This is a genomic window from Williamsia sp. 1138 (genome assembly GCF_002095435.2).
Classification (GTDB): Bacteria; Actinomycetota; Actinomycetes; order Mycobacteriales; family Mycobacteriaceae; genus Williamsia.
Map to the genome: position 1 here is coordinate 1 of NZ_MJEJ02000025.1, position 57671 is coordinate 57671.

General features: G+C 64.0%; 52 protein-coding genes and 3 pseudogenes (1 of these 55 running past the window's edge). 20 read left to right on the top strand and 35 right to left on the bottom strand.

Features of this window, described 5'->3' with window-relative positions; genetic code table 11:
• The 9 genes and pseudogenes from BH683_RS03230 to BH683_RS29210 all read right to left on the bottom strand — a co-directional run.
• Positions 1-1233 (bottom strand): annotated as a pseudogene (locus BH683_RS03230) (IS256 family transposase); the annotation flags it as partial.
• A 1455-nt stretch (positions 1234-2688) separates the two neighbouring features.
• Complete coding sequence (locus BH683_RS03240; RefSeq protein WP_084834840.1) at positions 2689-3150, bottom strand: flavodoxin family protein; 462 nt, start codon at positions 3148-3150, stop codon at positions 2689-2691.
• A gap of 13 nt (positions 3151-3163) precedes the next feature.
• Positions 3164-4039, bottom strand: coding sequence for an RNA polymerase sigma-70 factor (locus tag BH683_RS03245; RefSeq protein WP_084834841.1), 876 nt, complete (start codon positions 4037-4039; stop codon positions 3164-3166).
• Positions 4036-4242: a hypothetical protein gene (locus BH683_RS03250; protein ID WP_084834842.1), complete on the bottom strand. Its 207-nt coding sequence runs from the start codon at positions 4240-4242 to the stop codon at positions 4036-4038. Before BH683_RS03250 ends, BH683_RS03245 begins: the two co-directional genes overlap by 4 nt.
• Positions 4243-4884: 642 nt before the next feature.
• On the bottom strand, positions 4885-5265 hold the full coding sequence (locus tag BH683_RS03255) for a hypothetical protein (protein ID WP_084834843.1): 381 nt from the start codon (positions 5263-5265) through the stop codon (positions 4885-4887).
• Between the two features lie 41 nt (positions 5266-5306).
• Positions 5307-6700: pseudogene (locus BH683_RS03260) on the bottom strand (recombinase XerD).
• A gap of 145 nt (positions 6701-6845) precedes the next feature.
• On the bottom strand, positions 6846-7181 hold the full coding sequence (locus BH683_RS03265) for a helix-turn-helix transcriptional regulator (RefSeq protein WP_084834844.1): 336 nt from the start codon (positions 7179-7181) through the stop codon (positions 6846-6848).
• Between the two features lie 786 nt (positions 7182-7967).
• Positions 7968-8390, bottom strand: coding sequence for a hypothetical protein (locus BH683_RS28880; RefSeq protein ID WP_246833167.1), 423 nt, complete (start codon positions 8388-8390; stop codon positions 7968-7970).
• A gap of 157 nt (positions 8391-8547) precedes the next feature.
• Positions 8548-8729 (bottom strand): annotated as a pseudogene (locus BH683_RS29210) (chromosome condensation regulator); the annotation flags it as partial.
• 257 nt (positions 8730-8986) lie between these two features.
• Here BH683_RS29210 and BH683_RS03275 point away from each other — a divergent pair.
• On the top strand, positions 8987-10522 hold the full coding sequence (locus tag BH683_RS03275) for a long-chain fatty acid--CoA ligase (protein WP_084834846.1): 1536 nt from the start codon (positions 8987-8989) through the stop codon (positions 10520-10522).
• 34 nt (positions 10523-10556) lie between these two features.
• A complete protein-coding gene (locus tag BH683_RS03280; RefSeq protein ID WP_084834847.1) occupies positions 10557-11549 on the top strand; it encodes an LLM class flavin-dependent oxidoreductase in 993 nt (330 codons plus the stop codon).
• Positions 11550-11583: 34 nt separating this feature from the next.
• On the opposite strand, the gene BH683_RS03285 is transcribed toward BH683_RS03280, so the two are convergent.
• On the bottom strand, positions 11584-12210 hold the full coding sequence (locus BH683_RS03285) for a TetR family transcriptional regulator (protein ID WP_084834848.1): 627 nt from the start codon (positions 12208-12210) through the stop codon (positions 11584-11586).
• 204 nt (positions 12211-12414) lie between these two features.
• Here BH683_RS03285 and BH683_RS03290 point away from each other — a divergent pair, with 204 nt between their 5' ends.
• The 3 genes from BH683_RS03290 to BH683_RS03300 are packed head-to-tail and all read left to right on the top strand — an operon-like array spanning position 12415 to position 14734.
• Positions 12415-13218 carry an SDR family oxidoreductase gene (locus BH683_RS03290; RefSeq protein ID WP_084834849.1) on the top strand — a complete coding sequence of 268 codons (804 nt, stop codon included), beginning with the start codon at positions 12415-12417 and terminating at the stop codon, positions 13216-13218.
• Between the two features lie 17 nt (positions 13219-13235).
• Positions 13236-13922: a haloacid dehalogenase type II gene (locus BH683_RS03295; protein WP_084834850.1), complete on the top strand. Its 687-nt coding sequence runs from the start codon at positions 13236-13238 to the stop codon at positions 13920-13922.
• A 41-nt stretch (positions 13923-13963) separates the two neighbouring features.
• Positions 13964-14734, top strand: a complete 771-nt coding sequence (locus tag BH683_RS03300; protein WP_168186955.1) for a 2-phosphosulfolactate phosphatase — start codon at positions 13964-13966, stop codon at positions 14732-14734.
• Here the strand turns inward: BH683_RS03300 and BH683_RS03305 are convergent.
• Positions 14731-15339 carry a class I SAM-dependent methyltransferase gene (locus tag BH683_RS03305; protein ID WP_084834852.1) on the bottom strand — a complete coding sequence of 203 codons (609 nt, stop codon included), beginning with the start codon at positions 15337-15339 and terminating at the stop codon, positions 14731-14733. The genes BH683_RS03300 and BH683_RS03305 overlap by 4 nt on opposite strands.
• Positions 15340-15361: 22 nt before the next feature.
• Positions 15362-16072 carry a DUF6319 family protein gene (locus BH683_RS03310; RefSeq protein WP_084834853.1) on the bottom strand — a complete coding sequence of 237 codons (711 nt, stop codon included), beginning with the start codon at positions 16070-16072 and terminating at the stop codon, positions 15362-15364.
• 176 nt (positions 16073-16248) lie between these two features.
• Here BH683_RS03310 and BH683_RS03315 point away from each other — a divergent pair, with 176 nt between their 5' ends.
• Positions 16249-16713 (top strand): SRPBCC family protein, encoded by a 465-nt coding sequence (locus tag BH683_RS03315; protein ID WP_084834890.1) that lies wholly within the window; start codon positions 16249-16251, stop codon positions 16711-16713.
• A 107-nt stretch (positions 16714-16820) separates the two neighbouring features.
• Here BH683_RS03315 and BH683_RS03320 read toward each other — a convergent pair whose 3' ends face one another.
• The gene (locus BH683_RS03320) at positions 16821-17243 is read right to left on the bottom strand and encodes a TIGR03618 family F420-dependent PPOX class oxidoreductase (protein WP_084834854.1); all 423 of its coding nucleotides are present in this window, start codon (positions 17241-17243) and stop codon (positions 16821-16823) included.
• 64 nt (positions 17244-17307) lie between these two features.
• Here BH683_RS03320 and BH683_RS03325 point away from each other — a divergent pair, with 64 nt between their 5' ends.
• Positions 17308-18207: a hypothetical protein gene (locus BH683_RS03325; protein WP_246833168.1), complete on the top strand. Its 900-nt coding sequence runs from the start codon at positions 17308-17310 to the stop codon at positions 18205-18207.
• Between the two features lie 28 nt (positions 18208-18235).
• Complete coding sequence (locus BH683_RS03330; protein ID WP_084834856.1) at positions 18236-19102, top strand: hypothetical protein; 867 nt, start codon at positions 18236-18238, stop codon at positions 19100-19102.
• A 32-nt stretch (positions 19103-19134) separates the two neighbouring features.
• On the opposite strand, the gene BH683_RS03335 is transcribed toward BH683_RS03330, so the two are convergent.
• From BH683_RS03335 to BH683_RS03345, 3 genes are read right to left on the bottom strand one after another with little or no spacing between them, the layout of a single operon-like run.
• Complete coding sequence (locus BH683_RS03335) at positions 19135-20496, bottom strand: FAD-dependent oxidoreductase (protein ID WP_084834857.1); 1362 nt, start codon at positions 20494-20496, stop codon at positions 19135-19137.
• Positions 20484-21011 (bottom strand): DUF3995 domain-containing protein, encoded by a 528-nt coding sequence (locus BH683_RS03340; RefSeq protein WP_084834858.1) that lies wholly within the window; start codon positions 21009-21011, stop codon positions 20484-20486. Before BH683_RS03340 ends, BH683_RS03335 begins: the two co-directional genes overlap by 13 nt.
• Positions 21012-21065: 54 nt before the next feature.
• Positions 21066-22550 carry a cryptochrome/photolyase family protein gene (locus tag BH683_RS03345; protein ID WP_084834859.1) on the bottom strand — a complete coding sequence of 495 codons (1485 nt, stop codon included), beginning with the start codon at positions 22548-22550 and terminating at the stop codon, positions 21066-21068.
• An 84-nt stretch (positions 22551-22634) separates the two neighbouring features.
• On the opposite strand from BH683_RS03345, the gene BH683_RS03350 reads away from it, so the two are divergent.
• Together BH683_RS03350 and BH683_RS03355 are read left to right on the top strand one after the other, a co-directional pair.
• A complete protein-coding gene (locus BH683_RS03350; protein ID WP_084834860.1) occupies positions 22635-23087 on the top strand; it encodes a hypothetical protein in 453 nt (150 codons plus the stop codon).
• A gap of 278 nt (positions 23088-23365) precedes the next feature.
• Positions 23366-24598, top strand: a complete 1233-nt coding sequence (locus BH683_RS03355; RefSeq protein ID WP_084834891.1) for an acyl-CoA desaturase — start codon at positions 23366-23368, stop codon at positions 24596-24598.
• Between the two features lie 29 nt (positions 24599-24627).
• On the opposite strand, the gene malQ is transcribed toward BH683_RS03355, so the two are convergent.
• Genes malQ through BH683_RS03380 form a run of 5 tightly spaced genes read right to left on the bottom strand, consistent with a single transcriptional unit; the run spans position 24628 to position 30953 of the window.
• Positions 24628-26778, bottom strand: coding sequence for a 4-alpha-glucanotransferase (malQ, locus tag BH683_RS03360; protein ID WP_084834892.1), 2151 nt, complete (start codon positions 26776-26778; stop codon positions 24628-24630).
• A 56-nt stretch (positions 26779-26834) separates the two neighbouring features.
• Positions 26835-28949 carry a xanthine dehydrogenase family protein molybdopterin-binding subunit gene (locus tag BH683_RS03365; RefSeq protein WP_084834861.1) on the bottom strand — a complete coding sequence of 705 codons (2115 nt, stop codon included), beginning with the start codon at positions 28947-28949 and terminating at the stop codon, positions 26835-26837.
• The gene (locus tag BH683_RS03370) at positions 28946-29944 is read right to left on the bottom strand and encodes a xanthine dehydrogenase family protein subunit M (RefSeq protein WP_084834862.1); all 999 of its coding nucleotides are present in this window, start codon (positions 29942-29944) and stop codon (positions 28946-28948) included. The genes BH683_RS03365 and BH683_RS03370 overlap by 4 nt, the downstream gene beginning before the upstream one ends.
• Positions 29941-30522: a 2Fe-2S iron-sulfur cluster-binding protein gene (locus BH683_RS03375; RefSeq protein WP_084834863.1), complete on the bottom strand. Its 582-nt coding sequence runs from the start codon at positions 30520-30522 to the stop codon at positions 29941-29943. Before BH683_RS03375 ends, BH683_RS03370 begins: the two co-directional genes overlap by 4 nt.
• Positions 30523-30563: 41 nt before the next feature.
• Entirely contained in the window at positions 30564-30953 is a 390-nt protein-coding gene (locus BH683_RS03380; protein ID WP_084834864.1) for a VOC family protein, read from the bottom strand.
• A 256-nt stretch (positions 30954-31209) separates the two neighbouring features.
• On the opposite strand from BH683_RS03380, the gene BH683_RS28325 reads away from it, so the two are divergent.
• Positions 31210-31404: a hypothetical protein gene (locus tag BH683_RS28325; protein ID WP_143695965.1), complete on the top strand. Its 195-nt coding sequence runs from the start codon at positions 31210-31212 to the stop codon at positions 31402-31404.
• A gap of 3 nt (positions 31405-31407) precedes the next feature.
• Here the strand turns inward: BH683_RS28325 and BH683_RS03385 are convergent, their stop codons facing one another.
• On the bottom strand, positions 31408-32736 hold the full coding sequence (locus BH683_RS03385) for a phosphatase PAP2 family protein (protein ID WP_084834865.1): 1329 nt from the start codon (positions 32734-32736) through the stop codon (positions 31408-31410).
• 111 nt (positions 32737-32847) lie between these two features.
• On the bottom strand, positions 32848-33273 hold the full coding sequence (locus tag BH683_RS03390; RefSeq protein ID WP_084834893.1) for a PaaI family thioesterase: 426 nt from the start codon (positions 33271-33273) through the stop codon (positions 32848-32850).
• A 164-nt stretch (positions 33274-33437) separates the two neighbouring features.
• Here BH683_RS03390 and BH683_RS03395 point away from each other — a divergent pair, with 164 nt between their 5' ends.
• Positions 33438-34037 (top strand): TetR/AcrR family transcriptional regulator, encoded by a 600-nt coding sequence (locus BH683_RS03395; protein WP_168186953.1) that lies wholly within the window; start codon positions 33438-33440, stop codon positions 34035-34037.
• A gap of 1 nt (position 34038) precedes the next feature.
• Here BH683_RS03395 and BH683_RS03400 read toward each other — a convergent pair whose 3' ends face one another.
• From BH683_RS03400 to BH683_RS03420, 5 genes are all read right to left on the bottom strand, one after another.
• A complete protein-coding gene (locus tag BH683_RS03400; RefSeq protein WP_246833169.1) occupies positions 34039-34803 on the bottom strand; it encodes an adenylate/guanylate cyclase domain-containing protein in 765 nt (254 codons plus the stop codon).
• Positions 34804-34945: 142 nt separating this feature from the next.
• Positions 34946-36184 carry an acyl-CoA desaturase gene (locus BH683_RS03405; protein WP_084834868.1) on the bottom strand — a complete coding sequence of 413 codons (1239 nt, stop codon included), beginning with the start codon at positions 36182-36184 and terminating at the stop codon, positions 34946-34948.
• 12 nt (positions 36185-36196) lie between these two features.
• Entirely contained in the window at positions 36197-37306 is a 1110-nt protein-coding gene (locus tag BH683_RS03410) for a ferredoxin reductase (protein ID WP_084834869.1), read from the bottom strand.
• A gap of 134 nt (positions 37307-37440) precedes the next feature.
• The gene (locus BH683_RS03415) at positions 37441-38556 is read right to left on the bottom strand and encodes a DUF475 domain-containing protein (protein ID WP_084834870.1); all 1116 of its coding nucleotides are present in this window, start codon (positions 38554-38556) and stop codon (positions 37441-37443) included.
• Between the two features lie 106 nt (positions 38557-38662).
• Positions 38663-39238, bottom strand: coding sequence for a TerD family protein (locus BH683_RS03420; RefSeq protein ID WP_084834871.1), 576 nt, complete (start codon positions 39236-39238; stop codon positions 38663-38665).
• 315 nt (positions 39239-39553) lie between these two features.
• Between BH683_RS03420 and BH683_RS03425 the strand changes: the two genes are divergently transcribed.
• From BH683_RS03425 to BH683_RS03455, 7 genes are read left to right on the top strand one after another with little or no spacing between them, the layout of a single operon-like run.
• Complete coding sequence (locus BH683_RS03425; protein ID WP_084834872.1) at positions 39554-40684, top strand: hypothetical protein; 1131 nt, start codon at positions 39554-39556, stop codon at positions 40682-40684.
• Positions 40681-41886, top strand: coding sequence for an HpcH/HpaI aldolase/citrate lyase family protein (locus tag BH683_RS03430; RefSeq protein ID WP_094647221.1), 1206 nt, complete (start codon positions 40681-40683; stop codon positions 41884-41886). The genes BH683_RS03425 and BH683_RS03430 overlap by 4 nt, the downstream gene beginning before the upstream one ends.
• Entirely contained in the window at positions 41883-43175 is a 1293-nt protein-coding gene (locus BH683_RS03435) for a phosphoribosyltransferase family protein (RefSeq protein WP_084834873.1), read from the top strand. The genes BH683_RS03430 and BH683_RS03435 overlap by 4 nt, the downstream gene beginning before the upstream one ends.
• Positions 43172-44308, top strand: coding sequence for a cysteine protease StiP family protein (locus BH683_RS03440; RefSeq protein WP_084834874.1), 1137 nt, complete (start codon positions 43172-43174; stop codon positions 44306-44308). The genes BH683_RS03435 and BH683_RS03440 overlap by 4 nt, the downstream gene beginning before the upstream one ends.
• On the top strand, positions 44305-45294 hold the full coding sequence (locus BH683_RS03445; protein WP_210405153.1) for an HAD family hydrolase: 990 nt from the start codon (positions 44305-44307) through the stop codon (positions 45292-45294). The genes BH683_RS03440 and BH683_RS03445 overlap by 4 nt, the downstream gene beginning before the upstream one ends.
• The gene (locus BH683_RS03450) at positions 45294-46679 is read left to right on the top strand and encodes a TerD family protein (protein ID WP_084834895.1); all 1386 of its coding nucleotides are present in this window, start codon (positions 45294-45296) and stop codon (positions 46677-46679) included. Before BH683_RS03445 ends, BH683_RS03450 begins: the two co-directional genes overlap by 1 nt.
• Before the next feature lie 22 nt (positions 46680-46701).
• Positions 46702-48339 (top strand): TerD family protein, encoded by a 1638-nt coding sequence (locus tag BH683_RS03455; RefSeq protein WP_084834875.1) that lies wholly within the window; start codon positions 46702-46704, stop codon positions 48337-48339.
• A 4-nt stretch (positions 48340-48343) separates the two neighbouring features.
• Here BH683_RS03455 and BH683_RS03460 read toward each other — a convergent pair whose 3' ends face one another.
• Entirely contained in the window at positions 48344-48691 is a 348-nt protein-coding gene (locus BH683_RS03460) for a hypothetical protein (protein WP_084834876.1), read from the bottom strand.
• A 177-nt stretch (positions 48692-48868) separates the two neighbouring features.
• On the opposite strand from BH683_RS03460, the gene BH683_RS03465 reads away from it, so the two are divergent.
• Positions 48869-49213: an RNA polymerase-binding protein RbpA gene (locus tag BH683_RS03465; protein ID WP_084834877.1), complete on the top strand. Its 345-nt coding sequence runs from the start codon at positions 48869-48871 to the stop codon at positions 49211-49213.
• Positions 49214-49273: 60 nt separating this feature from the next.
• On the opposite strand, the gene BH683_RS03470 is transcribed toward BH683_RS03465, so the two are convergent.
• The 6 genes from BH683_RS03470 to cobN form a co-directional block, all read right to left on the bottom strand.
• Positions 49274-50029, bottom strand: coding sequence for a pirin family protein (locus BH683_RS03470; protein WP_084834878.1), 756 nt, complete (start codon positions 50027-50029; stop codon positions 49274-49276).
• A 13-nt stretch (positions 50030-50042) separates the two neighbouring features.
• Positions 50043-50771, bottom strand: a complete 729-nt coding sequence (locus BH683_RS03475; protein ID WP_084834896.1) for a polyprenol monophosphomannose synthase — start codon at positions 50769-50771, stop codon at positions 50043-50045.
• A gap of 55 nt (positions 50772-50826) precedes the next feature.
• Entirely contained in the window at positions 50827-52455 is a 1629-nt protein-coding gene (gene lnt / locus BH683_RS03480) for an apolipoprotein N-acyltransferase (RefSeq protein ID WP_246833171.1), read from the bottom strand.
• A 5-nt stretch (positions 52456-52460) separates the two neighbouring features.
• Positions 52461-54071: an amidohydrolase family protein gene (locus BH683_RS03485; RefSeq protein WP_084834879.1), complete on the bottom strand. Its 1611-nt coding sequence runs from the start codon at positions 54069-54071 to the stop codon at positions 52461-52463.
• A gap of 61 nt (positions 54072-54132) precedes the next feature.
• Positions 54133-54657: an FxsA family protein gene (locus BH683_RS03490; protein WP_084834880.1), complete on the bottom strand. Its 525-nt coding sequence runs from the start codon at positions 54655-54657 to the stop codon at positions 54133-54135.
• 138 nt (positions 54658-54795) lie between these two features.
• Positions 54796-57671 carry the 3' portion of a cobaltochelatase subunit CobN gene (cobN, locus tag BH683_RS03495; RefSeq protein ID WP_084834898.1) on the bottom strand. It continues 736 nt past the right edge of the window, so 2876 of the gene's 3612 nt are visible here — the last part of the coding sequence; its start codon lies beyond the right edge, outside the window; it ends in the stop codon at positions 54796-54798.

The following is a 57671-nucleotide window of genomic DNA, read 5'->3' on the forward strand; positions in this document are numbered from 1 at the left end:
TTGAGAGCGGGTTTCCACCGTGTGATCCATCGTGCCTGACCTTTGCCGGTCGGGTCCAGCGAACGGGTCACCAGGTACAAACATTTGAGCGCGGCCTGCTCGCTGGGGAAATGGCCGCGGGCTTTCACGGCCCGCCGGTAGCGCGCGTTGAGCGACTCAATTGCATTGGTAGAGCATATGACTCGACGTATCTCCGTGTCGTAGTCAAGGAAGGGGATGAACTCCTCCCAAGCGTTGTCCCACAGCCGGATGATCGCCGGGTACCGTTTGCCCCAGTGTTCGGCCAGTTCGTCGAAAGCAGCTCTGGCCGCAGGCTCGCTCGGCGCGGTGTAGATCGGTTTGACATCGCGCTTGAGTGCGTCCCAGTGCTGTCGAGCCGAGAGCCGAAAAGTGTTGCGGATCAGATGCACGACACAGGTTTGGACGGTGGTGGCCGGCCACACATGCTCGACAACCTCCGGCAGGCCCTTGAGACCGTCGCAGACGAGGAAGAACACGTCTCTGGTGCCACGATTGCGGATGTCAGTGAGCACGCTCATCCAGAACTTGGCACCCTCACCGCCCGTGCCGGCCCACAAACCAAGCACGTCGCGGCGCCCGTCCAGGCTCACCCCGATGGCCGCGTAGATCGGCCTGTTCGCGACCTGCCCGTCGCGGATCTTGACCACGATGGCATCGATGAAGATCGCCGCGTAACACCTCATCGAGCGGACGTGCAGACCAATCCTGCATCTCCTCGATCACCTTGTCGGTGATCCGAGAAATCGTCTCCTTCGAGACCGATGCACCGTAGATTTCAGCGAAGTGCGCGCTGATCTCCCCAGTCGTTAACCCTCTGGCGTACAACGATAAAACGATCTCATCAACGCCGTTGAGCCGACGCTGCCGCTTCTTGACGATCTGCGGTTCGAACGTACCTTCGCGGTCTCGGGGGACTTCGATCGGGACCTGCCCGGTCGACTCGGTCAGCACCGTCTTCGACCGAGTGCCGTTGCGGATATTTGTTGATGCCCGATCCGGGTTGGCCTGGTTCTTGTCGTGCCCGAGATGCTCGGTCATCTCCTCGTTCAATGCCGTTTCCAGGACCGTCTTGGTGAACTGCTTGAGCAGCCCATCCGGGCCCGTCAGCGACAGGCCCTGCTCTTTCGCCAAGCGCACGAGCTCCGCTGCCGCCGCCTCCTCGGCCGACGGTGGTGTCGATTTCTTCTTCGTCACATCATCCAGTGTCGTCATCACGGCACCTTTCTCGCCGGGCATTCACCCAGCGTGTCGGGCCGAAACACCGTTTAAGAAACACTCCCGGACCACCCGACTGATTCGGCTGCTGGCACTGGTGCTGGTGGTGTTGTCGATCAATGTAAAGCGCAAACCAACTGAGTAGCCTGGGCGCCGATCCAGGACATTGCATCGACGCGCGGGGTTGCCTCCGCACGGTGATCGCCAACGTCGGCGCGTTAGTCCGATCGCGGGGTTGATACGTAGTGTGCGTAGGTCTGTCCTGCGAGTGACATGTGTGGTCTCTGGACATGGGTGACGGTTCGTATCCGGGAGATGGCTACCTGCGGTGGGGCCTATGGGCATTGAAGTTTCTTACCGGCTTGGTAGATGTGCGGGCATGAAGGGATAGTTCGCTGGTTCCGTCGAGGACGCGGAGATGGTGATCTTCTACGACGACGGTCACGATCGTCCCGGCGTGTGCGGGGCTGACCCGGAGTCGTTGACCGGCGACCATGATCTGGCCGCTTTTGGGTACTCGGCGTTGCACGGTTTGGGGTCATCAGTTCACCGTCGACGCGCAGGGTGATCCGTGCGCCCGCTGCAGGGACGCCGATGGCCAGTTCGTGTCCGCAGACGATGACGATTCCGTCGCGGTTGGCGGTGCGATCGATCTCGATCGCGCGGGGGCGGGTGCTGGTGGCCGACGGGTCGACCGCGTCGGTTGCGGGGCTTGTGCGGCCGGGTCTGGTGCCGCGGCGAGTAAGGCGTTCGAGATCGGTGGTGGTTAGCTTTGAGAGCACGGTCTTCACCACGGCGTCGTCGAGGATGACGTGGACGCTTGTTAGGTCGACCCACATCACGACCGTGCGTCCGCCGTAGTTCTTGCCGACCCATACTTGTTGCGCGCCAGCAATATTGACAACACCTGATGGGGGGCGAGGGTGTCGAACTCCACTGCGGCAGTGGCGCGGTGCAGTAGCGAAAGTGATCGCCGGCGATCAGCGTCAGGCGCCGACTCTACCGGCAACCAGCATTGTTCGGATGTGAACTAATCCGCCTGCCAAGTCCCCGCCCCGTCGCTGGATGGATTGAAGGCAAGCCCATCGGTGCGGCGATACCGGCTGCAGGTCAACTCGCTGCAGCACTGCCTATCTCAGGCTCATCTCTGCTGTGTTCAAATTGCTGCCTCGGAGTGACCGAAGGCCTCTGTGTCGCGTGCCCCGTCAAGTTTACTTAACATTGTGTGATTGTCATTGTACTTGTGGCACACTAGGTTCGCGATGGGTCGTCGTAGGGTGGTGGGTACCCGAGGGCCACACTCTTGGCGTTGTTGCGGCGCACCGCCTACCCAGTCGGCGCTGAGCGATCCCTGACTGGAGGGGGTCACGCCAGCGGGCGCAGGCCGCTCACGATTCGTTGCTTCCGGACCATGAACTCGTCCTCCGAAATCTCCGCCACTACCTGGCTTGGTCAATCGGTCAGGCGAAGGTTCTTCGCGAAGTCGCGGGCCGCCTGCAGGTCGTCAGCGTTCGGTCGACCTTTTCGGATACCGCCGAACGCCTTGAACGGCCACCAGGTGTCGAAGGCGCGGCAGGAGAAGCTGCCGACGGTGTCGTAGCCCTTCTGCTGTAGCGATAACTCGAACCTGCGGGTGTACCGGCGGAAACCTGGTTCAGGCAGCCCGCTGGTGCTGAACACGAACGCTCGGCCACTCTGCCCACCGGGTACCGACTGGACGAGTTCGCGCAGGTGCGGATGGAAAGCCATATTGTAGATGCCCGATCCGAAGCCGACGAGGTCGTGGCCGGCGAGGTCTGTCGGTCTGATCTCCCCGGGTCGAACAATAGCCGCGTTGAGGACGCCGGCCATCTCTTCGGCCACTCTTCTGGTATTCCCATGGGATACAGAGGCGCACACGAGCAACGACGTCATCTAGTTCCTGCTTTCATCGGCGGACACGCATCGGATGCGTGAGGGCGTGGAGTTTGTCGGGGTTGCGGATCGCGTAGATGCCGCGGACGCGATCGTCGGCGATGTCGAAGAGCGTCGCGTACTCAAACACCTCGTCGATCCAGAACAAGACCGCGGGCATCGCGTTGCACCGAACGAACTCGACCCGAAGGCCAAGGCCCGCTGTTCGTGCCACACCGATAGTAAAGCGCGCGACGGCTTCGCTGCCGTAGATGGGGCGCCGAGCCGCGGTCACCTTGCCGCCGCCATCAGACATCTGCACCACATCTGGTGCGAGGGTGTCCATCAGCTTCTGCAGGTCCCCGTCCCGGGAGGCACGCAGGAAGCGAGCCACCAGATCGTCGGCCTCGCTGACGTCGGGGTCGAACCGAGGACGCCGATCACGCACACGATCGCGCGCCCTACGCGCCATCTGACGCACCGCGGCATCACTTCTTCCGGTCATAGTGGCGATCTCGGCAGACCGGAACCCGAACACCTCACCCAACACGAACACCGCACGCTGGTCCGGAGTCAGAGATTCGAGAACGACGAGCATGGCCATCGACAACGCCTCGGCCAGTACGGAATCGGCACCAACGTCCGTATGAGTCAGGATCGGTTCCGGCAGCCAGTTCCCTACGTACGTCTCGCGTCGCCTCTTGGCCGTGCGCAGTCGATTGAGGGCCTGCCTTGTCACGATCTGGGCCAAGTAGCGCCGTGGATGCTCGACCGAGGAAAGCTCCACACGAGACCAGCGAATGTAGCTCTCCTGCAGAACATCCTCAGCATCGGTTGCGGAACCGAGGATCTCGTACGCGATCGTGAAGAGCAGCGAGCGGTACTCCACGAACGCGTCGTCGTGGCTCACGGGCTGGCCTCTCGGAGCAACGCTTCGGCACGGTCCGGTGAATCGTCGACCGCAGCCACGTGCTGTTGCAGGCGGAACAGTTCCACGACGACCGGCGTCGGAACGAAAACCACGGCTCGCGAGCCAGGAAGCGCTGCAGCGCGGGTCCGATAGGCGGCCATCGCGCGAAGGTGCCCGACGCCCATGACGACGGCGCGACTCATATGCGGTCCTTTCATTTCTCGTTTCGACCACAAGACACCGGGCATAGGACGCCGCGTGACTACTCAACGTTGTGAATCACGTCACAACTTGCGAGGCTGCCTCACAACGGGCCCTGATGGGAAGCCTCACCGTTGTACCGGTCTCCGTCTCCGTCTCCGTCTCCGAGAAGCAATACTCCGAGCCGTAGGAATCGTGCATCCGACGGAACAATACCTACTCTCTTTTGGCCGATGTCAAAGTTGCTTCTAGGGGTTCTTACTCTGTTACGTATGGCCGGTGGCGTGCGAGTCTGGAGCCATGCAAACCACCCGCACGTATATCAACTCAGCTCACGTAGCGGCGGTAGTGATCGGCGTCGGTGGCGTCGCGTTCGGTCTGTACTGGGGCATAACTCACGCAGGTGAGCCCGAGATTTTCTCACCAACACTTATCGGGTACGTAGGGGCCGCGCTGGCGCTCAGCAGCGGTTGGCGATTAGTGGCAAACCGTCGCCGATCCCGCCGCCGGGCACGGCGGTGAACCGCGCGCGTGTGTCCTAACAATTCTGGCGACATCGCGAGAAGGATATTGAGCGCGTTGATATTCGGTGCGTTCGCACTGTTTGATCGGGATCCGATTGGATCAGACCTCGAGCCAGTGGTTTAAGGGGTCGTACGAGCCGTGTCGACGAGGGCGGCGGCGTCCTTGAGGTTGAGGCCGGGGTGCTGTTGGCGGAGCGCTTTGACTGCGCCGACGCGGCTGGGTTCGCCGGCGACGATGCGCTGGGCATCGGCCGCGGCAACCTCAGGTGGGGGTGGTGGAACGACCTGGCCGGTGTGCCGAGGCCGCCATGCCCTGACTGTTGTGTGGGCGAAGCTGATGACAGCGAGTACCCAGATGAGGAGTTTGACCCAGTTCCAGGTTGACCCATCAGCGACCACTGAATTAATGATCGCTGGACCGATGACCCCGATGAGCCCCACCAGGACAATGAAACTCAACCAGCGTTCAATCTTGTTGTTTTCGTACCAGCGCTGACCCATCTGGTGATGGTCGCACACCGGGCGACCAACACATTCCGGCTTTAGGTTGGAATGCTGGGCTTTGCGCTGCGTGCTTGGCCCCGATCCGGCGTTGCGCGCCGAGCAGTCGATACGTACCGCGCGTAAGTGTTTCCCGCGAGTTCGGAGTGCAGCTGGGTGACTTGAGCGCTGTAGCCGAGCATGTCGGCAAGGATTGGTGGTGGAACTTCGCGAACGAGTTCGCGTAGTGTCCCGTTCCTTGATCCGCGCAGGTCGATGCCGAGTCTGCGCAGTCGCTGCATACAGGTTTGGGCGTCGATGTGCTGCCCAGCGCGGTATCCGGGGAAGAGCCACGCCGAGGTGGTCGTGGTGGTCCGCAGGTTTGAGCGACTCTCGAGGAGTTCGTAGATCAGTACTGCGAACGGTGTGGGCACTGGTACCGGTTCGGCTCCGAGCCGAAGGCGCATGTCGGTCGGCGCGAGGACGAGGTCATCGATGGTGAGTGTGACAATTTGCTGACTGGTTGTGCGTAGAGAAGCAGCAGTAAGCCGGCAACGCGGTACTGCAAGGTGTCGATGGGCCCGGTGATCAGGGCGCGGATCCAGGCGATCCTGTCGTCTTGATGCAGTACCGGTGTTGTTGTGGCCTGCCGGTGGCCGATGACGATGGACTCGTTCAGTTTGCTCTGGCGTGCCCAGATGAAGAACGTGCGGATGTGGTGGCGAGTGGTGGGCCCGGCGGCGAGGTACTCATCGACGTCATGCTGATTGCACGTGATCGCAGTCCGGTGGTGCTCGGCGTGGAGCCAGTTGAGGAACTTGGCGGTCTCGGTGATCTCTTGTTTCGCTGAACGGACGGGTCCGTTGGTGGCTTTTCCTGCTGCTGCCATGGTGCGGATCCGGCGTAGGTGGTGCCACCGCGTGAACCGCTCGAGGTCGCTGCGTGAGTCTGCGCTGTCGACGGTGGTCAGTTTCGCATCGATCCACCGCTCGAAGCCAGCCAGGTACTGATCACGGCGGGGGAGCAGGCCGTGCTCGATCAAGATGCTGCGCAGGTGTTCGGCAGCACGAGTGTGCTCGACGTTATCGAGCGCCTGATGGGTGAAAGCGATAGTGCCGCCCAGTAGGCCAGCTAGGAGTGCATGCACGGCGGGAGATCGTTTCCACGTGAGGATGCTCTCGGGCCGATCGACCGCGCACAAGGCCCCGATCAGTGACGCGCATTCGGTGGCACTTGCGCGTGGGCCGGCCAGGTATTGCAGATCGTGGCGCAGGGCGCACCTTGCGCACAGACCCCGCCGATACATTTCGCCTTCCTGTGCGCAGCATCTGCAGCGCACGACAGCGTCGTTAACGCCCGCGCAGGGCAGGCACACGGGGCGATCGTCGCCGGCCTTGCGGCGACCGGGAAGGACGCCCTCGTGCCCGCAGCTCGGGCACTGTCCGTGGGTGCGCATCGCGGTGTAATAGCAACTGTTGCATAGCGCTTCGCCCACCCACCGGACTCTGGGTTTGCCCATTGGGCGTTGGCACCGGCCGCAGATGTAGTCGCCGCTGGCGCGTCGTGGACGTCCACGCCGGGTGGTGCGGGGCGGTCGCGGGTCAGTCATCGATTCGGGTGACGCGGGCTCGCCGGGGCCGAGCTGAGCGGTTGAGGTCGAGGACGTTCTCTTCGGCGGAGGCGGTCTTCTTTCGTCGTTGATCGGTGGCAGTCACGGTGACGAGATCTGCAGGCGTACAGGTGAAGATGTCGCAGACTGCCGCGATCAGGGTCAACGACACACGTTCGGGTTTTTGGGCCACGAGGCGGTAGACCTGAGAAGCGGACAGATCAATGCCCCGCTCACGCAGGTGCGGCACTAGATCGGTGCTGTTGTGCATTCCTGCGGCGGCCATGAGTTCACTCAGTCTCCAGGTGTAGTCCACGGTGCGGCGCATGTCAGAACTCCTCAGACTGGTGTTGAGCGCCCTGCTGTTCGGTCGGGTCGCCGGTGTTGAGGGCTTGCTTCAGTGTTGAGTCCAGCGCTCGACGCAGGGTTGTGACGCGATAATCACTCGAGACGCCGCGCTGCTCAGCAGGCTCAAGTGAGGACGACCATCCGCAAGTGATCCGTAGGGAATCGTGCATCAGATGCAATAATGCCAACTCTACTTGACATAATGTTTCTTATCGGCGTTGAAGGAGGAAGACCTCAACCTTGGGGATTTTCGATTTGAGGTGAACATTGCTCCAGAACGCATCTGAACGTGCCGGGACTGCCGTCGTCATGAACTGCGCGGCAGTCGGCAGGTCGAGGTATGGAGCTGTCGGTGTGCCACGCCTTGTGGCATTCCCGCGTGGCCGACGCATCATGGCCGGCTACAGCTGCGCCGGGAACGACCGCTTGGTGAAGCTCGACTCTCGGTGGACTTCAAACACGCAGTGCGGCAAGGTGATTACCCGACGAATCGTCACATGTGACGAAACCACCCAGGGTGACTGACCTGACTTGCCCGGATCGGCGATGGTCGGAATCAATGTGGCCACTCCTACGGAGCGCTGACTGCACGCGCTGATTGCAACTCGCTGCCGTTTGCCGGCGGCTCCCCAATCGCGGCGAGTCAATGAACTCCACGTCGACCCGTCAACTGGCACAAAGGTCTACCCACCCCGACTCCTGGTGGGCGCTTGCGGTCCCGGTGGAAAGCCCTTTCGTCACGTGTGACGATAAGGTGTGGTGGCGGCTAGGTGTCGTCGTTGTTTCCGGCTCCGAGAACGTAGCCATCGGCGCGCAGCCCGAGTGTATGTGTAGAGCCCGCAGCGATTGCCACAACATCTCGCCAGGTGTCAACGTCACACTGACCTCGAGCGTTGTTGCCTGCAGCGCGAACTCGTCCTCCGAACTCGAGGCCCACTGTGTGATAGCTGCGTGCTGAGATGGCAACCATGTTTCGCCACGCACGCATCTCAGCGATTCCTGCGTCACGATTACCGGTAGCCAAAACCTGGCCCTGACCGGTCACCGCAGCGGTATGCAGATAACCGGCCGCGGCGGCCGTCACGTCCCGCCAGCCGCCGACTGCGCACTGTCCTCTACTCGTGTTGCCTACCGCTGTCACAGTGCCGTCCGCATGAACGCCGACGGTGTGCCAGTCCCCTGCAGTCACGGAAATGACCTCTCGCCACCCCTCGACGTCGCAGGCCCCCTCGAGTCGACGCCCGCGTGCGCAAACTGATCCGTCGGCAAAGATAGCGACCGTTCGGCGCCATCCCGCCGCGATCTGCACAACGCTTGTCCAATCGCCGACCTCGCACTGGCCGTCGGCGTTCCAACCGGCGGCGGTGACGGTACCGTCGGCATGCAGCCCGACAGTGTGCGCGCGTCCCGTATTGGATGCCGCGTGCACGTTCCCGACTGCTACCGCTTCGATTGAAATCCACTGCCCAAGATGGGTTTCGGGCACATTCAGGCTACCGGCGGACACGACCGCGCTGTCTGCCCTCACGCCTACCGAATGCCGCCGCCCGGCGGCGATGACCTGTCCTTGACGATCACGGTAGGGCTTTTCGCGGCGCTATGGCGCCGATTTCGATTGCGGGCGATGCGGAAGCGTTCTGTGAATCTCTGAGATCGGGCAGGCACGCCGCGGGTTCGGCTAAAACTCGCATGCACGAATCTTGACAAGTGTCCGGAAAAATCTTGACACTTGCCATAGATTGACGGGAGACTCATTTGCACCACATGACGAAGCGGAGAACAACAGTGTCGTTGACCTTCTATCTCGACAAAGGTGCGTCGCTGGGCGCGGAAGCTCCGTGTCTGACGTTCAACGGAGTATCGCTCACCTACGGGGACGTCGTGACCCTCTCGCATTCGGTTGCCAAGGCGCTCAAGAGTTCCGGGGTGCGGCCGGGTGACAAGGTTGGCATCCTGTCGGCCAACCACCCGACATCATTTGCGTGCGTCTTCGGCATCTCGCGCGCGGGCGCAGTCTGGTGCCCGATCAATCCGCGCAATGCTGGCGGTGAGAACGCCGAGTTGCTCGACCTGTTCGATTGCTCCACTTTGATCTACCAACCTGCGTTCGACGCGCTGGTCTCCGAGATCGCGCCGCAACTACCGAAGCTGTCGAACCTCGTGAGGCTGGGCGACAGCGATGACAGGGCCATCGGCTTCGACTCCTGGCTGGCCGAGGCCGAGGCGGGACCGCCAGTCGACAATGACAGTGCCCCTGATGATCTCGTTGCGCTCGTCGGTACCGGCGGTACCACCGGCCGTCCCAAGGGCGTGATGCTCACCGGCCGCAACCTGGAGACGATGACAGCGATTGTGCTGATGCGCTATCCGTTCGAGGGTCGACCACGGTACCTTGCGCTCGCGCCGCTCACTCATGCTGCTGGCGTGCTTTGTTTTCCCATTCTCGCGCTGGGCGGCGAGGTCGTCGTGATGGATCATCCCGATGTCGGAGACTTTCTCGAACTGATCGAGCGGCACCAGATCACACACACCTTTCTGCCGCCTACGTTGATCTACATGACCTTGGATCACGAATCACTCGACTCCACCGATCTATCGTCGCTGCAGTGCTTTTGGTACGGGGCCGCCCCCATCTCGACCACTCGCCTCACCGAGGCCCTCGAACGTATCGGACCTATGGCCCAGCTGTTCGGACAGTCCGAGGCGCCGATGATGATCTCCACGCTGTCTCCGGCTGAGCACCGTCGGACAGACGGAACGGTCGACATCGACCGATTGTCGTCGGCAGGCCGACCATCGCCGTTGGTTACTGTGGCGATTCTCGACGAAGACGGGATGGCGGTCCCCACCGGGGCTCGCGGCGAGGTTTGTGTCCGTGGGTCCCTGGTGATGGCGGGCTACTACCGCAACCCAGAGGCGACCGCGGAGGCCTCGACCTACGGCTGGCATCACACGGGCGACATCGGCTATCTCGACGATGACGGGTTCCTCTACATCGTCGACCGCGCGAAAGACATGATCATCACCGGTGGCTTCAACGTCTACTCCGCAGAGGTCGAACAGGCCCTGATGGCCCACTCTGCGGTTCGGGACTGCGCCGTCATCGGATTGCCCGACGAGAAGTGGGGCGAGAGGGTTACGGCGATCGTCTCGCTGCGGCCCGGCGTCGAGTTCGACGCCGACGACCTCATCTCGTTTGTGAAAGCCCGCATCGGCAGCGTCAAGGCTCCCAAGCAGATCGAAGTCTGGACTGACCTGCCCCGCTCGACCGTCGGAAAAATCCTCAAGACCGACATCCGCTCCACTTTTACCGCGAAATGATCGACACCACAACAAAGTAACGAGGTCTACGACGATGGAACTAGCTCTCTACCTTCCCAACTTTCGCGAAAAGGTCACGGTCACCGAGCTCGAGGACCTCACCCAGCTGGCCGAGGATCTCGACTTCGAATCAGTGTGGACGCTTGACCGCATCATCGTTCCGGAGTCCTCCGACAGGGCTGAGATGGAGTTCGCGTTCGGCATGATGCATGAGTTGCCCAAGCAGCTGCCCGTGTCCTCGCGGGGTGAGTTCCTTCAGGGCTTTCCGCTCATCCCCTGGCTCGCCGCCAAGACCAGCAAGGTCCGCATCGGTATGAGCATCATCGACACGCCGTACCGGTCCCCGGGCGTGCTCGCCGCGGAACTCGCCACCATTGATCACCTCAGCAATGGCCGGCTCAATGTGGCCGTGGGCTCAGGATGGATGCCAGAGGAGTTCGCGGCCGCGAGCGCCTCACACATCTTCCCGCGCCGCCACCAACACCTGCGCGAGACCATCGAGATCATGCAGGGTATCTGGACCAACGACGTCTTCGAGTACCACGGTGAATTCGCTGACTTCGGGCCCAGCGGTTTCGGAGCAAAACCCCTCCAGCAACCACATCCGCCTATCTACTTCAGTGGGCTCAAGGACGCGAAACGAGCCGCGAAACGAGTCGCCAAGTACGGCCTGGACGGATGGATCGGGATTCAGGACTCGCCGCAAGAGATTGCGGAGTGGCGCAAGGGAATTCAGACTGAGCTCGACGCCCTCGACACCTCTCGCACCATCGATGACCTCGACATCGCGAGCATGATCTGGACTGTCATCACCGACGTGGACATGGACCAGACGCCGGCAGGCAAGGCCAGTAATCTGTTGGTCGGATCCGAGGCCCAGGTCACCGACATGCTCAAGCGCTATCGAGAAGCCGGACTCACCAAGCTGCTTCTGTGGCCGCCGTTCGCCGACGTCCCCACCCCCAAGACGATGGACGACATGAAGCGCCTGAAGAACGACATCCTGCCGAAAATCGAGGCGATGTAGAAGCGGCTACACAAAGCGCAGGTGTCTGCGCAGATCACCGCAAGAACAGCTCGAAGGCCTCGGCCAGCTGATCTCGAGAAGACGTCAGCTGGTCGTGGTCATCGCTCAACAGGCTCATCAACGCACGCTGGAAGATGCCGTCGATGACGACGTAGGCCATGTTCGACGAGACCCGGGGCGTGACACCCGAGAGCTCGTAGAACCGGGTCACCACTCGCCACGTCATCTCCTCACGCCGAGATTCGATCTCGCGCACGTCTTTTCTGAACGACGACTCGAACAGGGTCTGATTGCGGAGGTCGTACCACAGCCGATGCAGCGCAGAGTCCGCCTCGAGCGTCGCGAAGAACATCGCCGCGAACTCGTCTCTCAGTTCTTGCGCCGTCGAGGCCGACGCGACAACCTCGTCGTAACGGGTGACGCACACGTCCTCGTAGATCCGGACTGCTTGCGCGATCAGGTCGAGCTTGTCGGAGAAGTAGTAATGCAGAACCCCATGCGAGAATGCCGAGTTCTGCGCAATCTCCCGCAAACTGGTGCGGGCGTAACCCAATTCGGCAAGTGTGAGTAGCGTGGCAGTCGCCAGCTCGATACGGCGCGCCTCGAACTTGTCGGGGCCGCGCAACCCGGCTCGCGGGTTGCTGTCGGCGACGGTGGTCATTCGTACAGTTTACGGCGCGCCCCCACGTGCGTGTCCAGCCGAAATGGTGCTCCCGGGCCCATTTCTTTGACAGTTGTCACGTTTACTCTTGACACCCGTCAAGACTTGTTCGTAATGTGACCCACGTCGCATCATATAGGTGACGACATTGTTTGCCCGTGTACGGATTCGCAAAATATTCGCAGGGTCAAGGGAGACTATTCAATGACGAGCTACGACCTGACAGGACGCACAGCACTGGTCACCGGCGGCGCACAGGGACTGGGCGCCGGGATGGCCGAGGCCATCGCTGCGGCCGGGGCGGCCGTGGCCGTGGCCGACATCGACGCCGACACGGGTCGGCAGACGGTCGACGCGCTGCGGTCGAAGGGCGCGAAAGCAGAGTTCGTGCTCCTCGATGTGCGTGATGACGCTGCATGGGAGGCGGCAGTGTCATCCACCATCGATGCATTGGGTGGCCTCGACATCGTTGTGAACAACGCCGGAATCGAGGTGACCGATCTGCTCATCGACCTCGACCCCTCCGCCGCGTCCAACATGCTCGAGATCAACGTCCTGGGTACCGCCCTGGGAATCAAGCACGCGTTCAGGGCGATGCGACCCGGTGGCGCGGCAGGATCGGGTGGCGCAGTGATCAACATCGCTTCGGTAGCTGCAACCATCGCCTTTCCCGGGATCGCCCTGTATTCGGCCTCGAAGTCCGGTATCGATCGACTGACGCGTGTCGCGGCTGCGGAGTCGGGCAAGCTCGGCTACGGGGTGCGTGTCAACTGCATCTACCCGGGGCTCACTCCGACTGCAATGGGCAACAAGCTGGCCGTCGAGACCGCCGCCCTGGGTCTGTTCGAATCGCCGGAGGCGGCCGCTGGAGCGGTCGCCGGGCTCACACCCCTAGGACGACTCGGTCAGGTCGATGACATGGCTGATGCCGTGGTATTCCTCGCCTCCGACGCGTCCAAGTTCATCACCGGCGCCGGCCTCCCGGTCGACGGCGGAATGGGGATGTAGAAGCGCGGAGGGTGTGCATGCTGAAGGTTCTGGCGTTCGACACGTTCGGCACCGTCACGGACTGGCATAGCGGAGTTAGTGCGGCGCTGTGCGATCAGTTCCCCGGCATCGACGGGTCTGCACTTGCGCGTGACTGGCGACGGACCTACAGCCCTGCGCTCGCCGAAGTGGAGGCCGGGACACGGCCGTGGACTCTTCTCGACGACCTGCACCGCGAAGCGTTGGAGCGCCTGCTCCGCGACAGAGGTGTCGTCGATGCGACCGCGCAACAGATCGATGCAGCTGTGCACGCGTGGCACACCATCCCGGGGTGGCCCGAGGCTGCGGAAAGCCTGCACCGACTCAGGACCCGATACACCGTCTGCGCGCTCAGCAACGGGAACGTCGCACTGCTCAGCGAGATGGCCAAGCGCAACAATTTCGGCTGGGATGTCATCGGAGGCGCAGATTTATGGCGGCACTACAAACCGGCACCCGAGGTCTATCTCGGGCTCGCAGAGCTCATGCAGGTCGAACCCCGCGAGATGATGATGGTCGCCACTCACGCCTCCGATCTCGAGGCGGCGAGGGCCTGCGGGTTGCGCACCGCGTATGTCGCACGACCTCGCGAGTGGGGACCCGAAGTCAAAGATGAGTCGATCAATCCACTCGATGACCACCACGTGGCAGGGATGGACGAACTGGCAACGCAACTCGGATGCTGAGCGAGCGGGATCGAAATCCGGCTCGTGATGGCGGCAGTAGTATCCATCCCGTGAATCCGGCTCACCAGCAAGACAGATTCGGGGTTCGTTTCGAGTGGGGGCTCGCGGGGGCGCGGGCAGTGGCGCAGAACTGCGAAGTGGCCGTTGTCGTGGACGTGCTGTCGTTCACCACCACCCTGAGCGTCGCCCTCGACGCCGGCATCACGGTCTTGCCCTACCGAACACGAGGGACTGAGGCCGCAGCGTTTGCCGCCGAAGTCGATGCAACTCTCGCGGTCGGGCGATCGAAAGCACGAGGAGACCAGATCAGCCTGTCAGCGCCGACGATTCGCAACCGGTCCGTCCCGCCCGAGCGACTGGTGCTCCCGTCCCCCAACGGCTCTACGATCAGCTACGAACTCGCAACGTCGGCGCCGACGGTGGTGGGAGCAAGCCTGCGCAACGCCCGCTCTGTCGCGTCGTGGATCTGCGATACATTCTCCGCCGACACCGGTGTCGCGGTCATCGCTGCGGGCGAACAGTGGCCGGACGGGTCGCTGAGGCCGGCCTTCGAGGACATGTGGGGCGCCGGCGCGGTCCTCAGCGTGATGGCCACACGCGGTTGGCGAGAACACTTTTCGCCGGAGTCCGTCGCTGCGGCTGCCGCTTGGGCCAGCGTCGAACCGGTCATGACGGGTCAGCTCCGTGCGTGCGCCAGCGGGCGCGAACTCATCGACGCCGGTTACTCCCAGGATGTCGCGATCGCCGCGGAACTGAACACCAGCATTCATGTCCCCGTGCTGCGAGGGGATCGATTCGTGTCGGCCGGCTAGGTGCGACGAGCTAGTAAGTTGACCATCGGAAATCTATAGCTGCTGTCACGGTAGACAATTCGCCAATCTTCAGCGAACCCGTGGACTCCGAGTATTCGGCTGAACTCGTCAGGATGCCATCGCCACGCGGGAGCCACCGCGTGGTCGAACGGAATCGGGGCCCCGGGCTCGAAGCTTGTTTGGAACGCGATCAGGACGGGCGCGCCCTTGGTCAACCGGGCGGACCAGACTTCGAGAACGTCAGCGACCTGAGCCGGTTGGACATGAATCAAACTGAACCGGGCGATGATCGCGGCGATGCCGGCGTCCTCGGGCCACATCGTCAAGGTGGCGTCGTCCTCGATGAAGCGCAGTTCAGGGTATTTCCGCCGCGCATGATCGAGCATTCCGGCGCTGGGGTCGCAGCCGATCGCATCCAGCCCGCGAGCGACTAGATCCGCTGTCACATGACCGAGCCCGCAGCCGACGTCTGCCGTCACGCCGTCGCATTCTTTGGCCAGCTCTACGAACGCGGCCACTGCGTGCGCCTCGATGGGAAATTGATAGGTGGTGGGGATGGTGGTGGCATACAGATCGGCCATGGCGTCGTAACCGTCTTGCGTCATCGGCTCGGAGAAGTTTCGTCAGCTACCCCTCAGCCTGTTCATCGAGATGTGCCAGCACCGCGCGCGCGGCTTCGAGTTCGCTGGTCAGCTCGTCGATTCTTTTCTGCGTCGCCGCCCGTGCTGACTCGATCACCGCGTCGACAGCCGTGATCGCGGTGTCGTCGCCGAGCGTGTGCATTGCTCGCGCCACCCGGTCGGAGGTCACCTCGGCGGGCTTTCCCTGACGCTTGTTACCGTGCGACACCGCCACCGACCACGTGCTCTCGCCCAATGATGTGATGGTGACACTGACTGCAGCAGTAGTAGTCGGAGTCTTGGTGCGTCGCGGCGCTTTCGGAGTCGTGACCTTCGCTTCAACCGGTGCCGGCAGCACGGGTTCCGGTGACGGTTTCGTCGGCGTCAGAACCGTACTCGGGGGCCTCGTCGTGGTTGATGCGGCGGTCGCCTTTACCGGGCGCTGACGCGCGGGTGCTGCGGGAGTTGCGGGCGTCCTGGTCTTCTGGAGTTCGTCGGCCTCGAACGGCAGCTGATCGTCGACACCCTTCGGGCTCACCATCACAGTCGACCCATCGATGGACACCACACGTGCCGACGCTCCGGCGGGGAGGTCGAGTGACGGCATCGGGTCACGGAGGTAGACGGTGACCCGCTTGCCCGCGGCGAGTGCCGTGGACATCGATTCCAATTCATCGGTCGTCAATCCGGTCCTTTTGCGCGAGTTCACGCTGACCATGTTCGCACATGCGTGCGAATGCGTCGGGTTGGCGTGCGCCTCGTGTCGCCTACCAGTCAATCTGGTGACCGCAGTCCGTGCCTGCGTACCCGATCGTTGTGGCGGATTCGGCGCATCGGCATTGGCATCTCGTCGAGGTTGTTGCCGAGTCGTCGATCTTTCGGCAGGGTGGAGCCATGAGCGACAACACGAAAGTCACTGTGGAACGCACCATCGAGGCGCCCGTCGACGCGGTTTTCGACGTCCTCTCCAACCCTGAACGCCACTTGGAACTGGACGGCTCCGGGTTCATCCGGAGCGTGGACCACGCGGACCGAATCCAGAAAGTCGGCGAGGTGTTCACCATGAACATGGAGGGCGACCACGTGGGCGGCGAATACAAGACCGACAACCACGTGACCGGGTACGCCAAGGACAAGCTTCTGGCGTGGCAGACCGCGCCCGCGGGCACCGAGCCTCCCGGGTGGGAATGGTTGTGGGAGTTGGAGTCCCAGGGACCGAACGAAACCCTGGTTCGCCACACCTACGACTGGTCAAAGGTCACGGACAAGAAACTGCTCGAACAGTTGAAGTTCCCGCTCGTCACAGAGGCCCAGCTGACCGACACTCTCGGCAAGCTTGCTGCCGCCTCCACTTCCTGATTCACATGCACCGACCTCGGTCGCCGTCGCAGCAAGTCTGCGCCGGCGACCGAGTCGTTTGTGGAAGATTTCGACCGCAGTAGGAGGGCCGGTTGGGGTCGGCGATCTCAGCTGTTCCAGGGACCGACGCCGCCGACCTTGTCGATTCGGATGCGGGTGATGTATCCGGGTGGCGCGTTCTCGGGTGGAAATCCCGAACCGGAAGGTGCAAGCGTCGCAACGAGGTCGGCGAGCAGTTCCGGCGCACCGCCCTCAAGGACGTCAGCGGTGCCATCGATGGCGAGGTAGGGCGTCATCAACGCATCGGAATCGGATCCCAGAATGGTCACTGCGACACGAGGGTCGCGGCGAACGTTACGGACCTTCTTGTACACCCCGAGATGAGCGGTCAGCAGCTCGTCGCCCTCCGGCGTCGTACGTAGCGCAACCCACACAACCGACACGTGTGGACTGCCATCCGGATTGAGCGTGACCAGGGTTGCGTCCGCGCCGGGACCGATGAGCGCGCGGGCGGAGTCGTCTAGTTTCATGACTGCTCACAACGCGGCCCGGCAATCACGCATTCCCGCGTGAATGGTCTGCAACGATCAGTCGATGCGCGTCTCAAGCAGCCGAACGTTCGCCGCCCTGGCCACGGTCTTCGTCATGACGACCGGATGCTCGGAGAACACCGCGGACAGGGCGGGGCCAGTGCTCGCCGCCTTCGACGATGGAGGGGGTCAGGTGTTCGTGATGAACGTCGACGGCACCGGTCTGCGTCAGGTCACGCCGACCCTGGGCGACGACACGACGGACTCGCGCTACGCGAACTTCGCCGCCCTGTCACCAGACGGTACTCGGTTGGCGTACACGCGGGGCGGAAAATTCATCGAGGTCGCCGACCTCCCATCCGGCGCAACCACCACAGTTCACGACGGCGGGTATCAGCCCGCCTTCTCGCCGGACGGGTCGTCGATCGCCTTCGTCAGTTCAGGCTCGGGCAACATCAAGATCATGAATGCCGACGGTTCCGATGTGCGCGTCGTTGCTCGCGAGGAGTCCGCATCGCAAGTGGCGTTCTCGCCTGACGGTTCCCGAGTGATCTTCAACGTGGCCGGATACCTCGTCGAGGTGTCTGTCACCGGCGGAGAATCGAGAGTCGTTCTGCGGGACCAATTCTGGAACGCGGACCCAGCATTCTCACCTGACGGTTCCAGACTGCTGTTCTCGAGCAACCGCGGAGGTGACAACGGCTCGGAGATCTATTCGATGCCTGTTGCGGGCGGCGAGATCACCCCGCTCACCGAAACTTATGCAGTGGGTCCCGAGTTCACAGCTGACGGTTCACGGATCCTGTACACCAGGGCGACGACGGAGGCCGGCCAGTTGGTGACCGATGTGGCCACCTCGACCCATGCCGAGCTCGCATCGATGAATCCCGATGGTTCGGATCAGAAGCGATTGACGCCTCGGTCAATCGCGGCTCAGGGTGTCAGCGTCGCTGGTGGGAAATAGTCTGGGTCGACATCGATACCATTCAGCCGTGCGCGCCTTCGACACCTTCGTGACGATCTCGCTGTTTGTCCTGCTCATCTCTGCGGTGTTGTTCTCGGTGTACCTGGGTGGGATGTCGACCATGCTGAGCGACTCGGGTGCACCCGGTATCGCGGTCGGTGGAGTGTTCCTTGCCATCTTCGGGATACCGGTCACTGCAGTGACCGTGTACGTAGCCGCCGTTCTGTTGGCATGGCAGGCCGATGGCCTCACGTTCTACTACCCCATCGTCGCGTTCGGGGTGATGGTTGTCGCCGCAGCGCTCGTGATGGTCGTCAGCGTGGGACTCATCGCGATGGGTCAGTGGATACACGAAAGAAACGCGTCGACGGCGCCGGCGGAGGCTTCGACAGCCACCGCGCGCGAGCCGAAAGTCCTGACCTACGACAGGACGCACTACTTCCAGGAGAAGAACCGCGACGCGGAACTCGGCGTCGAAAGACACACCGGGCGGCGCTATCTCGCGGTCACGATGCCGCAACGAGGCCAGGAGTTCCGGGAGTACTTCGGCCTCGACAAACAGACCTATGAAGCATTTGTCGCCGAACCCCAAGACGCGATCTTCCTGGCCGACAGGTGCCGCAACGGTACGTACGTGACCGACAGGATGCCGTGGGCGGGATCACCTGTGCCCAAGCCTGTCCACGCCGGTCAGACCGGGTTGGCCCGAAAGCGGGCGATCCTGCTCACCGATGTTCCCACCGACGTTGCAGGTCTCGCCGCGGACCTTCCGCCCGGAATCCCCTACGTCGTCATCGTCGATGATGGGGTCGATCCGGCGGGCAACGTCGGCGTTCATGCACACTCGGGCGCTCCGCGAATCCTCATCGCAGCTCATCAGCTCGGGCTCGGGTGAGCGAGGCGCCGGAAACACTCGTTTGACAGGCGTCAAACCCGAGAGTCGGGCCGCTTCGCAGACTCCAAGATCACATCGACCGCCCGCGCTGCGCTTTGGCAGGCGCCTTCCATCGTCGTGGTCCAGTCGGTGCGGGTCCAATCGCCTGCCAACGCGAGCCCTCGGACCGAGGTGCGCTGATCCGGACGAATCCCCGCAGTTCCCGGGCGTTGAGCAAAAGTGGATTTCGGCATCCGAACGACGTGACTGTGGACCACTGCGGCATCGGCCGCGCCAGGATAATACCTGCGCAGCATGTCCATCTGGATGTCAGTGATCTCGGAGTTGGATTTCTTGGTCCGTTCGTACGACGCCGACACCGTGGTGGAGTACAGATGGTTCCGAGATGCGTCGCGACCGTGCATTCGCTGACGATCCCAGACCTGCTCGAGTACCCCTTCGCCACCGAGGAGAACCTCTCCCCAGTCGGCCATTCCGATAGAGCGATCCAGGTACAGGTTGACGCTCACGATGGGGACCGGTGTCAGATGGTCGACGGCTTCGTAGATGCTCTCGTGTTCGGGGACCTGGTCGAGCAGTCCTCGCACGCTCCAGACCGGCACTGCGCAGATGACCGCGTCGGCCGACACCTGTTCGCCGTCGGCGAGCGTCACGCCGACCACGACGCCTTCGACCACGTCGACTGCAGCGACGACTGCCCGGTGACGCACCTCTACACCCGCGTCCGCGAAGACCTTCTGTGCGCCGTCGATGAAGAGGGTGTCGAGGTCGACGGTCGGATACCCGATCGAGATCGGCGTCCTGGTCTCGCGCGCCCGCCGCATACCGGTGACCAAAAGGTCCGCAGGTACTTTCGCCGATGAGATGTCGGGTTTGTCACCGGTCAGCCCGATCACGATCCCGTCCCACAGCGCGTCGCGTGCGGACTGCGGCATGCGGATACGCCGGAACCACTCGTCTGCAGTGATGTCATCGAGCCAAGCGGGTTGACGGAGAGCCTGGCGGATCAGCGTGACCTGTGCTCGTGCTGTTCGAAGTCGGTCGAGGCCGGTGACGCCGGGTAGGTCACCGAACGCCGCCCTCAGACCCGCCATTCCGCCAAACGCCGACACGCGGGTATCTCCACCCGGCAGCCGAACCATCATGTGCCCGGGGAACTCGACATGCTCTCGGGTGCCGACGCTGTCCAGGTAGCGCATCAGGTGCTGGTACCCGCTCGCGAACACATGCTGGCCGTTGTCCGGGACATCATCGACTGCGGGGACCGGCATGGCGATGGTCCGGCCGCCCAACGACCCCCGCCGTTCCAGCAGCGTCACCTGATGGCCGGCTTCCGTCAGCCACACCGCCGACGCCAGTCCGGCCAGTCCCCCGCCTACGACTACGCAATGCATGCCGCCACAGTAACGGTCAGCGCTGACCGAAGTGGCGGTTCGCTGCTCGGAGCGGGGTCGGGAATCGGTGAGATCTCCGGGTCATTCTTGAGATCTCGCTTGCGGCTGCCGCTCACCCACAGCCCGGTCAGCAAAGCACCACCCCATACCAGGAACAGGGGGTCCCATACGGCGGCGTGACCGATCATCGTTGCGCTGTCATACCCCCCGCTGGGCTTGATCAGCCCCGCCAGAACAGCCCAGGCCGACAACGTGGACAGCCCGCCCCAGCCGACCAGGAGCACACCACCGACCCAGCCGCATGAGCGAACAGCGCGGTAGGAATGGCCCTGCCACCTCTCGTTGAAGGCCGGGGTCACCGCGGCGAGTGCTTTGAGAACAGCGAGCAGACCAAGCCCGATCCCCGAACCAATCGGATGCTCGTCGGCCAATTCGACGGCCCATCTGCCAACCGACTCGAGTTGCCACCGCCCACCGATCGCCCTGAGTAGAACCCTGATCTGGTGACGCCGCATGAGAATCAGTCGGCGAAGCTGTGGTCATTCTCGCCGTCGAGACGAAGAGCACGATCAGAACTGGTCGCGAGCACGCTCCTGTTCGATCACCGCGTCGAGGTCACTGAGCCTGTTCATGTTGGACACCTGACGGCGAGTCCGAACGTTGTCTCCCAACAGCTTCTGGTGTTGATGGGTGAAGTACCAGTATCCGGCGGTGAACGGGCAGGCATCGTCTCCGAGACGCTTCTTGGGATCGAATTCGCAGTCGCTGCAGTGATCGGACATCTTGTTGATGTAAGCGCCGCCAGATGTGTAGGGTTTGGTCGCCATCAACCCGCCGTCTGCGTGCTGGCTCATCCCGACGACGTTCACCGGCATCACCCATTCGTAACCGTCGACGAAGTTGGCGGTGAACCAGGCCGTGAGCTCGGCTGGATCGTAACCGCGTTGCAGCGCATGGCTTCCCAGGACCATCAGGCGCGGGATGTGGTGAACCCAGCCTCGGTCCCGAACACCGGACAGTGCGTCGGAAAGACAACGAGCGGTGACCGCTTCCGCGTCCAGATGTCGAAACCAGTCCGGGAGAGGTGCGGTCGCGTCGAGTTCGTTGTTGGCGGTGTAATCGGCGCCGAAATGCCAATAGAGGTGCCAGATGAACTCGCGCCAGCCGAGGATCTGCCGGATGAAACCTTCGGCACTGGCCAGAGGTACCTCGCCCTCTCTCGCTACTCGCTCCGCCGCGTGGACAACATCGAGGGGGTCGAGGAGGGAGAGGTTCAACGGGACGGACAAAAGTGAATGCGACATCGTCCAGTCGTCGCCCATGATCGCGTCCTCATACGGACCGAACGTCTCGAGGCGGTGGTCGATGAAAGTCCGCAGCGCCGCCTGCGCCTCATCCGCTGTCACCGCGAACAACCGCGGGCCATCGACACCCGTCCAGGAGACGTTCAGTGCGTCGAGGTCTGCCCGCACCTCGTCATCGATGGCGTCCTCGGTCGGCCACCACGGCTCGTCGACCCCGAGCGTGCGTCGCTTGGGCGGTGGCTTCCGGTTGTCGTGGTCGAAGTTCCAGGTACCACCGGCGGGCTGGTCACCGTCCATGAGCACGTCAAAGCGTGTTCGTTGCTCCCGGTAGAACGTCTCCATGCGAAACGATCTGTGTCCAGAGGCCCACTGCTCGAAGTCCTCGCGTGGCAGAGCAAACGACGGATTCGGCAGGACCTCGCTGACCAACCCTTCGCTCGCGAGGCGGTGAACGAACTCATGTGCCGCCCGCGAGGTCGGCTCGTGAACGGCGACCGGACCCGGCAATTCGGCGAGCACGTCCCGGTAGCCGACGCCCCGGATGTACCGGGCGCGGTCACCGAGCTCATCCGCCAGGTGACGCATGCCGGACAGGAGAAGGTGAGCCTTCTGTCGATGGCCGGCTCGGCGGTGAAGGGCGGCAGAGGACTCGATGAGAACAACATCGCGCTCGGCGTTCTCAGGGGAGGAATGGATGTGCGGACCGAGCTGATCAGCAAAGAGCCACAACGGCGCTGGACTACGAGACACCGTTTCAGGCTACGCACGTCGTCGATGATTCTCAGGGCTCTCGGCAGGGGAATACAACTGCGTCCCTCTGGGTATCCCAGCCATGTGTCCGAGTCTCAGGAGGCCCATGGCCTCGAATCCGCTGCTCTCGATGAACGACGTCCCGACGGTGTCTCCGATGACACCGTTGCCGCGGTCGGGAAGCTGTCCGAAGCGCTGGAATCTCTCGAGCGTGCCCGTGGGCACCTCTACTCCTTCCATCAGATGATGGGCCACACCGATCTACTCCTCGGGGATGCCGTCGACCAGCTGCGGGAGGCCGGTCACGGCGAGGTCGCAGACGAACTGGACAAGGAACTGGTCGGCCGAAACGTGATCGAGGGGCGTTGGACCTTCCAGATCGTGGAGGACTTCGACGACAACTACTGGTCGGCCTTCCGCGAGCACGAGCGACGGACTCGGGACAAGCTCCAGGGTGGCGTTCGGCACGTGTTCGAGGCCGAGATGAAGGAACGAAGGCGGACCGGCGGCCGACGCCACCACGAAAGCAAGCCGTGACGATATAGCCGGCACCCAGTGATCGGCTCGGATGCATGACCCGACCGCCGAGCTGTCTCGACCTGTACGTCTTGACACCTGCTCAGAACGCGGGTTTCGTTGTAGGTGCTGAGAACACAGCCGGCCCGGGACCGGTGGTGCCGCCCCTGGGTCGTGCCGCCGGGGAGTGAATGCCGCCCGGAACAGTGTTTTGGTTCGTCCGCATCTACGGCAAAACGGTCGAACGTCGCTCACGCATCCGGTCCGGTGACTCGGGTCGATGCCAATCGGAGTTGACGGTGGCCATCACCGACATCGCGCAGTTCGCCCATCTGACGGACGTCGACGTCAAAGCGCTTGGCGACGAACTGGACTCGATACGATCAGATGTCGAGGGCGATCGCGGAGTCCTCGACGCCAGATACATCAGACGCACGATCGCGTTACAACGCGGCCTCGAGGTCTGCGCTCGCGCCACCCTCCTGGGTTCTCGCCGCCGCCCGCTGTGGTTGTTGGGAACCGGCTTCCTGTCCGCGTCGAAAGTCATCGAGAACATGGAACTCGCCCACAACATCTCGCACGGGCAATGGGATTGGATGAACGACCCGGAGATCCACAGCAACACGTGGGAATGGGATCAGGTGGGGCCATCGTCGCAATGGAAACGAGCCCACAACTACACCCACCACATCTACACGAACATCGTCGGCATGGATGACGACATCGGTTTCGGAATCCTACGGATGACGCGCGACGTGCCTTGGCGGCCTGCGAATCTGATCCAGCCCTTCGCGAACATCATCCTCGCGGTGACATTCGAATGGGGCATCGCGCGGCATGACCTGGACGCGCAGAAGAAGTTGGACGGGGTCGGACCGCACCAGCGCGGTTCGCAGGCCAGCGCAGTCTTCTACCGAAAGATCGGGAGGCAACTGGGAAAAGACTTCGTGCTCTTCCCTGCCCTCGCCGGGCGGTCGTGGAGGACCACCGTAACCGCCAATGCCACTGCGAACCTGATCCGGAACCTCTGGGCATACCTGGTGATCTTCTGTGGCCACTTTCCCGACGGGGCAGAAAAGTTCACCGTCAAGCAGTACGAGACAGAGACAAAGCCGGAGTGGTACCTGCGACAGATGCTCGGCAGCGCCAACTTTCGGGCCGGACCATTGATGGCCTTCATGAGCGGAAACCTGTGCTATCAGATCGAGCACCACTTGTTCCCCGATCTACCGAGCAATCGCTATGTCGAGATCGCGCAACGGGTGGAGGCGTTGTGCGACAAGTACGACCTCCCGTATACGACGGGATCCCTGGGCCGGCAGTACTGGTTGGCGTTGCGGACGATACACAAGCTCGCACTCCCCGACCGCTTTCTGGACCGCACGTCGGACGACGCGCCGGAAACGAGCTCCGAACGCCGTTTCTCGTTCACCGGTCCACACCTGACGACCGCCGCCGGTGAAGGTCGTCGACACGGGCTGAGGTCTGCCCTCAGAGACACCCGTCAAGCCCGAGTCCCCGAAAAGGGGTAGCCGAGCCCAGATGAACGCGTCCTGCGCCGTCACAACTGACCGGGCTGCGTCTCCGGTCGATCGCCACGCGAACTAGGCCGGAGCGCCTGCACCAACCTCGTGAATCGGGCGTTGTCGATGAGATCTTCGACGCCGACCACGTTTCCTGCTCCGTCGGCCAGTGGGATCGACCAGTTCGAGTACTGGGTTTCGTCTGTCCCCGGTTGATTCTGGATCCGCCGCTCCCCGACCGCATCGGCCAGGGCCACCGACAACAAGATGGACGGACTGCGCGCGATGAGCGCATGCAGTGCGTCCACGGTCTGCTCCTCGTCGGCGTCTGCTGCGAGCAGCCCGCGGTCACGTGCCAGTTGCAGGATCGCCTCACGGTCGCGAGCGTCGTCCTCGCGTTCGATGGCCTCGTCCTGCTCGAGCAAGCCGAGCTCGGCTCGTAGTCGGATGTGTTCCCCGGCCAGGTAACCGGCGGTCGGCGGCAAGTCGTGGGTGTTGACCGAAGTCAAGCACAGTGTCCGGTACTCTTCCGGCGGAATAGGCGCGAACTCGCCATGCTCGAACCACAGGATCGACGTCCCCAGGACCCCACGTGCGCTGAGGTAGTCCTGAACGATCGGTTCGAAGACACCGAGATCCTCGCCGATGACCACGGCGCCGGCACGTTGCGCCTCCAGCACCAGGATGCCGATCAGCGCTTCGTGATCGAAGGTGACGTAGGTACCGGCGGCCGCCGATTCGCCCTCCGGAATCCACCACAGCCGAAAAAAACCCAGGATGTGATCGATGCGCAGTCCCCCTGCGCGACGCAGGACCGTACGGAGCATGTCGCGGAACGGGATATATCCCTGCTCCGCCAAACGCCAAGGATGCCAGGGTGGTTGGTTCCACACCTGTCCCTGTTGATTGAACGCGTCGGGAGGAGCGCCAACCGATACTCCGGTCGTCAGCGCGTCACCGAGCACCCACGCGTCAGCACCGCCCTGCTGCACCCCGACCGCGAGGTCGTGAATGATCCCGATGCTCATACCCGCGTCGGACGCAGCCTGCTGCGCGGATGCCAGCTGCTCATCACAGATCCACTGCAACCAGCTGTAGAAGGCGATCCGATCGGCCAGCTTGATCCTCGATTCGGCGACCCCACTGGGATCGCGCAGAGACTTACGCCATTTCGGGCTTGCTGCGCCGTACTTCTCGATCAGAGCACACCAGGTCGCGAAGTTCAGCAGGCCCTCGCCCTCAGCATTGAGGTATCGATCCAGGCTGCCGCGGCGGTGCGGACTCAGCGGAACGCGGAAAATGGTCTCGAGAACCTGAAGCTTCGCGCGATACACCGAGTTTCGGCGGATCCGGTTGGGGTCGGCGTTGCTCTTCGCGTACTTGGCTGCATAGTCGTGCATCTGCCGATGTGCTGTCTCCGGCAACAACGCCGCCTCGGGGATGTCCTCGACCCGGATGTAGAGCGGATTGACGAACCGTCTGGTCGTCGGTAGATACGGAGACCGCTCCAGCGGTGGTTGCGGCTGTGCAGCATGAAGCGGATTCACCAGGACGAAGTCCGCGCCGTGCACCGACCCCGCGATGTGAGCGATATCAGACAGATCGGCCAGATCCCCGATCCCCCAAGAACGGCGGGAGCGAATCGAGTACAGCTGAGCAGCCAGTCCCCAGCGTTGATCGGCGGCGAACCTGTCGGCGGTGGTCAGTCGTTTCGGTGTCACGACGAGGGAGCACACCGCAGGCGTTCCCTCGTCTGGTTCGGCATGGACCGAGTGCCATCCCGGTTCCAGCGATGCCGGCACGGCGAAGGTCGCCCGCCCGATCAACCCGCCGTCGATCTCGCGTGGCTCCGTCCAAAGGTCCACCTGGTCGACTTCGACGCGGGCACCGTGCTCTGTGGTCACCCACACCCGGACCTGCGTTCCATGGGGAAGGTGGACCGGAATGTGGCTGTCGGACCCCTCGGTGACGACAAGAACCGGCGGTAGCGTCCTGCGCCATGGTTTTTCGTCGATCTCGTGAAGCGACTGCGCTATGGCGTCGGGAGTGTCGCAGCGGACACCCAGCGCTCCGAGGATGTGTTGCAAGCTGCTCTCGGACACCTGCTTGCGCTGCTTGTCCCAGCCCTCGTATGAGGTGGCGACGCCACATCGGTCGGCAAGGATTTTCAATTGCTCGGCGTAGCCCACCTCTGCGATGCTGCCAGGTTTGCCGCTGACCTGCTCGCCCCGCCCACTACTTGCCGTCACTCGCGGAGCGCAGGATCGATCAGGGATTGCAGCTTGTCGGGCCGCACCGGCAGATCTCTGACCCTCACCCCGCAGGCGTGGAACACAGCGTTGACGATCGCGGCCGAGGAACCCACGTTCCCTATTTCGCCGATTCCCTTGCTGCCCATCGGGTTGAGTTCGTCGTCTTCTTCATCGATCCAGATCGCGTCGATGTGTCTGACGTCGGCATGGGCCGGCACGTGATAGTCGGCCATGTTCTCGTTCGTGAAGCCGCCGTAATCGTGGTCGGGTACCCCCTCTTCGAGCAGCGCCATCCCGAGGCCGAAAGTCATGCCTCCGATGAGCTGTGAGCGCGCCAGTCGTGGATTGAGCACCCGTCCCACTGCGAACACCCCCAGCATCTGCTCGACGGCCACCTCACCGGTGTCGACGTCCACGCTCACCCGCGCAAACTGGGCGCCGAAGGCTTCGCGGGGCTTCTGCGTCCGTGCCGCGACGTCGTCGGTGGTGTCGGCAGTCACCTCGATGGCCGTGGTCGGTGCGCCGACCTGCCTGAGTTGGTAGCGCAGATCGCGGCACGCCTTGTCCACGGCGAAGCCCCACGACGACGTGCCGGACGAACCGCCTGCACCGGGTGCCTTCGGCAGAGAACTGTCGCCGAGGTGTAAGCGAACCGCAGAGTACGGCGCGTCCAGGGCGTCGGCAGCAATCTGTGCGAGCACGGTTCGTGCGCCTGTGCCGATGTCCGACGCCGCGACGGAGACATCGAAGGTTCCATCACTGTTGGCTCGGGCCCGGGCAGTGCTGGGCGAGGTGAGTGCCGGGTATGAGGCGAGAGCGACCCCGGTACCCCACAGCTTTCGTCCCACAAGTGTGGCTGCAGGCGCAGGATTGCGCTGTTCCCAGCCGAACTTGTCCGCCCCGGCCCGGAGGGCTCGGACGACGTTCCGTGAACTGAACGGGGTTCCCGTTGCCGGGTCCGCCTCGGGCTCGTTCACGATACGGAGTTCGATCGGGTCCATGCCGAGTTCGTAAGAGAGTTCGTCGATGGCGCACTCGAGCGCGTGTATGCCCGGCGCCTCCCCGGGGGCACGCATCCATCGTGGCGTCGAAACATCAAGGGCAGCAACACGATGTGTGGTTCTGCTGTGATCGGATCGGTAGATGTGTCGAGTACCCTCGGCGGTTTGCTCGACGAACTCGACGATCTTCGACGTCTGCTGCATCGTGTCGTGGCACACGACCGACAACCGCCCCTGTGGATCGGCGCCCAGAGCCAGACGCGAATACGTCGGGGTTCGGTACCCGACGAAGGTGAACGTCGCCGACCGAGGGAGGACGACACGGACCGTACTCTTGAGGTGCCTGGCCGCCATGACGGCCAGAACCACATTCGGGCGAGTACTGCCCTTACCGCCGAAACCGCCGCCGACGTGCTCGGCGATCACCCGGATGCGCTCTGGCTCGAGACCGAACAATGTCGAGAGGTCCGCCTGCACCCCCGATGGCGCCTGGGTGGAGTCCCATACCGTCACCTCGGTACCTTCGTCGCCGTGCATCCAACGGGCGACGGATGCGTGCGGCTCCATGGGGTTGTTGTGCATGGCGGGCGTGGAGTACCACTCGTCGACGACGTGAGCCGCGTCGGACAGCGCCTGCTCGGGATCGCCCCGGCGGGCGTCGGTCGGGAAACCGGCGTTGACCTCCTCCGGTGCGTAGTGATCCGGATGGTCCCTCTGCAGTATGTTGTCGAAATCAGAGGAGCTCTCGTAGGTGATGTCCAGGGAGTCGGCGGCCGCCTGCGCGGTCTCCGCGGACGTCGCGATGACCGCCGCGACGATCTGTCCTCGGTAGTGCACCTCATCGGACTGCATGATCAACAGTTCGGCGTCGTCGATCTGGTCCAGAGCGGGTGCGTTCTGATGCCACAGCACCGCGAGGACACCTGGCTGCGACAGTGCCGACTCGACGTCCACCGCAATGACCCGGCCGCGATTGACCTGCGATCCGACGTGGCGACAGTGGACGACGCCCTCACCGTCGGGCCGCTGATCAGCGGTGTAACGAGCCGTTCCCCTCACCTTGTCGTTGCCCTCGACGCGGCGGTGCGGCACTCCGAGCGCGGTCATCGCTGCGCCACCTGCCCCTCTGCGAGCTGGACCAGCGTCTGGGTCACCAGCGATCGGACCAACGGAATCTTGAACTGGTTGTCTGAGAGTGCCTGCGCTGCTTCGAGTTCGAGGTCGATGGCGGCAGCGAATTCCGGGCGGGTGGCTGCTCGGCCGATCAACTGCTGCTCGGCCGCACGCGCGCGCCAGGGCTTGTGGGCGACACCGCCGAGCGCGATCCGAGCTGCTGAGACCATGCCGTCCCGGACCTCGAGGACGGCAGCCACCGACACGAGAGCGAAAGCGAACGATGCTCGGTCGCGGACCTTCCGGTAAGTCGAGGTTCGGGCGGCCTGGAGAGCGGGAATGGCCAACGAGACGACGACATCGTCACGTTCCAGTGTGGTGTCGAGTTCAGGGTGGTCCCCTGGGAGTCGGTAGAGCGAATCGAAGGGGACGAAGCGCCTGCCTGCCGGTCCGAGGATCTCGAGTTTCGGCTCCAATACGGCCAGCGCCACGGCCATGTCCGACGGATGGGTGGCGACACACTGCGTGGAAGCACCCAGGATCGCCATGTCTCTGTTGACTCCCCCGACCGCAGAACATCCCGAACCGGGCTCGCGTTTGTTGCATGCCTTGGCGGTGTCCATGAAGTACGGGCACCGGGTGCGCTGAAACAGGTTTCCACCGGTCGTCGCCATGTTCCGCAACTGCCCCGAGGCACCGGCGAGTAGCGCCTGAGACAGCACCGGATAGAGCGTCCGTACGACCGGATGGGCAGCGAGATCGCTGTTCCGGACGTTGGCACCGATCTCCAGGTCGCCGGACTCGATCAGTTCGATCTGATCGAGTGGCAGAGCACCGATGTCGATGAGCGTCTCGGGGTTGCACACGCCGAGCTTCATCAGGTCGACGAGGTTGGTGCCGCCGGCCAGGAGTTTCGCGTCCGGGTCTGCGCCGAGGCGCTCGACGGCAGTGTCCACACTGTCGGGCGCGAGGTAGTCAAATGTTCTCATGACGATTCCCCATCCGCCGCGGTCTCATCTGCGGCGCTTCGGACCGCGGCCAAAATGTTCACGTATGCACCGCAGCGACAAATGTTGCCGCTCAGACGTTCTCGTATCTCGTCGTCGTCGAGAACGATGTCGTGCGGGTCGACCACATCCTCGGTTGCTGCGCTCGGCCACCCATGTTTGGCCTCATCGAGCATGCCGACGGCCGAGCAGATCTGGCCCGGGGTGCAGAATCCGCACTGGAATCCATCGTGTTCGATGAACGCCTGCTGCAGCGTCGCGCCGGTAGGGACCTGGTCGATTCCCTCGATCGTCGTGATCCGGTGGTTCTGAGCGGACACCGCGAGCATGAGGCAGCTCACCACTCGGCGGTCGTCGACCAGAACGGTGCAGGCGCCGCATTGCCCGCGGTCACACCCCTTCTTGGATCCGGTCAACCCGATGTGATCTCTGAGGGCGTCCAAAAGCGTTGTCCGGGGATCACATTCGATGTCGTGTTGCTCACCGTTGACCTGTAGTCCGATCGTTTGGACCGGACCGGAGCGCACGGCGACAGAACGTGATGAGGGCTGGTCATCCATTGCCCGGGGTTACCCCGTCGGCAGGCGCGGCAAACCAGAGATCAGTCAGGTGCCCGTCCATCGCGGCGAAGCGGGTGGTCCCCCGGAACCTCTACGAGAATGATCTCGGTGCCATCGGGGTCCGCCACGTGCATCTCGATGAGCCCCCAAGGTTCGGTTTTCGCATCTCGGGTGATCGAGACGCCTGCTGCGCGGAGCTCACGTCCGGTGGCCGCGATGTCGCGTACCTGCAACCACAGGACGCTCGTACTCGGTGGTGCGCCTGTCGCGTCGATATGAGCGGCCACCTCGATCAGCGTGGACCCGGCGAAGAAGACGATTCCACCCGGGTACTCACGGGCGACGGCCAATCCGAGTTGATCGCGATAGAACCGGGTCGTCGCCCGCGGGTCTGATGGGCGGAGAATGATTCGGCCGCTGAGAACCTCCATGGGTCTTGTCTACCCGACGTATCGGCCCGAAACGGACATACCGCGCCGGTGTCGCCGTGCGTATCTCCACCGCAGAGAGAATCTTGGCATCCGCGCCGAGGCTTTCGGTGGGGTGATCACCAGAACGCAGCGGGGGCATCCGTACCTGATCGTGCATCAACCTGCCCCCGGTCCTGGTAAGCATGAAGGTGGAGTGCTGATGCAAACCGCCGTCCGCGCTCCGCGATGTCACCCCCTGTAGGTGAGGAGATCGACCATGGGACAACCTATTCCGGCGCCAGATCGTCCGGAGCCACCGGGAACCGAGCCCACCATCCCGCCCGTGCCCGAGCCGGAACCCGTTCCGACGCCCAATCCGGAGCCCACCACCCCGCCAAGTCCCGAACATCCCGCGCCCGATCCGGCTTTTCCCGGGCCTCCCGAGCCCGATCCCGGACCGACGATCATCTGAGTCCTAGCGGTAGACCGTCAGCCGCTGCTCATCGAGCTCGAGAATCACACTCTCGACAGGCCCGGTGACCTCGCCGTCGTGCGCAGTGAGCAGGGGGCCGGACGCGCTGGTGATCTCCAGCCGAGCATCTTGCACCGACCCGAGGACCCTGGATCGCTCGACCGTTCCGAACAGGGACGCAACGATCGCCGTGGTGCGACCGAGTTTGCGGTCTGCACGTAGGTACTGGAGGTCGAGCAGACCGTCGGCCAGGTCAGAACGTCGCGCCGGGCTCAGTCCGCGAGGTCGATAGACGCCGTTGCCGACGAACACGGCCCAGACCGAATGATGTTGGCCGTTGATGACGAGTTCGATGGGCTTGCGTCCCTTCACAGCCCGATAGAGCGCGAAGGCTGCCGCGGGCCACTTTCCGATGCGATGCTCGAGGCGGTCGCGCAGCCGGACCATCTCTGGATAACCGCCGAGGCCTGCGGTGTTGAGGAATACGCGGCCATCGATCCGCCCGACGTCGACAGTTCCGGCGGTTCCCATCGTCACTGCGCGCGCGGTATCGGCGTAGGTCTCCAGGTCGAGCGATCGGGCGAAGTGGTTGAGGGTACCGGCCGGGAACACGGCCAACGGGAGTCCCCGTTCGAGCGCCAGCTGCGCGACCGTCGCGGCGGTGCCATCACCACCCGCTACGCCCAACGCACGAATTCCGTCGGGAACCTGGTCTTCGAGCGGAGTGTCTACGTCCCACTGAACGATCGTCGCTGCAGGAAGGGCGGCCGCGACCTCAGCCGGGGCGTCGGCTGCCGACCCCGATCGAGCGTTGACGACAACGGCCAGACCCTCGCCGGCCGGCAACGCCGGCGCCGACCCGGGGGCGGTGTCGGCCGCGCGGAGCGGAGTGGCCGGCCACAGGAAGTGGCCCGCAAGCGCCACTCCGGCACCGATCGCCGCCCCGGCGATCACATCTGTTCGGTAATGCACACCGACATGAACCCGGGAGTAGCCGACTGCTGCGGCGAGTGGCGCGAGGACGATCGCGGTGCGCGGCCGCTCCAGCGCCGCCCCGACGGCAAATGCCGCAGCCGAGGCGCTGTGTCCACTGGGAAATGACGATGTCCAGGGCATCCTCGGCAGCTGTCGATGCGGATGCAGCAGATCTGCAGGAGGACGACTGCGGCCGACCAGCGGTTTGATCACCGTGTTGGACAGCAGGCTTGCGCCGGCCAGCGATCCCAGGCCGCGCACGGCCGCCCGGCGATGCCGTTTACCCACCAAAGCCAAGACGCCCGCGACCGCAAACCACAATTTGCCGTGGTTGGCCGACAGCGTCAGATTTCGCATCAACGGATCGGACCAACCTCGGCCACCTGGAACAGGACGCGGTATCTCGGGAGACTGCACCCTACGAAGTCTAGGGTCTCCCTGTCGGGGCGCACCGCCGCCGGGCTCGCGTCAGGCCGGCTGATGAATGATGCAGGTGGTGGTCCCGTGGGCGATCAACTTGTCTCGTTCGTCCCGGATCTCGCCCTCGGCGGTCGCGGTCCGACGTCCCACGTGGATCGTCTTGCCACGACCGATGATTCGACGTCCATCCGTGGGAACGGACCGAATGTAATTGACCTTGAGTTCCAGTGTTCCGTAGCCGACACCAGGACCGAGGGTCGTATGCACCGCGCACCCCATCACCGAGTCGAGCAGAGTTGCGCAGATGCCGCCGTGTAGCGACCCGATCGGATTGGTCATGTCGGGCCTGGCATTCAGGCTGAATCTGACGTGACCCTCCTCCAGCGACTCGACTTCCATACCCACCAACTGCGCGATGTTGGGGGGCCTCTCCGGCAGGCCGGTCATGTACCGCAACACTTCCAACCCCGTCATCTCGCCGATCGAGATCTGATGCGAGGCACCTGCTGCGGCCTGCTCGGTCGATTGCCCGGTCATCGGACTCCCCTCCTGGTAGCGTAATAGACCAAGTGGTCCATGCTGTGAGCGTAACACCGACGATGGACCAACTGGTCTATCAGGATCGAGGAGAGGCCGGGGTGGCTGACACACCGATACAGGAGTTCGACGCATCGGCAGGACCGCGCGAACGGCTCATCGCCACAGCGATAGATCTGGTCCGGCGGCGCGGGGTCTTCGCCACGAGCGTCGCCGATCTCCTAGGTCACAGCGGCGCGGCCAGGAACTCCATTTACCAACACTTCCCGAAAGGGAAGTCGGGATTGATCGCCACGGCCACCGGAGAATCCGGGGAGCAGATGACTGCGTTCATCGGGCACCTCACCACCACCCGGTCGGTACATGAAGCCGTCGACGCCCTGGTGAAGTGGTGGAAGCGTGAACTCGAAGACAGCGACTACGCTCTCGGGTGCCCGGTGGCGGCCGCCGCCATGGCCGCGCCGGACGAACCAGAGGTCGCGGCCACTGCCAACGTGGCGTTCGACGCCTGGCGACGCCTGGTCGCCGACGCTGCGCTTCGTGGTGGGCTGTCGACCGACGACGCGAAGAGCTTTGCTCTGTTCGTGGTGAACGCGATCGAAGGCGCGATCATCCAGTGTCGGAGCCAACGGAGCGTCGAGTCGCTCGATGTGGCCGCTGCGCAGCTCAAGGTCCTCTACGGGGCGCTACGACAGCACTGAGTCACAGCGGGCGTGTCGGTGGGTCGAGGTCGTCGTCGTAGCGTGGCAGGACCGCATAGACCACCAGGTCCTTGGGCGTACCTTTTGCCCTGAACCGCCTGCGTCGCTTGATGTACTTGGTCTCGTCCGTTGCCGCGAGGGTCGCCTCGGTCACCAGGACCTCCCCTGCGGACGCCGCGTCGGCGACTCTGGCGGCGATGTTCACGTCGACCCCGAGATAGTCATCGCCGACGTGCCGCGGCTCCCCCGTGTGCAGCCCTGCGCGCAGCGCCGGGCGATAGCCGTCGATCGTGATCGCCGACACCGCCACACCTGCCTCGTGCGCGGCCTCGATGGCGACCGCGCCGTCCCGGAAAACCGCCATCAGCCCGTCACCCAGGTGCTTGGTCACCGAGCCACCACGTCTGTTGATGATCTCGGTGCTCGACTCGTTGACCTGACGAAGGAGTTCGAGCACCGCGTCGTCCCCGGCTCCCAGTGCCCAGGTGGAAAACCCGACGAGATCGGTGAACAGTATGGTCACCGGTCCGCCGACTTCGGGAACGTCAGTGCGCCGCCGCGTCACCAGCGCTTGCCATGACTCGACGGCGGCCAGCGCGAGTTCCCGCACAGCACTGGGCCTTTCGCCCCGGGCCTGTGCGATCAACCCCGCTATGCGTTCGGAGTGCCGCAACCGCTCGGGGTCGATGTCGGGGCGCGCGCCCGGCGCTACCCTGCGGGCCGCTCGCGCGGCACGAACCAGCCCTTCGCTGCCGTCTGCGCGCATCAGGAAATGCCCGACCCGGCCTGCGCCTCGACGGACCTGCTCTGATCCTCTGGCGATATCGCCGTCGTCGCTCGACTTGCTCATCGGAGAAAGTCTATGCGGACCGGCTGCGCCAGATCGACGAGATCCACGCGTGATGAACTCAGGCCGCCGTCACCTTCGAATCGCGGAGCTCTTTGAGTGCCGTGCGCAGACCGCGCCGACTACCGGACTCCGGATCCGTACCGAAACTCGACTGCACACCATCTCGAATGTTGAACCGTAGTTCGGATGCCGTCTCAGGTGCGTCGTCGCTGCTCGCCGAGAGAAGTGCGTTCGGCAAAGCCAATTTCGCGATCGTCCGGAAGGTCAACATGTACTGATGCCAGATCGTGCCGGTGGTGTACGGGAGGTCGTACTTCTCGCACAGCTCACGGACGCGGACGCCGATCTCTTCGTACCGGTTGCTCGGCAGATCCGGGAACAGGTGGTGTTCGATCTGATGACTGAGGTTGCCCGACATGAAGCGCATCAGCTTGCCCGCGCGGAAGTTTGCCGAACCCAGCATCTGCCGCAGGTACCAGCGAGCCTGATCTTCGGTCTCGTACTCTTCCTTGGTGAACTTCTCGGCCCCGTCCGGAAAGTGACCGCAGAAGATGACCGCATAGGTCCAGTAGTTGCGGATGAAGTTCGCCGTCACGTTGGCCGTCAACGTGTGCTTCCAGTTGGGGCCGCTCAACGCGGGGAAGATCAGGTAGTCCTTGGCGGCCTGCTTGCCCACCTTGCGGCCGATGATGCGGAGGTCTTTGGCGACCTCGCCCAAACTCTTCTCACCTTTTCGGACCTTTTCGGTCTCGACGTGATGGAGTGCGACGCCGTACTCGAAGAACGTGCCCAGGGTGAGGTTGTAGATCGGATTGCCGAGGTTCCACCACTCCCACGGCTGGTCCCTCGTCACGCGGAGAATGCCGTAGCCCACGTCGTCGTCCATCCCGACGATGTTCGTGTACTTGTGATGGATGAAGTTGTGCGAGTGCTTCCACTGGCTGCTCGGGCAGGTGGTGTCCCACTCCCATGACGACGAGTGGATCTCGGGGTCGTTCATCCAATCCCACTGACCGTGCATGACGTTGTGCCCGAGTTCCATGTTCTCGATGATCTTCGCCAGACCGAGCATCACCGTTCCGGCGACCCACGCGGGCTTCTTGTGGCTGGCGAACAGCACGGCACGACCACCCGCAGCCAGACTTCGCTGGATCGTGATCGCGCGGCGAATGTAGCGGGCATCCTGCTCGCCCCGCGATTCTTCGATATCCCGCCGGATGGCGTCGAACTCTTTGCCGAGCGCTTCGACGTCGGCGTCGGTCAGGTGTGCGTACAGGTCGATATCAGTGATCGCCACTATGTGTTCCTCCTAGAGGTCGAGTGTGCATTCGCCAGACACGGTGCTGATGCACGTCTGGATTCGATCTCCTTCTCGGCGCTCGTCTCCCGAACGCAGGTCTCGAACGTAGCCCGCGGACAGCGGTACGACGCACGATTGACAAATGCCCATCCGGCAGCCGAACGGCATCTGGATGCCCAAGTCTTCCCCGGCTTCCAAGAGCGTTGTCGCACCGTCGATTTCTGCTGACTTACCGGTCTTGCTGAACGTGACGGTGCCACCTTCGCCGCCCTTGTCGGTGCGTGCGATCGCGAACCGTTCGATGTGCAGGCTGTCGTTCAGTCCGGCTTTTTCCCAGACCTGTTCGGCGACATCGAGCATCTCGACCGGGCCGCAGGCCCAGCACTCGCGTTCCTTCCAGTCCGGGACGACCGACCCCAGGTCGTGGAGGTCGATCTTGCCGTCTTCCCGGGTGAACTGCATCTCCAGCTGGTATGAAGGCGACTCCTGCTGCAGCGCAACGAGTTCGTCGTGAAAAATGACAGATTCGCGGTTCGGCGCGGAGTGCAGGTGCACCACGTCCGGCATGTCGCCGCGAGAGCGCAGACCACGCAACATCGCCATGACGGGCGTGACACCGGAACCGGCGGTAACGAACAACACCTTCTTCGGCGGCGGACTGGGCAGCGAGAAGTCGCCCTTGGGTGCCGCGAGACGGATGACAGTTCCCGGTAGTACACCGTCTACGAGGTGACTGGACAGGAAGCCGTCGGGATTCGCCTTCACGGTCACCGAGATGACTTTGTCGTCGCCGGCAATAGACGTCAGTGAGTACGACCGCCAGTGCCATCGGCCCTCGACCTGCAAGCCGATCCCGACGTACTGGCCGGGACGATAGCGATGGCTGAAGCCCCAGCCGGTCTCGATGTCTACTGTGGCCGTGTCGTCGGTTTCCTTGCGAACAGCCACGATGCGTCCGCGTAGCTCGCGAGCGGACCACAGCGGGTTGAGCAGGTGCAGATAGTCGTCGGGCAGCAACGGGGTCGTAGCCCGTGCCACCAGCCCCCTGAGCACATTGATCTGAGGTTTGGTCGCCTCCACGCCGGCGGCGGGGCGCTTACTCCACTTCAGCAGGTCCACAAACACTCCGCTCCTTGTTCACCGCTGCGATGACGCCCAGAGGGGCGCCACCGCGGCCGTGCATGTGGATTCGAGTGTACACATGTACACCGCAGCGTCAGTGGAGTTCGCCGGGTGCGATCGTGGCGGACGAACTACTTCGCGGGGAGCGAATCCTTCTCGGACGAAGCACTGCCGGCTGCGGCGGCTTCCCTGCGGTTGGCCACGATGCTCGAGAGTGCGGCCGCACCGATGAACGCGACACCGACGAGGCCGGTGATGATCTCGTTGATGTGCCACTTGATCGAGAAGAACAGGATGGCCGCGAGAGCGCCGATGGCCCAGTGCGCGCCGTGCTCGAGATACCGGTATTCGTTGAGCGTCCCCGCCCGCACCAGGTAGACCGTGATGGACCGGACGAACATGGCGCCGATGAAACCGAGACCCAGGGCGATGATGATCGGGTCCGCCGTGATCGCGAAGGCTCCGATTACACCGTCGAACGAGAACGACGCGTCGAGGACCTCGAGGTAGAGGAAGAGGAAGAACCCGGCCTTACCGGTAGCTTTCGCCAGGGTGGACGGGCCGCCCGACTTGACCGCTTCCTCGTGCTCCGCGGTGAGTTCTTCGGTGTGGAAGAGCTGCCCGAGGCCGTTCACGGTGATGTAGGTGATGATGCCGAGTACACCGGCGACCATGACGGTCGAGATGTGGTCGTCGTCGGCGAGGAACTCGGCGATCAGTACCAGGCTTCCGCCGGCGATGACAACAGCGAGCTGATCGAGCTTGCCGATGACGGCAAGTGGCTTCTCCAGCCACGTCAACCACTTGATCTCGTTGTCTTCGAGGATGAAGTTGAGGAAGAGCATGAACAGGAACATGCCGCCGAAGGCCGCGATCTGCGGGTGCGCAGCAGTCAAGATCTCTTCGTAGGACTGCTGACCCGAGCCCTCTTCGGGGACGTTCATCGCGAGGTCGAAGGCCTCGACCGGATTCAGTCCGGCCGTGACCCAGACGATGAGCAGCGGGAACAGCAGGCGCATGCCGAAGACGGCGATGAGAATGCCGATGGTGAGGAAGATCTTCTGCCAGAACTCACTCATCTTCTCCAGCACGGTCGCGTTGATGACCGCATTGTCGAAGGAGAGGGACACCTCGAGGATTCCGAGGATTGCGCACAGAGCAAGCGCAGTCCACCCGCCATACAGGTACGCAACGCCCAGCGAGACGATCGTGACAGCGATCGAAATGCCGAATACGCGGATGACCACTCGTGCTCCTTAGTTTTGCCGGTGACAGCACTATCGCGGAACCGGGAATGGTTCCGCGATAGTGCGCAAGTGTACTTCTATGTAGTTGCCGTTCGTCGCCGGAAGGCTAGACGTTCACGCCGAAGTCACGAGCGATGCCTGCGAGACCCGAGGCGTAACCCTGACCGATTGCGCGGAACTTCCACTCGGCGCCGTTGCGGTACAACTCGCCGAAGACCATTGCGGTCTCGGTGGAAGCATCTTCCGACAGGTCGTAGCGAGCGAGTTCGGTTCCGTTCGAACGGTCGGTGACCCGGATGTAGGCGTTGCGGACCTGACCGAACGATTGCGAACGCGCATCCGCGTCGTAGATCGACACGGGGAAGACGACCGACTCGATGTTCGGCGGCACTGCGGCCAGGTCGACGTTGATGACCTCGTCGTCACCTTCGCCTTCGCCGGTGGTGTTGTCACCGGTGTGCTCGATGGAGCCGTCCGGAGACCGCAGGTTGTTGAAGAAGATGAAGTGCTGGTCGGAGACGACCTTCTTGTCGGCTCCGGCGCCGATCGCGCTCGCGTCCAGGTCGAAATCGGTGCCCGTGGTGGAACGCACGTCCCAGCCGAGACCGACCGCCACTGCGGTCAGGTTCGGAGCCTCCTTGGTCAACGAAACGTTTCCGCCCTTGCTCAAGCTGACGCCCATGTCAGTACCCTTCCTGAGTTTGTCTTCGTGAGTAGATGAGGCCCAGAGGTCCGAGCAAACTTCTGCTCAGAACCAGTCCTTGGAAGTAACCGTACGTGAAAGTGGACATCGACGGGGGCGACAAAGCCGAACGCTGAACCGATTGAATGACTCCTGTTTCGTCGGCCGCAGTACGACCGGCTCCCTTTGTCCACCGGCGGAGCCGGTCCCCGTCATCCCAGTAGGATGCGCGGTGTGGCCAGGGGCTGGTTTCGACGAGATGACCGTAGCGCCGGTGGCGGATCCACTGGCGCCGTCGAACGTGCTCGAAACGACATGGTCACTGCGTTTCTCCAGCTCGATCAGCGCCTGTCGATCATCAGTAATTCTGTCGCGGCTGCCGAGGTGCTGGGCACAGGTGGCGAGTTGGTGCGCGCCTTCGTCCCCATCCGAGACTCCTGCTACGAGACGATCAACCACTACCTGACCCTGAGCGGAACCGACAGGCCGCCGGCACCCCTGGCCGACTATCAGCGCACGATGTCCATGATCACCGATTCGATCCGCGCGCTCGACCAATTCTACGAACGCCACTCGACCCAGCTCGAGCACGCCAGGGTCTCGTATGCAGCAGTACCTGATGAAGCGGCTCGCGTGCGTTCCGATTCTGATCGCCTCGCTGATCGGCTTGCTTCGCTACCTGCCGATCAACTGGCGTACACCTCCGTGAAAACTGCTGTTCAACAACATGATCAATGTCTCACCGAACTCGAGTCCGCCCAGCTGGCTGTCTCCCAGGGAGGTGGCGACCGGGCGGACCTCCGGGCCAAGACCGCAGCGCTCGGCGAGGCCGTCAAGAAGCTGGAACAGGCCATCGCTGCAGCTCCGGGCAAGGCCGAGGACGCGCGCGCGGCGCTTGCGTCGGTCCGAACCCGCTTGTCGGCGGTCCAGAACAGGAGCGCCAGGATGCCTGAGGCGTACTCCGCGCTGCTCCGCGAATTCAGCGCCCAGTGCTCTCGCGACCTCGTCGGTCATGAACGCCGCAGTGCACAGGATCTCGAACTCGCCTCCAGCGAGATCGACTCGGCCGCAAGCGCACTGAGATCAGATCCCGAAGCTGCGCTCGCGGCCGTCACCCGGGCTCGAGCACACCTGTCGGAGGCCGAGGAATTGGTGGACGGGGTCACTGATCGTTTGAATGAACTTCGGGTTGTTCAGCAGGATCCGCCTGCAGCTGCCGGTAGGGTTCGGTTCCAGATCCGGGACGCTCAATTGCTCGCCGTCAACCTCGGTGTGGTCAAACAATGGGGATCGGTTCTGGATGCACAGGTTTTGAGAGTCGACCGGGCCGTGGCAGCCCTGACCGGTCGGCATCCTGATTATTGGGGGTATCTGGTGGACCTGCGCGCCATCTCCGACTTCGTGTCCGGAGTAGTGAGCAAGATGAAGGACGAGGCCAGACGGTGACGACAGACTCGAACGCCGCCGGTAGCGCAAGGACGAAGCAACTGCAGCACTTCACCGCCCTCGACGACGCAGACCGCGAACGACTGTTCTTTCGCGTTCCCGAACCGATCGGGATGGACGCACCTCCGGAACTGCTCAGTGTCGCCCTGGGCGCAACGCTGTACATTCCTGCGAGCCGAGAACGACTCGCCGAACTGATCCTGCGACAGCGCCGGAGCGGTTCGACGTCGATGGTCATCGACCTCGAAGACGCAATCGCCGACGGGGACGTCGACGCGGCCATCACCAACCTCACCAACGCACTCGACGAACTTGCGGCCGGTCGCAAGGCGGCGCCACTGCTGTTCGTCCGGGTGCGGCGCCCTGCGCAGATAGATGAATTGCTCGGACGGCTCGGCGGCGGCGTCGACAACCTTGCCGGGTTCGTCCTCCCGAAGTTCACCGGGGTGGACGGTGACGACTACCTGAACCGGATCCACGCCGCACAGGCACAGGTCGGCCGGGTGCTGTACGCGATGCCGATCATCGAGTCGACGTCCGTTCTCCATCTCGAAACCCGCACCGCTGCGCTGGAGTCGATCAGGCAGGTGCTCGACAAACATCGGAGCAAGATCCTGGCCGTCCGGATCGGGGGCACCGACATGTGTGGTGCGCTCGGTATCCGGCGCGATCCCGACCTGACCATCTATGACGTCCACCCGGTCGCCGAGGTCATCAGTGCCATCGTCAATGTGCTCGGTAGGGCCGACGGCACCGGCTACACGATCACGGGGCCGGTGTGGGAGTACTACAACACCCACGACCGGATGTTCCGGCCATTGCTGCGCCACACGCCTTTCGAGGAGATCGATGCGGTCCGCTTCCGGACGCATCTGGTCAGTCGTGATCTCGATGGCCTGCTACGCGAGTTGGTTCTCGACCGTGCGAACGGCCTGCAGGGCAAGACCGTCATCCACCCATCGCACGTGAACGTCGTGCACGCGATGAGCGCAGTGCCACACGAAGAGTACGACGATGCTGTTGCGGTGCTGGGGGTCGACGACACGGGCGGTGTGCTGGCTTCGGCCTACCGGAACAAGATGAACGAGCGCCGCCCACATCGGAACTGGGCGATCAAGACACTCATCCGGTCCCAGGCATTCGGAGTGCTGCAACCCGACATCGGTGTGGTCGATCTGCTGACGGCCGTGGTGGTTCGATGATCGCCGGCAACCGCGCGGCTCCGGGTACCGAGGCGTATGCACGCGAACACTTCGGGCTCGATGCCGAGCACGTGTCCGGTGTCAACGGCTGGCGTGTCGAAGACCTGGTTCGCCCGGGTCTTCGGCGCAACCCGAAACGGGCTCACCTCTGGGTGTCCACGGTGCTCGGTAAGCACATACCTGTTCCGCCCGCTGTGATCTTCGCAGCCGCAGCCGATCTCGGCGTACTGGCGACTGCCGCCCTGGGCGTACATGGGCTCGGCGATTGTCTGGTCTTCGGGTTCGCCGAGACCGCCACAGGCCTGGGACATGCTGTCGCGCACCAGATGGATGCCGGACACTACCTGCAGTCGACCCGGCGCGGGAACTCCGCGGCTCCGGTGGTCGCTCGTTTCGAAGAGGGTCACTCGCACGCCACCGATCACCTGATCGTGCCCACGGACCCGGATCACCTGTACACCGATCTGCCCGTGGTGCTCGTCGACGACGAGATCTCCACGGGCGCGACGGCCCTGGACGCGATCTCATCGATGCAGCGCATACACCACCGATCGCTGTACATGGTGGCATCGCTGGTCGACATGCGTACCGACGAAGACATCACGCGGTGTCGTCGGCGCGCGGAAGAACTCGGCACCGAGGTCGAGTTCGTCAGTCTGGCCCGCGGTAGAAGCCAGATTCCAGCAGGCCTGCCCGCAAGGGTTGTCGGGTTGCCGGCTGCAACACCTCCCCCGACTCCCCTGCGCCCAGGATCGGTGCAGCGACTGGAGGTACCGTGGCCGGCATCGATTCCCGACGGTGGTCGCCACGGTTTTCGGCGGGCCGATTGGCCACAGTTCGACGAGGCCGTGTCCGAGGTGGCCGGGGTCGTGGCAGGGCACTTGGATCCGACCAGGTCGATCGTCGTGGTCGGACACGAGGAACTGATGTATCTGCCTCAAAGGGTGGCCGGGAGTCTAGCCGAGTTCGTCGAAGCCCCGATCCTGAGTCAAACCACCACTCGATCGCCCGCACACGTGATCGACCACCCGAACTATCCGCTGCGACGCGGGTACCACTTCATTGCGCCCGAACCAGATGAGGCACGAGATCGATACCTGTACAACGCAACTCATGACGATCCCGGAGCGAGATTGGTGATGATCATCGATTCGCCCGCCGATACCGAAGCGCTGACGGCAACGGATGGACTGCTCGACACCCTCAGCGGCGCCGGGATCGATGTCTTGCTGGTGGTCGTGCCGGGGACCGATTACCTCGCCCTCCGTGCAGCGAGGGAGACGCCATGAGTTCCGGTCGCGACATCAGGGTGTCCCCGCGTCCACTCACCGGACCCGACTTCGGCAGCTATGGCCCCGACGAGGTGAAGTGGCTCCTCAAGGACCTCTCCTCGGTGGCGCTCGAAGGTGACGTGGCTGCGCGGGAGCGACGAATTCAGGCGGGCCTCGCCCACTACGCGGAGTCGCTGCCCGTCGAGTTCCAGCCCGATGCCGCCTACCAGGAGTTGTTCGGGCGAGTGTTGGCAAACAGTGCGCATCGCCTGGCTGTCGCAGTGGGTGCGGTGACAGAACTCGTTCTCGCAGAACGCGGTACCGACGTGGTGCTGGCGTCTCTGGCCAGGGCGGGAACACCGGTCGGTGTGTTGATGCGTCGCTGGGCCCAGCACCACCACGGTCTGGACCTCCCCCACTATGCGGTGTCGATCGTCCGCGACCGGGGGATCGATGCGAACGCCATGAAATACCTTGCTGCCCATCATGATCCGGAGAAAGTCGTGTTCGTCGACGGATGGACCGGGAAGGGTGCGATCACCAGAGAACTCGCCGAAGCCCTCACTGCTTTGTCGGTCGACGGTGGCCCGGTGTTCAACCCGGATCTGGCGGTGCTCGCGGATCCGGGCGCGTGCGTGCGCACCTTCGGTACCCGAGACGACTTCCTCATCGCGTCGGCATGCCTGAACTCGACGGTGTCCGGTCTGATCTCGAGAACGGTGCTGAATGCGGACTTCATAGGTCCTGACGACTTCCACGGCGCCAAGTTCTACGCGGAACTGTCCGGGCAGGACATGTCGGCCGTTCTGCTGGACGCCGTGACCGCCGAATTCGACTCGGCAACAGGGGAAGCGTCAACCCGTCGAGACGAGATCCGCCGTTCGGACCGCACGCCGACCTGGTCCGGATGGCGATCGGTCGAGGAGGTCCGCCTCAGTCACGGCATCTCTTCGGTCAACTTCGTGAAGCCAGGGGTCGGCGAGACCACCCGTGTGCTGTTGCGCAGGGTTCCCTGGATGATCCTGGTCCGGACCGCCGATGATCCCGAGCACGAGCACATCCGGGCGCTCGCCACTGCCCGAGGCGTACCCGTCGAGGTCGTCCCCGACCTCGCCTACAGCTGTATGGGTTTGGTGAAAGAGGTCTCGTGAACACACTCGACACCGCGGCGACACCGTCGCCGGGGCGTGCACTCGCCACCATCGATCTCGACCGCACCTTGATCTACTCGGCTGCCGCCATCGCCGAGGGTGCTGCGGACCCCGCCGCCGCGGCTGCGCTGTCAGCCGCCGCGCGCTGTGTGGAGATCTATCAAGGACGACCGCAATCGTTCATGTCGCCGGCGGCGATGGCCATGCTGACCGAATTGGCCGCGAGGGCCGAGGTGGTACCGACGACCACCCGCACCATCGAGCAGTACCGCCGGATCACGCTGCCGATCGGTACCCCGCGCTTCGCGATCACCAGCAACGGGGGCAACATCCTGGTGAACGGTGTTCGCGACGAAGCCTGGTCCCGGCAGGTCTCGGACCTGCTCGGCACGCTGGGCGCCGGGGTCGATGCGGTGTACGAGCGGCTCGGTGCCGACGCCGCCGGGGCGCCGTGGCTCCGCACGATGCGGATCGCCGACGGACTCTTCTGCTACGTCGTTGTCGAATTGGAACTGCTTCCCCCGCAGGTGGTTCCGGCGTGGGCGAGCTGGGCCGCGGAACGTGGCTGGAACGTCTCCCGCCAGGGCCGGAAGATCTACGTGATGCCGGATCCGGTGACCAAGCAATTGGCGGTCGACGAGGTGCGCACACGGCTGCCCCACGTACCGTCGTCCAGTTACGCTGCGGGCGACGGTGTCCTCGACCAGCCGATGCTGGTCGGCGCCGACGCCGCCATCCGCCCGCGCCACGGCGAACTGGAAGAACTCGGGTGGCGCCACTCGAACGTGGCGGTGACCGACGAGCGCGGCCTCGCGGCATCCGAGGAGATGCTGACATGGTTGTTGAGGCGGGCAGGCACAATGGTGAACGTCGACGAACCGGACAAATCGGCCTTCGACCGACAGGTCGCCGGTGTCGTCGGCGCAGACAAAGCACAGCGGAGCTCGATCATCGACAATTCCACACCCAACGAAGGGCTCAGGTGATGACAACAACTCTGGTCAAAGGGCAAAACGGTCCGCTGAACGCGGCGACGGTCGAGATCACCGTCGACCTCGCCACCGCGGGCGATCTGTCCGCGTTGCTGGTGACCGACAACGGCAAAGTCCGGACCGACGCCGATTTCGTCTTCTTCAACCAGCCCAACGGGCCCGGGGTGTCGCTGCAAGCCGGCGCCGGGATCGGAACCCTGGCCATCTCGCTGGGAGCCGTCCCTGCCGACATCAGCCAGGTGCGAGCCGTGATCACGCTCGACAACGGCACCTTCGGCGCGGTGGCACCGCCGGTTGCCAGGGTCAGCGGCGGCGGACAACCGCTGTACGAATACCGGATCGATGGCCTGTCGAGTGAGTCGATCGTGATCGCACTCGAGGTGTACCGCCGAGGCGGCGACTGGAAGGTCCGCGCAGTCGGGCAGGGTTACGCAGGCGGTTTCGCAGCACTGGTGACCGACCACGGCGTCTCGGTCGACGACGCACCCGCCCCCGCAGCCCCACCGCCGCCACCGGTGCGGAACAGCCCTCCGCCGAGCTACTCCCGGCAACCCTCCGCGCCCCCCGCGCAGCAGGCACCGCCTCAGAACCACCCGCCACAGCAGCCTCAGCAGAACTACCCACCCCAACAGCCGGCTGCACCGAACTACCCGCCGCAGCAACCGCCACCTGCGGCGTACCCGCCCCCGCAACAGCCCGCTCCCAACCAGCAGCCGGCCTACAACCAGCAGCCCGGTTACGCCGCTCCGGCACCCAGCAGTCCACCCGAGGTCAGTCTCACCAAGAACCGACCCGTCAGTCTGTCGAAGGGGCAGCGTGTCTCGCTGAAAAAGGACGGTGGGGTCGCTCTCACCAACATTCAGATGGGGCTCGGGTGGGACCCCGTCGTCGTCAAGAAGATGTTCGGGAGCCGCGGCGCCGACATCGACCTCGACGCGTCGGCCGTCATGTATGCCGACACCCAGCTCGCCGATGTCGCCTACTACGGGCAACTCACGTCCAAAGACGGCTCGATCCGGCACCTCGGCGACAACCTGACCGGCGAGGGCGAAGGCGACGACGAGGTGGTCACGGTCGACCTCACCCGCGTCCCGATGCACGTCAACGCGATCATCTTCATCGTCACCTCCTATCAGGGCCAGACGTTCGAGCAGTTGCAGAACGCGTTCTGCCGACTGGTCGACCAGACCACGAATGTCGAGCTCGCCCGGTACACCCTCGCGGGCGGTATGGCCTACACCGGCGTCGTCATGGCAAAGGTGTTCCGAGAGGACGGCACCTGGAAGCTGCAGGCGATCGGTGAGGGCATCACTGCGAAGCATCCCGGAGAAGCCGTCCCGCAGCTGCAACGGTTCCTGTCGAACGACTTCATGAAGTAGTCCCGATGACTACATTCGCGTCATGAGCGAGTTGGTTCGCGGCCAGAACGTACCGCTGGAGGCATCGACTGTGGTGTTCTCTGTGGCCGGTGGCACGAGTGAGCTGGATCTGGTCGGGTTGGTGGTCGGTCCGGATCTGCGGACGAGGCACTCTGATGGCGTCGTCTTCTACAACCAGCCACAGACGGCCGGGGTTCGACTCGAGGGCCACCACATAGAGGTGGATCTGGGGACGTTGCCGCCTGACGCGATCGTGTTGTGTGCGGTGAGCGGTGATGCCGAGGCGCGCCTGGCGTCGGGCCTCACGGCCGAACTCGACGCTGTGCCGGACGAGTCCCGGTACTCGTTTCCGCTACACCCGCTTCACGGCGAGACGGCGCTGTTGTGCTTCGAGTTGTATCAGCGGTCGGGACGATGGCGAGTGCGCGCTCTCGGGCAGGGATATCAGGGCGGGCTCGCGGCGCTGCTGACCGCACACGGCGTCGAGGTCGACGATGCGCCGGACGTATCGCCTCGGGCACCCGCAGACCCCGTACCTGTTGCGCCACAGACTGGCGACGGTCATCTGCCGCCTGCGCTGGTCACGCTCGGATCCGACTACGGCGCCGCCGTCGCGCGTGCCCACGTCGTGTTCGAGGATGCGGCCAGGTCGGCCGCCGGTTACGTCCAGGCGGAGGGTTTCGCGATGGACCGGCTCGACAGAGAACTCGGTGACCTGCTGGCCGATCCCGCACAACGCAACTCCCCGGCCGCCGACCGCGCGCGGGCCGCCGCGCAACAGCGGTGCGACGACCTCGTGACCTCAGCGAGAAGCCGCTTCGACGCGGACTCCGCCGTGTTGATGGCCGAGTTGGCTGCCCTGGATCCGCAGTTGCCGGCGGCGATGGCATCGTGGGCGTCACCCGCCTGGAACCGCGCGAACTCTCCGTCTGTTGGTGGTCTGCGCATCGGGGAGTTGTTCGCCCCCGAACGCGGCGATCTGCGGCTTCCGTTCTGTGTGCCGACACCTATCGCTCGACCGCTCTGGGTGCTCGACGCGGGCGACCCGGTACTGCCCGTGGTGACTTCTCTGGTGTTACGACTGGTGGTCGCCGCCCGAGTGCCGTTTCCCGGAATGCGGAACAGCTCGACCGGTGGACAAGTGCTCATCGACGTCTTCGATCTGACGGGTTCCTTGGCACCCATGACGGAGATGCTGATGCCGATGCTCACCGCACCCGCGGTCACGGCGCCGGAGTCCGTCGCCGACCGGCTGTCGGTGCTGGAGTCATCAATCGATCTCACGCAGATGGCGCTGCAGGCCCGCGAGGTCGATGACATCGACACCCGCGTGGTGGTCATAGCGGACCTGCCATTCGGGTGGGACGTCGCGGCGCTGGCGAGGCTGGTGCGGATAGCAGACCGTGGAAGCGAACTGGGCTGGGCGTTCGTGTTCGCCGGGTCCCTCGACGACAGCGACAACGATCCCCTGGTGAGCACGATCGCGGATCGAACGATGATGATCCCTGTGACCGACGAGGCCCGGGCCCACGACCCGTGGGTCGGACTGCCGTGGTCGGTGGCGGCCGAGCGCATCGATCCGACCGGCACGCAGGCCAGGCAGATCGTTGCCACTCTGAGCAGTGACCAGCCGCGTTCAGGTGCCAACCCGAACGCCTGACGTCCTACCGCCAGCGTTCTGCCTCCCTGGCGAGGGCGACGAGTTCGGCACCCAGGCTTGCCAATTCGTTCTTGTCCGCGTTCTCGTCGACTGCCGTGGCAATGTCTTCTGCAGCACATCTGAGGCGAAACAGCCGTTCGATCAGGTCGTCGGCCTCTCCGGCGCTCAGCACCACGGAATCCGCGGGGATGGACGATCCGGCAACCAGGCTCCGCTGTTCGTACGCCCGTTGACGGCATGACTGCTTGCAGTACTTGCGGCGGCGTCCGATCTCGGACTCCACGATCTCGCGGCCGCACCACGCACACGAGTTACGCGCCCGATTGCGACGAGGGGCGGCCTCCTGCTCCATATCCGATGACGGTACTCGGCGGCAGCGCGCATCGGTGACAACCGGGCCGAACACCGGTCTCACTTCGCCCGTCGGCACCCTGATTCACAGAAAGTCGGCGCCGGTGCCGCCGCCCGCGGCCGTCAGTCTCCAGACGCGCGTAAGATGGATAGGTAATCCAACGAGAGGATAGAAGTTATGGCAGATCGAGTTCTACGCGGCAGCCGCCTCGGAGCGGTGAGCTACGAGACCGATCGCGATCATGACCTCGCACCGCGCCGCATCGTGCAGTACCGCACCGACAATGGTGAGATCTTCGACGTCCCGTTTGCCGACGACGCCGAGATCCCGTCCACGTGGCCCTGCAAGAACGGTATGGAAGGCACGATTCTCGAGGGCGCGGAGCCCGAGGAGAAGAAGGTCAAGCCACCGCGGACGCACTGGGACATGCTGCTCGAACGGCGTAGCGAAGATGAGCTCGAGGTGTTGCTGACCGAGCGCCTCGACCTGCTCAAAGCACGTCGCCGCGGTACCTCCAGCTAGGTCTCGACGACCCGTCGAGGGTCGACGTACAGGCGACACGCGCCGTAGCACCAGAAGGTGCTACGGCGTTTTGTTGTGTCTTGCGAACCCGCGCTGCATCTCCCAGACCAGCAGTTCAGACTGCGTCGCGGCAGTGATGCGATGCCCGCCGGTCGCCGTCATGCGGACCGCGTCACCTTCACCCAGGTCGCCGCTGCCTTCGAGCGAAACCCTTCCCCTGGCCACGTAGATGTGGCCGTAGGGGGCGTCCGGAATCGTCACGGACTGGCCGGGCCGCAGGCGGGCGACATGGAGCGCGGCATGACTGTTCCCGATACCGATTGCAGCAGTGTTCCGGTCCCTCGTCATACCGGAGGCGACCGTCACCAACGAACCGTCGCGTAGCTCCGTCGCCACGTCGAGTTCCTCGTAACTCGACCGGCCGCCGGCGGTGTCGGGGGGAAGCCACATCTGCACGACGCGGAGCGGCGTACCGTCACGGCGCAGGGCGCCGTTCTTCTCCGAGTGCATGATCCGACTACCGGCGCTCATCCGTTGCGCGAGTCCCGGGTAGATCAACCCCGAGTGCCCCAGCGAGTCCTGGTGGACCAGGGTTCCCTCGAGCACCCACGTGACTATCTCGACGCTGTGATGCTGGTGGGTGTCAAAGCCCTCGCCCGCGTCGACGATGTCGTCGTTGTGGACCATCAACATTCCGTGTGCGCCCGCCGCAAGATCAAAGTTCCCGGTGGCGAGGAACGACTGGCGTGACTCGAGCCACCCGCTGCGCCAATGTTCTCGGTCGGCTGCCCGAACGACGGTGACGTCTGCCTGCATCATCGACGAGATTTCAGGCGCGCTTCGCCTTTCTGAACTTGCCGAGGCGGTGGGCCAACCCCCAGCGTGGGACCTTGAATGCGGCCTCACGGACGATACTGCCGCTCATCTTCGATTCCCCGAGTTCGCGCTCGGTGAAGGTGATGGGCACCTCGGCCACGTCGAACCCGGCTTGGATCACCCGCCAGCCGAGGTCGACCTGAAAACAGTATCCGTGCGATTCGATGGCGCTGAGGTCAAGAGTCTCGAGCACCTCACGACGGTAGGCCCGGAAGCCTCCCGTGATGTCCTTGACCGACACCCCGAGAGCAAGCCGGGAGTAGACGTTGCCACCTCTGGAGAGGATCTCCCGGCGGCGAGGCCAGTTCACCACCGTGCCCCCGGGTACATACCGGGAACCGATCACGAGGTCGGCGCCCTCGTTGAGGCGGTCGAGCAGACGATGCAACTCCTCGGGTGCGTGGCTGCCGTCGGCATCCATCTCCACGAGCACGGCGTAGTCACGCGCCAGACCCCACTTGAAACCTTCGATGTATGCAGCTCCGAGGCCGTTCTTGACGGTCCGATGCATCACATGGATGCGGCCGGCACCATCGGTCTCGGCCAGTTGATCGGCGAGTTCACCGGTGCCGTCCGGGCTGCTGTCGTCGACGACGAGAATGTGAACGGCGGGCTGCGCCGCGTGTACCCGCTTGACGATCAGCGGCAGGTTCTCGATTTCGTTGAACGTCGGGATGATCACCAGAGTGCCGGCCCCGTCCGCCCCCACCACGGCTCGCGTACCACGCGAGTTGTCCTCAGGCCCCGTCACCATGCTCCTCCTTTGACCATCCCCTGAACCTAACGCCTGGCGCCAACAGGTACAAAAAAGCGCAGATTCCCAAGAGTACGGCCAATCTCTCCGGCCACGGACCGATTGTGGTGGCGATCGTCTGCTCGGTGTTCAGCGGGATCGTGTTCACCAGAGCTGCGGGCTCGAAGAACCCGCTCCGCGACATGCTGTGACCGTCAGGGGCGATGATCGAGCTGACGCCGCTCGTCGCCGAGACCACCACGGCGCGGCCGTGCTCTACGGCGCGGAGCTGGGACATGGCAAGTTGCTGGTACGTCATCTGGGTCCGGCCGAAAGTGGCGTTGTTGGTCGGGACCGACAAGAACTCGGCACCCGACTGAACCGCTCCGCGGGCAGAGCGGTCGAACGCGATCTCCCAGCACGTCGACACGCCGACCGTCACCTGCCGGCCGTTCGCGATGTCGACGTCGACCACACCGGGACCGGTGCCCGCCTTGAAGTTCCCAGCCTGTTCCGCATAGGAGGAGAAGTGCGTGAAGAAGCCTCGCCACGGCAGGTATTCACCGAACGGCTGAATGATGTGCTTGTCGTATCGACCGCGGATCTGCTGTCCGTCTGCTGCCAGCCGCCCGTCCCAGACGAGCACGGTGTTGGTCGGTCGTCCGTCGGGGTTGCGCACCAGTGTGCCCACCATGATCGGGGCATTGATGGCGATGGACGCCGCAGTGATCTCAGCTGCAGCATCGGAGTTCGCGGTCGGATCGATGTCGGAGGCGTTCTCCGGCCACAAGACGATGTCGGGCTGGGGCGAGTCTCCTGCCTTGACGGCTTCGGCGAGCCGCATCGTCTCTCGCACGTGGTTGTCGAGTACGGCACGGCGCTGTGAGTTGAAGTCGAGCCCGAGCCTGGGCACATTGCCCTGGATCGCGGCAACCGTGATGGTGTCGTCCGAGGTGTTGCGGCCGTCGACCGAGGGCCAGAGCGCTGCGGCGACCACTGGTGCCAGCAGCACCAGCGCGGTCGCCGGGATCACCGCCCGCCAACGGCGCGGGTCACGGACGAGCGCACCTGCGAGCGCCGCGAGCGCAGCGCCGGTCAGCGCGACCCCGAACGACACCAGTGGCGCTCCACCGATGGAGGCCAGCGAGAGCATCGGGCCGCCGATCTGTCCGAACGCCACCCTTCCCCACGGGAAACCACCGAAAGGAAACGATGACCGTGCCCATTCGACTGCGACCCAGGTGATCGCAAACCACAGCGGCCCCAGAGGCAAGGTGGTCGTCCGCACCGCCAGGATCCCGAACAGCCCGGTGTACAGAGACAGCACGATGGCCAGCGCGACCCACGGCAGCGGTCCGACGTAGACGCCGATCCACGGGAGCAACGGCAGAAAGAAGGCCAACCCGTAGACGAAGCCATACCAGAAACCTTCACGGAAGCGGACCACGCCGCCGAGCGAGCCGGCGAGAAAAGCCAGGGACACGATGCCCAGGAACCACAGGTTTCGAGGTGGGAACGCAGCCCACATCAGCAGGCCGCCCGCAACACTGCCTGCGGTGCGGAAGAGGAACTGACGGGACCTGAAGAATCCGACGCTGCTGCGGGATCCGGGGCTGTCCGCCTCGGTGGTCACGGCCGTCACAGACCTGCCCGATCGTAGATCGGGGTACCGGCTCGCACTGTCCGGACACACTCGGGTAAGCGGGTGCCCGGTCGCAGGTCCGGCAATGCGGGGACGCGAGAGCGCGGGTCGGTGGACCAGCGCGCCACGGCCGGGTCAGCCGACCCCGCGACCACGAGCTCGTCGACCTCCCACACCGCGTAGTCGGCGGGAGCACCGGGGACCAGCGTCCCGGCGACGCCGTCCCGCTCTCCCCCTGCGCGCCAGGCTCCGCGCGTGGCTGCCGCGAAGGCCGCACGCACCGAGATCGCACTCGTCGGGTTGTTGTGATGTGCCGCTGCGGCAATCGCCTCCCACGGCCGTATCGAGGTCACCGGGGCGTCCGAGCTGAAGGCCAATCCGACCCCGGCCCTCGCGAGCTGCGCGAAATCGTTCAGCGAGCGTCCCCGCGGCAGCCCGAGTCGCTGTTCGTAGAGCTGCCCGGGTCCACCCCAGAGCGCGTCGAACAATGGCTGCATGCTCGCGATGACGCCGCACGACGCCAGAATGGCTGCCTGTTCGGCCGTGATCATCTCTGCGTGTTCGATCCGGTGACCCATGCGCGCGAGTGCGGGCGCGCCGAGTTCGGCAGCCACGGTGCTGAAACCCTCGACCAGAAGATCGGTGGCACCATCTCCGATGACGTGGAAGCCGCACTGGATACCGGCCTCGGTGCACGCCCGGATGTGCCGGGTGACGGTGTGGCCGTCGAGATAACAGACCCCGCTCGTATCGGCGTCGGTGTAGGGCTCGCGCAGCAACGCAGTGTGAGAGCCGATCGCTCCATCGATGAACAGATCCCCGCCGAGTGCATGAGCGCGGGTCGCAGCGAGCAGCGAGGTCGCCTGCTCTGCGTCGGCGACCGGCGCGCCCCAATATCGCCGGATCTGCACCGCATGGTCGAGATCGGCAAGCGAGAGGAAGTCGTCGAGCCCGCTGATGTCGGGTCCACCGTTTTCGTGGACGGCGACGATGCCATGCGCGGCGGCGTCGTCGAGGGCGGCATGCTGGGCCCGGTAGCGGCCGGTCTGGGACAGCAGCAGGCGGGCGGCGCCGCGTACGCGGTGATGTGCGTCGGCCGTCAGAGGACCTTGCTCGTCATACCCCTGCGCGCCGATCAGACCGTCTGCCCGTGAACGCAGAGCTGTCGAGGCAACTGCGCTGTGTTCGTCGATCCGAGCCAGATAGACCGGCCGGTAGCCGACCACCGCGTCGATCTCCGCAGTGGTCGGGCAAGTCAGGTCGGGCCAGTTCGACTCATCCCAGCCCAGACCCCAGATGAGGTCGGTGTCCGTGTTCTCGACGACGTACCGGCGGATCTGCTCGAGGCAGTCTTCGCGACTGACCGCTTCGCTCAGATCGAGACCACGGATCGCGAGACCGGTCGATGTGAGGTGCACATGCGAGTCGACAAACGCCGGCGCGACCAGTGCACCGCCGAGGTCGACGATCTGGGCTTTGGGATGAAGTGTGCGGCCGACCTGGTCGGATCCGACCCAGACCACCACACCGTTCTCGATCGCGATGGCGGTTGCATCGGGGGCCGCCGGCGAGTAAATGTGCCCGCCGATCAGCAGTTGACTGTCCACGACGGTCCAGTCTGCCTGTCAGTCGTCGACTCGGTGTGGCCAGGGCCGCGAACCGCCGGCGTCAGAGCTCGGTCTGCGGCTTGCGCAGCTGCGGACGGGTGGGGTCGTATCCGGTCGGGCCGTACTCTGTGGTGTCGACAACCTGCCCCTCGACGACGGTGACGCCTGCCATTCCCCGGCCGTACCGCGTGTACGTCTCCATCGCCCCGACCACCTTGCGCGTGCCGAGCGCGATGACAACGGGGCGCAAGAGCAAACGAATCGGCTTGAGCAGCAACAGGATTCCGACCGCAGTGCTGACCAGGCCGGGAACGATCATAGCGATGGTCGCTGCGGCGAGCAGTACCGTGTCGGCGACGGGCGCAGCGGACTCTGCGGGTCCCGCCGGCTGACCGCCTGCGGCCTTCTCACCCGCGTCGCGCAGGTTTCGAAACACCTTGGCGCCCTGTCGGCGCAAGAGCCAGAACCCGCCGATCACCGTTGCCAGGCCGAGCAGCAGGGTCCAGCCGAAGCCGATGGCGTAGCAGAGCCCCACGAAGGCGGCGATTTCGATTGCCACGTAGAGGAGGAAGAGCGCGAACTTCATGAGAAACCATCCCGACTATCGGCTGTGCGTACACACGGTCAACGCACGGAACGTCCGATTTTCTCCCACTCCCCGAAAATGGTGGGTTCGGGCGAGCGTTTGTCCAGGTCACGCTCACCCGAAGCCACCAACATCGGGTCAGCCGCCTTCGATATCGCCTTCGGTTTCCAGGAAGACGCGGCGGAGTTCGTCGAGCATCTCGGGAGGAGGAGCAGCCCACATCTCTCGCTGCGCGGCCTCCAGAAGCCGTTCGGCGATCCCGTGCAGCGCCCAGGGATTCGATTTCGTCATGAAGTCGTTGTTCGCCTGATCGAGGACGTAGGACTCGGTCAGCTGCTCGTACATCCAGTCAGCCATGACATTCGTGGTCGCGTCGTAGCCGAACAGGTAGTCGACGGTCGCCGCCATCTCGAATGCGCCCTTGTATCCGTGTCGCTGCATCGCCGAGATCCACCGCGGGTTGACCACGCGAGCCCGGAAGACGCGCGTGGTCTCCTCGGACAGAGTCCGGGTGCGGACGTTGTCGGGGCTGGTGCTGTCGCCGATGTATGCCTCGGGGTCCTGACCGGTCAGCGCGCGAACCGTGGCGACCATGCCGCCGTGGTACTGGAAGTAGTCGTCGGAATCGGCGATGTCGTGCTCACGGGTGTCGGTGTTCTTGGCTGCCACCGCGATCCGACGGTACGCCGACCGCATGTCCTCTACCGCTGCGACTCCATCTCGGCCGCGACCATACGCATAACCACCCCATGCGGTGTACACCTCCGCGAGGTCGGCGTCGCTGCGCCAGTCCTTGGAATCGATCAGCTGCAACAGGCCGGCGCCGTAGGTTCCCGGTTTGGAACCGAAGATGCGGGTGGTCGCACGATCGTTGTCACCGTGTACGGCGAGATCGGCACGGGCATGGGCGGCAACGTAATTGGATTCGTCGGGCTCGTCGAGAGCTGCGACCATCCGAACCGCGTCGTCCAGAATGGTGACCACGTGCGGGAATGCGTCACGGAAGAAGCCCGAGATCCGAACCGTGACATCGACACGCGGTCGCCCCAGTTCTGCGAGATCGATCAGGTCGAGCTTCGTCACGCGGCGAGAGGCCTCGTCCCAGATCGGCATGACGCCCAGCAAGGCGAGGACTTCGGCGATGTCGTCGCCGGAGGTTCGCATCGCACTGGTCCCCCACACCGACAGACCCACCGATCGCGGGTATTCCCCGTGGTCGGTCAGATACCGCGTCAACAAGGAGTCGGCCATTGCCCGGCCGGTCTCCCACGCGAGTTTGGAGGGCACGGCCTTGGGGTCGACCGAGTAGAAGTTGCGCCCCGTCGGCAGCACATTGATGAGGCCACGCAGCGGCGAACCGCTGGGCCCGGCCGGGATGAAACCACCGTTCAGCGCGTGCAGGATCCGAGGGACTTCCTGATCCGTCTGACGGAGCCGGGGCACGATTTCCGTGCCCGCGAACTCGAGGATCTGGTGAACGTCCTCGGGGTGGTCGGCCGCGACCCGGGTGATCGTGTCGGAGTCCCAGTTGTCCTTGGCGCAGGCGGCGACGAGTTCGCGGGCCAGGGTTTCGATGTCATCGGTCGCGGTGCGACCTGCGGTGCCGTCTTCGACGAGGCCGAGAGCTTCGCGGAGCCCCGGCAGACTCTGTTTGCCGCCCCACAACTGTCGTGCCCGGAGCATCGCGAGGACGAGGTCGACCTCTACGTCGTCCGCGGGCGGTTGTCCGAGGATGTGCAGACCGTCGCGGATCTGCACGTCCTTGATCTCGCACAGCCAGCCGTCGACGTGCAGCAACATGTCGTCGAAGACGTCCTCCTCCGGACGCTCCGACAGTCCGAGGTCGTGATCCATCTTGGCGGCCTGCAGCAGTGTCCAGATCTGCTGGCGGATGGCTGGCAATTTGCTCGGGTCGAGCGCAGAGATGTTCGCGTGCTCGTCGAGCAGCTGCTCGAGTCGCGCGATGTCCCCGTAGCTCTCGGCGCGGGCCATCGGTGGTATCAGGTGGTCGACCAGGGTGGCGTGTGCGCGACGCTTGGCCTGGGTGCCCTCGCCGGGGTCGTTGACGAGGAACGGGTAGATCATGGGCAGGTCACCGAGCGCCGCATCGGTCCCGCAGGAGGCGGACATCCCGAGTGTCTTGCCGGGCAGCCACTCGAGGTTCCCGTGTTTGCCCACGTGGACGACGGCGTCGGCGTCGAAGCCGTTCTGAGTCGCGACCCAGCGGTAACATGCCAAGTAGTGGTGACTCGGCGGCAGATCCGGATCGTGGTAGATCGCGACCGGGTTCTCGCCGAAGCCACGGGGCGGCTGCACCATCAGCAGCGTGTTGCCGAATTGCATTGCGGCAATGACGATGTCGCCCTCGGGGTTCACTGAACGATCGACGAAAAGCTCCCCGGGCGCCTCACCCCAGTGCGTGGTCATGGCGTCCCGCAAGTCGTCGGGCAGGGTGGCGAACCACTCGCGGTAGTCGGCCGCCGAAAGTCGAATCGGGTTGGCTGCCAGGGACTCTTCGGTCAGCCAGTCCGGATCCTGACCGCCCGCGGCGATCAGGGTGTGGATCAGCTTGTCCGAATCGTTCTCGGAGAGACCGGGAACCGAGCCGTCACCAGAGTCCGGCCCGATGTCGTAACCGGCCTCACGCATCGCATCGAGGAGTCGGAGCAAACTCTGCGGGGTGTCCAGACCCACGGCGTTGCCGATCCGCGAATGCTTCGTCGGATACGCCGACAGCATGATGGCTATACGTCGCTCCGCTGTGGGAATGTGTCGCAGCTTGCCGTGGCGGACCGCGATCCCCGCCACCCGGTCGCAACGCTCGTGATCTGGTCGGTACCAGGGCAGACCGTCATCGCCGATCTCCTTGAACGAGAACGGCACGGTGATGATCCGGCCGTCGAACTCGGGCACCGCAACCTGGGTCGCGACGTCGAGCGGCGACATCCCGTCGTCGTTCGCTGCCCAGTTCTCTCGCGACGACGTCAGGCACAGACCCTGCAAGATCGGTACGT

What these genes read in the sequence shown, in the direction of transcription:
- BH683_RS03250 (WP_084834842.1), bottom strand. Translation starts at nt 4,242, where the DNA reads ATGAGTCGCGCCGTCGTCATGGGCGTCGGGCACCTTCGCGCGATGGCC.
- BH683_RS03265 (WP_084834844.1), bottom strand. Translation starts at nt 7,181, where the DNA reads ATGCGCCGCACCGTGGACTACACCTGGAGACTGAGTGAACTCATGGCC.
- BH683_RS03305 (WP_084834852.1), bottom strand. Translation starts at nt 15,339, where the DNA reads ATGACGCAAGACGGTTACGACGCCATGGCCGATCTGTATGCCACCACC.
- BH683_RS03255 (WP_084834843.1), bottom strand. Translation starts at nt 5,265, where the DNA reads ATGGGTCAGCGCTGGTACGAAAACAACAAGATTGAACGCTGGTTGAGT.
- BH683_RS03470 (WP_084834878.1), bottom strand. Translation starts at nt 50,029, where the DNA reads ATGCAGGCAGACGTCACCGTCGTTCGGGCAGCCGACCGAGAACATTGG.
- BH683_RS03285 (WP_084834848.1), bottom strand. Translation starts at nt 12,210, where the DNA reads ATGACCACCGTCGCCGACAGCAACCCGCGAGCCGGGTTGCGCGGCCCC.
- BH683_RS03340 (WP_084834858.1), bottom strand. Translation starts at nt 21,011, where the DNA reads ATGCGGCGTCACCAGATCAGGGTTCTACTCAGGGCGATCGGTGGGCGG.
- BH683_RS28325 (WP_143695965.1), top strand. Translation starts at nt 31,210, where the DNA reads ATGGGACAACCTATTCCGGCGCCAGATCGTCCGGAGCCACCGGGAACC.
- BH683_RS03440 (WP_084834874.1), top strand. Translation starts at nt 43,172, where the DNA reads ATGAGTTCCGGTCGCGACATCAGGGTGTCCCCGCGTCCACTCACCGGA.
- BH683_RS03425 (WP_084834872.1), top strand. Translation starts at nt 39,554, where the DNA reads ATGGTCACTGCGTTTCTCCAGCTCGATCAGCGCCTGTCGATCATCAGT.
- BH683_RS03490 (WP_084834880.1), bottom strand. Translation starts at nt 54,657, where the DNA reads ATGAAGTTCGCGCTCTTCCTCCTCTACGTGGCAATCGAAATCGCCGCC.
- BH683_RS03390 (WP_084834893.1), bottom strand. Translation starts at nt 33,273, where the DNA reads ATGACGGGGTTGGAAGTGTTGCGGTACATGACCGGCCTGCCGGAGAGG.
- BH683_RS03290 (WP_084834849.1), top strand. Translation starts at nt 12,415, where the DNA reads ATGACGAGCTACGACCTGACAGGACGCACAGCACTGGTCACCGGCGGC.
- BH683_RS03240 (WP_084834840.1), bottom strand. Translation starts at nt 3,150, where the DNA reads ATGACGTCGTTGCTCGTGTGCGCCTCTGTATCCCATGGGAATACCAGA.
- BH683_RS03365 (WP_084834861.1), bottom strand. Translation starts at nt 28,949, where the DNA reads ATGACCGCGCTCGGAGTGCCGCACCGCCGCGTCGAGGGCAACGACAAG.
- BH683_RS03380 (WP_084834864.1), bottom strand. Translation starts at nt 30,953, where the DNA reads ATGGAGGTTCTCAGCGGCCGAATCATTCTCCGCCCATCAGACCCGCGG.
- BH683_RS03455 (WP_084834875.1), top strand. Translation starts at nt 46,702, where the DNA reads ATGAGCGAGTTGGTTCGCGGCCAGAACGTACCGCTGGAGGCATCGACT.
- BH683_RS03370 (WP_084834862.1), bottom strand. Translation starts at nt 29,944, where the DNA reads ATGAGAACATTTGACTACCTCGCGCCCGACAGTGTGGACACTGCCGTC.
- BH683_RS03295 (WP_084834850.1), top strand. Translation starts at nt 13,236, where the DNA reads ATGCTGAAGGTTCTGGCGTTCGACACGTTCGGCACCGTCACGGACTGG.
- BH683_RS03320 (WP_084834854.1), bottom strand. Translation starts at nt 17,243, where the DNA reads ATGAAACTAGACGACTCCGCCCGCGCGCTCATCGGTCCCGGCGCGGAC.
- BH683_RS03400 (WP_246833169.1), bottom strand. Translation starts at nt 34,803, where the DNA reads ATGCGCGCAGACGGCAGCGAAGGGCTGGTTCGTGCCGCGCGAGCGGCC.
- BH683_RS03310 (WP_084834853.1), bottom strand. Translation starts at nt 16,072, where the DNA reads ATGGTCAGCGTGAACTCGCGCAAAAGGACCGGATTGACGACCGATGAA.
- BH683_RS03465 (WP_084834877.1), top strand. Translation starts at nt 48,869, where the DNA reads ATGGCAGATCGAGTTCTACGCGGCAGCCGCCTCGGAGCGGTGAGCTAC.
- BH683_RS03375 (WP_084834863.1), bottom strand. Translation starts at nt 30,522, where the DNA reads ATGGATGACCAGCCCTCATCACGTTCTGTCGCCGTGCGCTCCGGTCCG.
- BH683_RS03335 (WP_084834857.1), bottom strand. Translation starts at nt 20,496, where the DNA reads ATGCATTGCGTAGTCGTAGGCGGGGGACTGGCCGGACTGGCGTCGGCG.
- BH683_RS03450 (WP_084834895.1), top strand. Translation starts at nt 45,294, where the DNA reads ATGACAACAACTCTGGTCAAAGGGCAAAACGGTCCGCTGAACGCGGCG.
- BH683_RS03315 (WP_084834890.1), top strand. Translation starts at nt 16,249, where the DNA reads ATGAGCGACAACACGAAAGTCACTGTGGAACGCACCATCGAGGCGCCC.
- BH683_RS03325 (WP_246833168.1), top strand. Translation starts at nt 17,308, where the DNA reads ATGCGCGTCTCAAGCAGCCGAACGTTCGCCGCCCTGGCCACGGTCTTC.
- BH683_RS03385 (WP_084834865.1), bottom strand. Translation starts at nt 32,736, where the DNA reads ATGCGAAATCTGACGCTGTCGGCCAACCACGGCAAATTGTGGTTTGCG.
- BH683_RS03460 (WP_084834876.1), bottom strand. Translation starts at nt 48,691, where the DNA reads ATGGAGCAGGAGGCCGCCCCTCGTCGCAATCGGGCGCGTAACTCGTGT.
- BH683_RS03435 (WP_084834873.1), top strand. Translation starts at nt 41,883, where the DNA reads ATGATCGCCGGCAACCGCGCGGCTCCGGGTACCGAGGCGTATGCACGC.
- BH683_RS03420 (WP_084834871.1), bottom strand. Translation starts at nt 39,238, where the DNA reads ATGGGCGTCAGCTTGAGCAAGGGCGGAAACGTTTCGTTGACCAAGGAG.
- BH683_RS03280 (WP_084834847.1), top strand. Translation starts at nt 10,557, where the DNA reads ATGGAACTAGCTCTCTACCTTCCCAACTTTCGCGAAAAGGTCACGGTC.